Annotated in this window: 41 protein-coding genes and 1 tRNA gene (1 of these 42 running past the window's edge); 24 read left to right on the top strand and 18 right to left on the bottom strand. The window is 63.0% G+C overall.

Annotated elements, in window-relative coordinates:
* Nucleotides 1-336, bottom strand: the 5' portion of a protein-coding gene (locus tag BW11_RS05950; protein WP_375137639.1) for a GtrA family protein. It extends 165 nt beyond the left edge of the window; the window shows 336 of its 501 coding nt (coding positions 1-336); its start codon is at nt 334-336; its stop codon lies beyond the left edge, outside the window.
* Between the two features lie 52 nt (nt 337-388).
* Nucleotides 389-2968 (bottom strand): glycoside hydrolase family 3 C-terminal domain-containing protein, encoded by a 2580-nt coding sequence (locus tag BW11_RS05945; RefSeq protein WP_140445360.1) that lies wholly within the window; start codon nt 2966-2968, stop codon nt 389-391.
* Between the two features lie 323 nt (nt 2969-3291).
* Here BW11_RS05945 and BW11_RS05940 point away from each other — a divergent pair, with 323 nt between their 5' ends.
* Nucleotides 3292-4635, top strand: coding sequence for an ATP-binding protein (locus BW11_RS05940; protein ID WP_140445359.1), 1344 nt, complete (start codon nt 3292-3294; stop codon nt 4633-4635).
* Nucleotides 4636-4799: 164 nt separating this feature from the next.
* Here BW11_RS05940 and BW11_RS05935 read toward each other — a convergent pair whose 3' ends face one another.
* Nucleotides 4800-7703 carry a glycoside hydrolase family 3 protein gene (locus BW11_RS05935; RefSeq protein ID WP_140445358.1) on the bottom strand — a complete coding sequence of 968 codons (2904 nt, stop codon included), beginning with the start codon at nt 7701-7703 and terminating at the stop codon, nt 4800-4802.
* A gap of 551 nt (nt 7704-8254) precedes the next feature.
* Between BW11_RS05935 and BW11_RS11820 the strand changes: the two genes are divergently transcribed.
* The 7 genes from BW11_RS11820 (at nt 8255) to BW11_RS05900 (ending at nt 16693) form a co-directional block, all read left to right on the top strand.
* On the top strand, nt 8255-10795 hold the full coding sequence (locus BW11_RS11820; protein ID WP_258184621.1) for a serine/threonine-protein kinase: 2541 nt from the start codon (nt 8255-8257) through the stop codon (nt 10793-10795).
* Between the two features lie 164 nt (nt 10796-10959).
* A complete protein-coding gene (locus tag BW11_RS05925; RefSeq protein WP_043166218.1) occupies nt 10960-11922 on the top strand; it encodes a thioredoxin domain-containing protein in 963 nt (320 codons plus the stop codon).
* Between the two features lie 128 nt (nt 11923-12050).
* Nucleotides 12051-12124: transfer RNA gene (locus BW11_RS05920), tRNA-Thr, on the top strand.
* Between the two features lie 290 nt (nt 12125-12414).
* Nucleotides 12415-14013 carry a G5 domain-containing protein gene (locus BW11_RS05915; protein WP_140445357.1) on the top strand — a complete coding sequence of 533 codons (1599 nt, stop codon included), beginning with the start codon at nt 12415-12417 and terminating at the stop codon, nt 14011-14013.
* Between the two features lie 42 nt (nt 14014-14055).
* A complete protein-coding gene (rsmA, locus tag BW11_RS05910) occupies nt 14056-15051 on the top strand; it encodes a 16S rRNA (adenine(1518)-N(6)/adenine(1519)-N(6))-dimethyltransferase RsmA (protein ID WP_140445356.1) in 996 nt (331 codons plus the stop codon).
* Nucleotides 15052-15071: 20 nt separating this feature from the next.
* The gene (locus tag BW11_RS05905; RefSeq protein WP_140445367.1) at nt 15072-16025 is read left to right on the top strand and encodes a 4-(cytidine 5'-diphospho)-2-C-methyl-D-erythritol kinase; all 954 of its coding nucleotides are present in this window, start codon (nt 15072-15074) and stop codon (nt 16023-16025) included.
* A 35-nt stretch (nt 16026-16060) separates the two neighbouring features.
* Nucleotides 16061-16693, top strand: a complete 633-nt coding sequence (locus BW11_RS05900) for a LytR C-terminal domain-containing protein (protein WP_140445355.1) — start codon at nt 16061-16063, stop codon at nt 16691-16693.
* Here the strand turns inward: BW11_RS05900 and BW11_RS05895 are convergent, their stop codons facing one another.
* Nucleotides 16694-18109: a CCA tRNA nucleotidyltransferase gene (locus tag BW11_RS05895; protein WP_140445354.1), complete on the bottom strand. Its 1416-nt coding sequence runs from the start codon at nt 18107-18109 to the stop codon at nt 16694-16696.
* Nucleotides 18110-18199: 90 nt separating this feature from the next.
* Here BW11_RS05895 and BW11_RS11560 point away from each other — a divergent pair, with 90 nt between their 5' ends.
* From BW11_RS11560 to BW11_RS05870, 4 genes are all read left to right on the top strand, one after another.
* A complete protein-coding gene (locus BW11_RS11560) occupies nt 18200-19180 on the top strand; it encodes an NUDIX hydrolase (RefSeq protein ID WP_181162558.1) in 981 nt (326 codons plus the stop codon).
* Nucleotides 19177-21456 (top strand): DUF6049 family protein, encoded by a 2280-nt coding sequence (locus BW11_RS05880; protein WP_181162557.1) that lies wholly within the window; start codon nt 19177-19179, stop codon nt 21454-21456. Before BW11_RS11560 ends, BW11_RS05880 begins: the two co-directional genes overlap by 4 nt.
* Nucleotides 21453-23156: a murein biosynthesis integral membrane protein MurJ gene (murJ, locus tag BW11_RS05875; RefSeq protein WP_140445353.1), complete on the top strand. Its 1704-nt coding sequence runs from the start codon at nt 21453-21455 to the stop codon at nt 23154-23156. The genes BW11_RS05880 and murJ overlap by 4 nt, the downstream gene beginning before the upstream one ends.
* Nucleotides 23157-23325: 169 nt before the next feature.
* A complete protein-coding gene (locus BW11_RS05870; RefSeq protein ID WP_219846742.1) occupies nt 23326-25515 on the top strand; it encodes a hypothetical protein in 2190 nt (729 codons plus the stop codon).
* On the opposite strand, the gene BW11_RS05865 is transcribed toward BW11_RS05870, so the two are convergent.
* The 9 genes from BW11_RS05865 to rpmH all read right to left on the bottom strand — a co-directional run bounded on the left by BW11_RS05865 (nt 25516) and on the right by rpmH (nt 33154).
* Entirely contained in the window at nt 25516-26589 is a 1074-nt protein-coding gene (locus BW11_RS05865; protein ID WP_140445351.1) for an NAD(P)/FAD-dependent oxidoreductase, read from the bottom strand.
* Between the two features lie 551 nt (nt 26590-27140).
* Nucleotides 27141-28559 (bottom strand): ParB/RepB/Spo0J family partition protein, encoded by a 1419-nt coding sequence (locus BW11_RS05860; protein WP_140445350.1) that lies wholly within the window; start codon nt 28557-28559, stop codon nt 27141-27143.
* A gap of 1 nt (nt 28560) precedes the next feature.
* Nucleotides 28561-29505, bottom strand: a complete 945-nt coding sequence (locus BW11_RS05855) for a ParA family protein (protein ID WP_052119194.1) — start codon at nt 29503-29505, stop codon at nt 28561-28563.
* A gap of 262 nt (nt 29506-29767) precedes the next feature.
* Nucleotides 29768-30436, bottom strand: coding sequence for a 16S rRNA (guanine(527)-N(7))-methyltransferase RsmG (gene rsmG, locus BW11_RS05850; protein WP_140445349.1), 669 nt, complete (start codon nt 30434-30436; stop codon nt 29768-29770).
* Nucleotides 30437-30471: 35 nt separating this feature from the next.
* A complete protein-coding gene (locus BW11_RS05845; protein ID WP_140445348.1) occupies nt 30472-31017 on the bottom strand; it encodes a R3H domain-containing nucleic acid-binding protein in 546 nt (181 codons plus the stop codon).
* 243 nt (nt 31018-31260) lie between these two features.
* A complete protein-coding gene (yidC, locus tag BW11_RS05840; protein ID WP_140445347.1) occupies nt 31261-32268 on the bottom strand; it encodes a membrane protein insertase YidC in 1008 nt (335 codons plus the stop codon).
* The gene (gene yidD, locus BW11_RS05835; RefSeq protein ID WP_081887411.1) at nt 32265-32564 is read right to left on the bottom strand and encodes a membrane protein insertion efficiency factor YidD; all 300 of its coding nucleotides are present in this window, start codon (nt 32562-32564) and stop codon (nt 32265-32267) included. Before yidD ends, yidC begins: the two co-directional genes overlap by 4 nt.
* Nucleotides 32565-32600: 36 nt before the next feature.
* On the bottom strand, nt 32601-32993 hold the full coding sequence (gene rnpA, locus BW11_RS05830; RefSeq protein WP_043166245.1) for a ribonuclease P protein component: 393 nt from the start codon (nt 32991-32993) through the stop codon (nt 32601-32603).
* Between the two features lie 26 nt (nt 32994-33019).
* Nucleotides 33020-33154, bottom strand: coding sequence for a 50S ribosomal protein L34 (rpmH, locus tag BW11_RS05825; protein WP_043166247.1), 135 nt, complete (start codon nt 33152-33154; stop codon nt 33020-33022).
* A 314-nt stretch (nt 33155-33468) separates the two neighbouring features.
* On the opposite strand from rpmH, the gene dnaA reads away from it, so the two are divergent.
* The 7 genes from dnaA to BW11_RS05790 all read left to right on the top strand — a co-directional run bounded on the left by dnaA (nt 33469) and on the right by BW11_RS05790 (nt 44468).
* Nucleotides 33469-35052 carry a chromosomal replication initiator protein DnaA gene (gene dnaA / locus BW11_RS05820; RefSeq protein WP_140445346.1) on the top strand — a complete coding sequence of 528 codons (1584 nt, stop codon included), beginning with the start codon at nt 33469-33471 and terminating at the stop codon, nt 35050-35052.
* A 717-nt stretch (nt 35053-35769) separates the two neighbouring features.
* Nucleotides 35770-36894 (top strand): DNA polymerase III subunit beta, encoded by a 1125-nt coding sequence (gene dnaN, locus BW11_RS05815; protein ID WP_140445345.1) that lies wholly within the window; start codon nt 35770-35772, stop codon nt 36892-36894.
* A 97-nt stretch (nt 36895-36991) separates the two neighbouring features.
* A complete protein-coding gene (gene recF / locus BW11_RS05810) occupies nt 36992-38179 on the top strand; it encodes a DNA replication/repair protein RecF (protein ID WP_140445344.1) in 1188 nt (395 codons plus the stop codon).
* Nucleotides 38176-38646, top strand: coding sequence for a DUF721 domain-containing protein (locus BW11_RS05805; protein WP_107044617.1), 471 nt, complete (start codon nt 38176-38178; stop codon nt 38644-38646). Before recF ends, BW11_RS05805 begins: the two co-directional genes overlap by 4 nt.
* A gap of 210 nt (nt 38647-38856) precedes the next feature.
* Complete coding sequence (gene gyrB / locus BW11_RS05800; protein WP_375137638.1) at nt 38857-40965, top strand: DNA topoisomerase (ATP-hydrolyzing) subunit B; 2109 nt, start codon at nt 38857-38859, stop codon at nt 40963-40965.
* Between the two features lie 54 nt (nt 40966-41019).
* Nucleotides 41020-43737: a DNA gyrase subunit A gene (gyrA, locus tag BW11_RS05795; protein ID WP_258184620.1), complete on the top strand. Its 2718-nt coding sequence runs from the start codon at nt 41020-41022 to the stop codon at nt 43735-43737.
* Nucleotides 43738-43814: 77 nt separating this feature from the next.
* Nucleotides 43815-44468: a DUF3566 domain-containing protein gene (locus BW11_RS05790; RefSeq protein WP_140445343.1), complete on the top strand. Its 654-nt coding sequence runs from the start codon at nt 43815-43817 to the stop codon at nt 44466-44468.
* A gap of 479 nt (nt 44469-44947) precedes the next feature.
* Here BW11_RS05790 and BW11_RS05785 read toward each other — a convergent pair whose 3' ends face one another.
* Complete coding sequence (locus tag BW11_RS05785; RefSeq protein ID WP_140445342.1) at nt 44948-46339, bottom strand: ATP-binding protein; 1392 nt, start codon at nt 46337-46339, stop codon at nt 44948-44950.
* A 730-nt stretch (nt 46340-47069) separates the two neighbouring features.
* On the opposite strand from BW11_RS05785, the gene BW11_RS05780 reads away from it, so the two are divergent.
* Both BW11_RS05780 and BW11_RS05775 read left to right on the top strand, forming a co-directional pair.
* A complete protein-coding gene (locus BW11_RS05780) occupies nt 47070-48002 on the top strand; it encodes a carbohydrate ABC transporter permease (protein WP_140445341.1) in 933 nt (310 codons plus the stop codon).
* A 55-nt stretch (nt 48003-48057) separates the two neighbouring features.
* Nucleotides 48058-49062, top strand: a complete 1005-nt coding sequence (locus BW11_RS05775) for a carbohydrate ABC transporter permease (protein WP_181162556.1) — start codon at nt 48058-48060, stop codon at nt 49060-49062.
* Between the two features lie 342 nt (nt 49063-49404).
* On the opposite strand, the gene BW11_RS05770 is transcribed toward BW11_RS05775, so the two are convergent.
* Both BW11_RS05770 and BW11_RS05765 read right to left on the bottom strand, forming a co-directional pair.
* Complete coding sequence (locus BW11_RS05770; protein ID WP_140445339.1) at nt 49405-50319, bottom strand: family 43 glycosylhydrolase; 915 nt, start codon at nt 50317-50319, stop codon at nt 49405-49407.
* A 231-nt stretch (nt 50320-50550) separates the two neighbouring features.
* Nucleotides 50551-51564: a LacI family DNA-binding transcriptional regulator gene (locus BW11_RS05765; protein WP_258184619.1), complete on the bottom strand. Its 1014-nt coding sequence runs from the start codon at nt 51562-51564 to the stop codon at nt 50551-50553.
* Between the two features lie 209 nt (nt 51565-51773).
* Here BW11_RS05765 and BW11_RS05760 point away from each other — a divergent pair, with 209 nt between their 5' ends.
* Nucleotides 51774-53108: an ABC transporter substrate-binding protein gene (locus BW11_RS05760; RefSeq protein WP_140445337.1), complete on the top strand. Its 1335-nt coding sequence runs from the start codon at nt 51774-51776 to the stop codon at nt 53106-53108.
* On the opposite strand, the gene BW11_RS11555 is transcribed toward BW11_RS05760, so the two are convergent.
* Entirely contained in the window at nt 53109-53252 is a 144-nt protein-coding gene (locus BW11_RS11555) for a hypothetical protein (protein ID WP_181162555.1), read from the bottom strand.
* A gap of 191 nt (nt 53253-53443) precedes the next feature.
* Between BW11_RS11555 and BW11_RS05755 the strand changes: the two genes are divergently transcribed.
* Nucleotides 53444-54568 carry an AAA family ATPase gene (locus BW11_RS05755; RefSeq protein ID WP_140445336.1) on the top strand — a complete coding sequence of 375 codons (1125 nt, stop codon included), beginning with the start codon at nt 53444-53446 and terminating at the stop codon, nt 54566-54568.
* Between the two features lie 16 nt (nt 54569-54584).
* Here BW11_RS05755 and BW11_RS05750 read toward each other — a convergent pair whose 3' ends face one another.
* Nucleotides 54585-55616, bottom strand: coding sequence for a LacI family DNA-binding transcriptional regulator (locus BW11_RS05750; RefSeq protein ID WP_140445335.1), 1032 nt, complete (start codon nt 55614-55616; stop codon nt 54585-54587).
* A 327-nt stretch (nt 55617-55943) separates the two neighbouring features.
* Here BW11_RS05750 and BW11_RS05745 point away from each other — a divergent pair.
* Nucleotides 55944-57671 (top strand): glycoside hydrolase family 2 TIM barrel-domain containing protein (locus BW11_RS05745; protein ID WP_308810577.1); only part of this gene is annotated, 1728 nt, incomplete at its 3' end.

Below are 57671 nucleotides of genomic sequence, written 5' to 3'. Positions count from 1 at the left end.
GATCACCACGGCGAGGATCGCGTACTTCCATGCGGCGTCGCGGAAGCTGGAATCGGACTTGAACACCCACTTCATCTGCACGAAGAAGTTGACGACCTGCGCCAACACCTCGGCGGTGAGGAACGTGAGGAATCCGCCCAGACCGTTGCCGCTTTCCGGATAGTTGAAGATCAGGAAGTGGAACGGCGCGGTGAGTCCCAGAGCACCGACGAACACCGCGGTGCCGATCCACGTGACCACGAATCGGGCGATCGTGGAGATGTTCGACAGCACGTTGAACAGGATGAACTCCCAGATGGTCGGGTGGGTGGCGATCCAGCGGCGGACCGGGCCCATCGCGGCGAGTTCGGCGGGTGTGGGGGCCTGCGTGGGCGTGGGGTTCGCGGTGTCAGTCATGGTTCAGCTCCTTTGCGGTGCGCTTGTTGGCGGATTGGTTGCGGAAGTAGGCGGAGATCAGCGATCCCAAGCCACGGAACGTACGCCCGTTGCCGATTTTCACGATCGCGTCGACCATCGCGGAATCGACCATGCCTTGCGTCATCTTGCTCATCGCGCGCGGCGGCATATTGAGGATGAACAGCGTGTTGAGATCGGGCGCACCCGTCTTCTCACGCACCATGCGTTCGCGCTTCGCGAGCGTGTTGGCGATGGTGCGCGCGACGAATCCGCGCGACGACGCCCACGAGGAGATCGGATCGTTGACGCCGAGTACCGCAGGCTTGCCGGGGGCGATGACCTCATGGCCGAACAGCGCGGTCATTTCGGCGTCGGTGACGTGCTTGACGTCGCCGTTGAGGTAGTGGCCGAGCGCGGGATCGGCGGCGGATTGGAACGAGGCCGCCTCGGGGGTGATGATCGGCATGCCGAACAGCGTGCCGTCGGCGTGCGCCTCGGCATCGCCGTTCTTGGTGGGAAGGGCGATCGTATAGGTCGCAGTCAGCGGCAGATGCGCGGCGTCCGGGCCGATGGCGAGTGTCCAATCGCCCGCCTCGACGCGCCACTCCCCCGCGCCGGACGTGCCGGACGGACCGGCAGCGGCGGCGAAATGACGGAACGTGTAGCGGTCGAAGGCGATGCGCACGGTCCTCGTCTCGTGCGGCGCGAGCGCAACCTTCGCGAATCCCTTGAGCTCGCGCACGGGACGCAGCACGCCGGACGCAGCCGCCTGTCCGGACACCGCCGATCGCGACGGGCCGCTCACGTACAGCTGGACGACGGTCGCGCCGGCCACGTCGGAGTCGTTGGTCACGGTGACGTCGACGCCGGAGCCGTCGGCGGCGAGCGCGATCGCGTCGTACGTGAACGTGGAGTAGGACAGGCCGTAGCCGAACGGGAAGCGGACGGGCACGCCCGCGGTCTCGTAGTAGCGGTAGCCGACGAACGGGCCCTCGCGGTAGATCGCGTCGCGGCCGACGGCCGGATACCAGCCGGCGGACGGGCAGTCGTCGTAGCGCAGGGCCCACGTTTCTGCGAGGTGGCCGGACGGGTTGACCTCTCCGGCGAACGCGCGCACGGTGGCGGACGCGCCCGCCTGGCCGGACAGGCCGACGTACAGGATCGCGGCGACGCTGTCATGCCACGGCAGTTCGACCGGCGAGCCGGCGACGAGCACGACGACGACCGGCTTGCCGGTGGCGGTCAGGGCGGTGACCAGGTCGTTCTGCACCTGCGGGATGGCCATCGTGGAGCGGTCGAGGCCTTCCGATTCGCTGCGTTCGTCGAGGCCGACGACGGCGAGCGCGACGTCGACGTCCTCGCGGGAGGCGAGCGCGACGGCCTCGTCGATCAGGGTCTGGTTCGCGGTGCCCTGACGGTCGTAGCCTGCCGCGTAGCCGGCGACGGTGATGGCGGTGGCGGTGCCCGTCGTGGTCTTGCGCAGCTCGTCGAGGATGTTCTCCTCGTGCGTGGCGTTCACCTTCGACGAGCCGGAGCCTTGGAATCGCGGGGTTGTGGCCATGTCGCCGATCACGGCGAGACGTGTGCCGGCGGCGAGCGGAAGCGTGGCGTCGGCGTTCTTGAGCAGGACCATCGAGCCTTCGGCGACGCGGCGGGCGACGTCGTGGTGCGCGGCGGCGATGTCGCCCTTGAGCAGGTCGTCGCGGCCGACGCCTTCGAGACGTGTGGTACGCGCGATCTTCGCGACTTCGCGGGCGCGGGCGTCGAGGTCCGCCTCGGCGAGCGTGCCGGCCTTGACGGCGGCGACGAGCTCGCGCACGGAGGTGAGGCCGGGGCTGGGCATTTCCAGCGAGCCGCCCGCCTTGACGGCGGCGACGGCCGAATTGGAGCCGCCCCAGTCGGAGACGACCATGCCGTCGAAGCCCCATTCGTCGCGCAGGATGTCCTGCAGGAGATGCTTGTTCTCGTGCGCGTAGACGCCGTTGATCTCGTTGTAGGAGGTCATGATGGTCATCGGCGCGGCCTCGCGCACGGCGATCTCGAAACCGGTCAGGTAGATCTCGCGCATGGTGCGTTCGTCGATGACGGAGTTGGAGGCTTGGCGGCGCAGCTCCTGGCTGTTGACGGCGAAGTGCTTCGGGCAGGCGCTCACGCCGTTCGACTGGATGCCGCGGATGAGGCCGGCGGCCATGCGTCCGGCGACGATCGGATCCTCGGAGTAGTACTCGAAGTTGCGGCCGCACAGCGGATTGCGTTTGATGTTGAGGCCGGGGCCGAGCAGCACGTTGACGTCGAGGTCGTGGGCCTCGCGGCCCAGTGCCTCGCCCATCTCCTCGGCGAGGGCCGGATCCCACGAGTTCGCGACCGTGCCGGCGGTCGGGAAGCAGGTGGCCGGCTTGGAGGCGCCGAGGCCGAGGTGGTCGCCTTCGCCGAGCTGGCGACGCACGCCGTGGGGGCCGTCGCTCATGACGAAGCTGGGGATGCCGGCACGGTCGTTGCCGCGCGAGTCCCATTCGGATCCGCCGGAAAGCATCGCCGCCTTCTCGGTCACCGAGAGCTCTTCGAGTTCCATATCGTTTTTCTCCTGTACGCCGTTGCACGGTTTGTTGCTGCTTTTGATTCAAGCAGGTTTGCGGCTGATGCGTTCGCCCCCGCACACAACCTGTCGTTTCGCCCGCACGAATGGCGACGCACAATCGGCCACCGCACGGCCACCGCACGGCCGCCGCGCTGATCTTTCGCAGAAATCAGCACTTCTCAAGGATTTTGAGAAGTTATCGCCCAAACTTCTCAAAATTCTTGAGAAGTTGTACTATTAGGTGATGTAGAAACCCGCCGACCATCGATGACGGGAGGCACCCGATGGTTCCCGATAATCCACGCGAATCGTATGCCATGCTGGTGCGGGAGGCCATGCGCTTCGACTTCCCCCAGCCGTTGCGACGGGATGAGGTCATCCGCAAGCTGGACGAGCCCGCCGCATTCAACATCGTGCACATCATCACCGGCATCCGCCGTTGCGGCAAGACGTTCTACCTGTTTCAGAAGATCCGCGACCTGCTCGGCGCCGGCGTGCCGCGCAACCGCATCCTCTACTTCAATTTCGCCGACGATCGCCTCCAGCCGATGCCGGACACGGTTCTGGACGACATCGTCAACGAATACTGGCGTCAAGTCCCCGAAGCCCGACGCGACGGCGCGTACCTGTTCCTTGACGAAGTGCAGGAATGCGCGAACTGGCAGGGATTCTGCCAACACATCGCGGAGCATGAGCGTGTGACGCTCGTCATCACCGGATCGTCGTCAAAACTATCCAGCGACGAAATCGCCACGAACTTCCGCGGCCGCTCGCATCCGCACGAGATGGCGCCATTGTCGTTCCGTGAATACTGTGAGTTCCACGGTCTCGCCGTACCGGATCCGGCCGTCACGTCCGATGCTCCCGTGTTCTCGCCACAGGAAACCACCGATTTCGAAGGCGCCTACGAACGGTATCTGGTCACCGGCGGGTTCCCCGGAGTGCAACGGCTTGGCACCCCCGACCGCATCGAGATGCTGCAAAGCTACATGCGTGACGTGGTCGCGCGCGACGTCGCGGAACGGTTCGGGCGCGAGAACATCACGATGGCGACGCAGACCGCACTCTACCTGCTGCGCAACACCACGTGCGAACTGTCCGTGAACTCGCTGGTCGCGGCGTTGAAGGACAACGGCTGGAAAGTGTACTGGGACAAGGTCAACACACTGCTGGAACTGTTCAGGCAGGCATATCTGATCCACGAACTGCCCAAATACACCACCTCGCTCAAGCCGAACAGCACCGGCGTGCCGAAAGTGTACGCAATCGATCAGGGCATGGTCTATGCCGTGTCCCGCGCGAATCAACAGGACCTCGGCAAACGACTGGAAACGGCCGTGTTCTGTGAATTGCGACGGAGGACTGCCGGACGGCGCACGGAAGCGATGACGTCATACACCATGCCCGGTTCCAGACAGGAGAAGGTCGATTTCCTCGTCGGTGACGCGTTGGCGGCCGAACCGTACGCGTTGTACCAGGTGACGGCGCAGATGGCGGTGGATAAGACCCGCAAGCGAGAAATCGGATCGCTGACCGCGGTCATGCAACGCACAGGCCTTGACTCGGGCGTGATTCTGACGTTGCACGACGAGGAGACCATCCACGCCGAAGCCGGGACCATACGCGTCATACCGGCGTGGAAGTGGGCGCTGGCGCAGTGACGCATATGACGCACGCATGACGTAATGGCATAAACCTCTCGCTGACGGGGGCGTCTGCGAGAGGTTTATGTCATGAGGTGACGGGGATGGCTCGGTGAGTCGGGAGACTCAGGCGAGGCATCTCCCCATCACCCGTCAGCGTCAGCGGGCGGTGCCGGTCGGAGCTACTCGGCCTCGGTCACCGGCGCGACGGCCGCGGCCTTGCGGCGGGCGAGGTAGCGCTTGACGGCGAGGAACTCGAGGCCGATCACGAGGACTGCGGTCACGCCCCAGACGGCGTACATCGCGGTCTTCCACATCGGGGTGGCGACATCCGGTTCGCCGTTCTCGTACATCCAGCTGTTGGCCGCGGTGTAGAGGATGTTGTGGCTGGCCTGACGCATCGCCTTGACGGAGGTGGCGGACTTATCGGTCACGTGGTTGGTCACCTTGGTCGTGGCGAGCATCAGATCGGTGCCGCCACGGATGGCACGGTCCGCGTTCTGATAGCCGTAACCGCCGAAGTAATCGGTCAGGACCATGCCGCGGAAGCCCCATTCGCCACGCAGGACGGTGTTCAGCAATCCGGTGTGGGATCCCGCCCATTCCGTACCGAGATAGTTGAACGAGCTCATGACCGCACCGGCGCCGCCTTCCTTGACGCTCATCTCGAACGGCTTCAGGTAGATCTCGCGGATCGACTGCTCATTGGCCCAGGTGTTGAGCTCGCTCATGCGGTTCGTCTCCTGGTCGTTCAAGGCGAAGTGCTTGATGAAGGCATACACGCCCTTGTCCTGCGCGCCGGCGACCTGTTGAGTGGCCATTACAGCGGTGAGCAGCGCATCCTCGGAGAAGTACTCGAAGTTACGGCCGGCGAAGGCGTTGCGATGGATGTTCATCGCAGGGGCGTACCAGCCGGCGACGTGCATGTCGTGGGCCATGTTGCCGATGCCGTCGCCGAATCGACGAGCCAGATCCTTGTTCCATGTGCAGGCCACGGAAGTGGAGGACGGGAAGCCGATCGAGCCGACTCCAGTGAAGTTGTTGTTGAGCGAAGCCGGTCCGTCGACATCGGTAAGTGCGATCTTGCCGATGGAATCCACGGCCTGCGTACCGTAGCCGCCGTTGGCGATGAGATTGTCCATGTCCTTGAAGGTGAGCTGGTCGAGCAGCTTGTCCCACTGCGGATCGTCGTAGTCCTTGCCAGTGAGGTCGGCCAGACGTACGCCGTTCTTGGCGCCGGTGGTCGGCATCTCGTCGTCGGCCTTGTCGTAATCCGTCGGATCGTAGTTCGAGTTGTTGCGGAACTCGGCTTTGCGCTTCTCCGACAGCGTGTAGTTGGTCGGCGCGGCGGTCGCCTTCTCGTAGTTGGCAAAGTGGTCGGCGCGACTCAGGTAGGTGATACCGTCACCGGCGAGATCGTCGAACACGTTGGTGGCGACGACCTGATCGCCGTCGTGCGTGTTCGAGTCGGAGTCGTAGGTGATGGTCTTCGGGACGTTGACGGTCTTCTCGGCGATCGTCGTGTGGGAGTCGGACTGGATGGAGATCCGGTAATCGCCCTTCTCCAGTACCCACGCCTTGGCGGTCTTGGAGTCGTAGGAGGCCATGTCGTCGTCATCGAAGGAGATCGTCACGGTCTCGGATTCGCCCGGAGCGAGCTCCTTGGTCTTCTCGAACGCGACGAGGTTCGCAGAGGCCTTCTCGATGCCGCCGTCGGTGTACGGCGGGTTGTAGTACGCCTCGACGACGTCCTTGCCGGCCTTGTCGCCGGTGTTCGTGACGGTCACGTCGAACGACACCTTGCCGTCCGTGTACATCACATCGCCCATCTTCTGCTCGAAACTGGTGTAGGACAGACCGTAGCCGAACGGATACTGCACGTACTGATCGTAATCGATCGCCCCTTCGTCGGAGGCGGTCTCCCAGTACTTGTAGCCCACGTAGATGCCCTCGATGTAGTTGAGGAAAGCGGGCGTGGTGTCGCCGTTCTCGGAGTTCGTGGTCTTGAACTCCTTCATGTTGTCGTACTTGAACGAGCCGAAGTTCTTCTGGTTCGGCTGGGTCATGAGGTCGCGGACGAACGTGTCGGAGGTCCTACCGGAGGGGTTGGTCGTGCCGGCAAGCACATCGCCGAGCGCGGAGAAGCCGGTCTGGCCGGCGGGCGGGCACCACAACACCGACTTGATCTGCGGGTAGTCGTTCACAAAACCGAGCTCGAAGGTGTTCGCACCATTGTAGATGAGCGTGACCTTATCGAAGTTCTTCGTGACCAGATCGATCATGTCCTTCTCGGTACGACTCAGTTCAAGGAAGTGCTGTCCCTTCTCGAAATCATGGTAATCCTTGGAGTTATCCGTGTACCGAATGCCCTTGGCGCGCATGTCGGTCGGCAGGTCGGCGCCCTCGCCGCCGACGCGGGTGATGATGACCACGGCTTCATCGGAGAACGACTTCGCATCGGAGATCAGCGATTCGGAGTACTTGCCGGCGGGCACTTCCGGAAGCGTCCAATCCTGCGTGCCCTTGTTCATGCCGACCACCGGACGATCGGAACGGTAGTCGGTGTACAGCTTGCTCAGCTTGGCATTGGTCTCGAGTCCCGCCTCCTTCATGCCGGTGAGGATGTCGGTGGTCTCATAGTTTTCGGACATCGAACCGGAGCCGGTGCCTCCATAGACCGGGTTGGTGGAGCCCCAGCCAAACACGTTGACCTTCTTGGAGGTGAGCGGCAGGTTGTCGTCATCGTTCTTGAGCAGGGTGATCGCCTCGGACTGAATCTCCTTGGCGAGATCGCCCGCAGTGGCGACGGTCTTGTCGCTCAGCTGGTATTTGGTGACGGTCGCGTTGTTGAGCAGCGTCGCGAGCGGCCCCGTAAGCATCATCGAAACCGCCACGATGATGCCGACCAGCGCCACGAGCCACGATTCGGAATGGACGAGCTTGCGCACGCCCACGTTCTTCACGGTCCTCTTGTTGACGCCGAAGGTGACGGCGAGCGCCAGCACCAGCAGCACGCCGATCGCGATCAGATAGGGCGTCAACGAGCCGATGACGTTCATCACATCGGCCATGTTGATCTGCAGCATGGGTTTCTCCTCCTTGATCCAGCTACGATTCTTTTCGATTTCGACACGTCGTCGATGTCGTCGTCGATGTCGTTGATTTGATTGTGCCTGAGCCGCGCAGACCTCATCGCCCGCCCAGCCCATCCTGTCATTTCGACCGCATATTCTGCTTCCGACCATCAAGCGACGTCAGACGCCATGTCGGACCGGACCGTATGATCCGGCCGGTACGTTCCCCGAGGCCACTGACGGCGATGCCACCGACAACGTACGGTGACTCGGGCTCAGCGTACGTTCCCCGTGGCTATGAGGCTTCTATCACCCGTATTCGTACTCTGCCCGCCGGTAAGCATACGAATACGGGTGATACGACCGAGATAGCCCGGAGGAACGTACGGTGACCTGCCCTCAGCGTACGTCCTCCGAGATTACGGCCGAAAACACCACGAAGAACGTACGGCACACACCACACCACACCCCAGCTACCTCAACCGGCACCGAAATAACCCCGAGGAACGTACGGTGGGCGGTTCCGGCAGACAGGTTCCGCGGGACATGGATAGGATGGGGGTATGAGTGATGTGAACGCGTTGACCCTAGAGCCGGGCGAGGTGGTGGGCGGCTACACCCTCATCTCCCGTCTCGGTTCGGGCGCGATGGGATCGGTGTGGCGCGTCAGTGACGGCGGCGGTCAGGTGTATGCGATGAAGATCCTGCGCGATTCGCTGTCCGACGACTTCGCCGACGCCGATTCCGGTAACGGCGGCACCCCCGGCAACCGTCAGTCGGCGCCGCAGGACCCGAATCTCAAGGAGCACGTCACCGCCCGCGAGCGCCTGCGCCGCGAGGCGATGGCCCTGAAGAAGGTCAATCACCCCGGCGTGTGCGGCATCGTCGACATGGAGCTCGACGATGCGCTTGCGTTCATCGTCACCGAACTGATCGAAGGCCGGAATCTGCGCGACGACGTCGCCGCGAACGGCCGGTATGTGGGCGATGATCTGGAGCGTCTGGCCCGCAAGTTGATCGAGGCGGTGAAGGCCGTGCATGCGGCCGGCATCGTGCATCGCGATATCAAGCCGACGAACGTGATGGTGTCGGCCACCGGTCCGATTCTGGTCGATTTCGGCATCGCGATGGGCGAGGGCGAAAGCCACGTCACCCGTACGGGTCTGGTGATGGGAACGCCGGGATTCATCGCCCCGGAGATCATCGAGGGCGCCGAATCAGACGAGACGACCGACTGGTGGTCGGTGGCGTCCGTATTGGCGTTCGCCGCGATGGGCGAGCCGGTGTTCGGCACGAAGCCGATGATGGCGGTGCTGGAGCGCGAGGCGTCGGGCAACGCGAATCTCGCGGGTCTGCCCGCGCACACGATGACCGCGTTCCGTAGCGCGCTGAACCCCGATCCGACGAAGCGCTGCACGCCGGATCAGCTGCTGCATGCGATCGCGTTGGATGCGCTCAATCCCATGGGATGGGATGGCGCGAACGGCACGGATCCCACGAACGGGGTGATGCACCCTTTTGGTCGTGAGGATGCCGGACGCGGAGACGCCGCTGGCATGGTCTCCAGTACCGGCGATGCCGTCAGCACGCGCACGCTGTGGCCGGGCGCGTCGGCGGATACGAACGCCACGGCGATTCTCAACGACACCGGTTCCAACGCTCTCGCCGCCACGCGTGCGCTGAGCCCGGAGCAGTGCACGGTAGCCCTGCCGAGCGACGCCCTCGGCCCGAACGACGTGCCCGGTCTGCTGACCCCTCCCCCGCCGCCGGTCGCGCCGGGTTCGACCAGGGTGATGCCGGCCGTCGGTTCGCCCGAACCGTTCAATCCCCGCGACGGCATGACTGACAATCCCGCCGCCCGCCCCGCATTGCGACGCATCGCGACCAACGCGAACCAACCCTCCGCCGATGCACGTCCCGTGCGATTCGCGCAGTCCGGCCAGTTCGCACAGGTATCGCCCGCGGCCCAGTCGCGGCAGAGCCCGAAACCCAACGATCTTCCCCCCGCATACGTGCCGCCGGCGAGCGCGAAGGCCACGCAGTCATCTCGTGCCGCCATGTCCACTCCGATGGACGATGATGCGACATCGAAAACCCAGATAATGCCTCCGACGCCGCCGAATCCGCAGAATGGTACGGATTCCGGCCGTCCGCAACGCACCACGGTGATGCCGGTGGGGCAGGCAACGCCACCGGCACGGCCCGGACAGAGCATTCCTCCCCGTGCATCCTCCGAACCCGGCGTCTCGACGATTCCGCTGCATCCGGGCGGCCGGCAGGTTCCGCGTCCGGAACCGCTGTTCCCTCAGCCGATGCAGCAGCCTCAGTCTCCCGTCAACGCCGCCGATCCGGAGCGCACCGCCGCCATTGAAGGCACGGTTCCGGAGTTCCTGCGCACGCCCGCGCAGGGCGCGCCGCAGAACATGCCTCCGGTGATGCCTCTGCCGATGGATCAGCGTCCGAATCAGTACAGCCAGTTCGGCCGATCCGGACTGCCGAATCACGCGAATGCTGCCGATCGGCTTCGCGGCCAGTACGTCAGTCACGGCGTGCTGCCGCTCGTGGTGATGATGGTCATCCCGATGATCGCGGCGGCGGTCTGGCCGGTTGCGGGACTCATCGCCGCGGCACTGCTGTTCTGGCTGCTGTTCACGGTCGGGTACAGCGAGACCGCGCAGCTCGACCGCGAGTCGAAGCGCGGCGGCGAGCGCAAGGGGTCGGATTCGGCCCTGCGCATCGTGCAGCTGCCGTGGCATCTGGTCAAGGGGCTTGCCGCGACGATCGCGCGCACGCTGCAGTTCGCGCTGCTTGACGTGCTGTGCATGGTGTTCGCCGCTATCGCGCTCGATCTGCCGTGGCAGCAGGTGCCGATGCCGAACGGCTACTGGCCGTATCAGGTGCCGTGGCTGACTGATGTGGCGCCGTTCTCCGTGACGAATCTGGTTGCGGCAGGCGTGGCGGCGACTGCATGGATCCTCACGTCGCTGTGGCCGTTCTCCGAGGCGATTCGTCTCGCCGCGGGCGCGATGCGCGGGCGATCCGTTGCCAATCAACCGAGCAATCAGCTGGATCAGCAGTACCGGCCGAATCAGCCGAACGTGTAATTCACGCGAAATTCAATCGCCGGCATGCGCGCGAGGCTGCACACGGGCTACACTTGCGACAAGATTGTCTGATATGTCTCGTATCGACATATCACACTGCGGATCAATCACACCGCAGATCGTGCCGGGAGAACCGGGTCATTCGGGGAAAGGATCACATACCCATGGCGAACGCCGATAAGACAGACAAGCGCAAGACCCGCGCCGCACGCCGCGCGGCCGAGGAGGCGGCCGCCAGGGCCCGCGCCGAGCAGGCGGCGAAGGAGCGCAAGCAGCAGACCATCATCGGCGCGATCGTCGTCGTGGTCGTCATCGCGCTGATCGCCATCGCGGGAATCGCGCTCTACCGTTCGCACGCCGCCAGCACCGCCCAGGCCAACATGACGGTCGACGAGGCGTACGCGAAGCTGCAGGACGTCAAGGACAAGCCGAGCACCGCGGACGAGAAGGGCGGCGTGCTCGTCTCCAAGGACGGCGTGGGCGAGAAGATCGCCGACGCGCCGACCGTCGCCGTCTACATGGACTTCATGTGCTCCGGCTGCGGCAACTTCGAACGAACCGCGGGCGAGACCCTCACCAAGCTGGTTGAGGCCGGCCAGATCAACCTCGAGCTGCATCCGATGTCGTTCGGCGACCAGTGGAGCAGCGACGAGTATTCGACGCGCGCCGCGAACATGCTGCTGGCGCTCACCGAGCAGGACAAGGATGCCAGCCACATCCTCGGCTTCATCCAGAACATGTACGCCGAGGACTTCCAGCCGGCCGAGAACTCCGGCAAGAAGACCTCCGACGACCAGATGAAGGAGCAGGCGGTCAAGGCCGGCGTCTCGCAGAAGGTGGCCGACGCGTCCGTCACGGGCAAGTACACCGATTGGCTCGACGCGATCAACACCTATCTGCCCAAGCGCACCGATCTGCTGAACGTGTCCGGCCAGCTCAAGGGGCAGATGACCACGCCGACAGTCACGATCAACGGCAACTTCTGGGATATGAACCAGCTGACCACCGCCGACCTGACGGTGGACGCGGGTCTGGTCCAGGCGCTGGGCCTCGAGGACAGCCAGGTCGGCCAGGCCGGACAGCTGCCGTCGATCGGCGCGGACGGCAAGCCCGTCTCCCTCGTCTGATCACTGACCTGCTCACTGATCGCCCTGATCACCGGCAAGTGATTCCATCCGGTCTGCTATGCTGGTAGCTCGCGCATGCGCGGGGGTGCGGCACCATCACCACGGTGCACGCATGACACGCATGCCACGCCTCTTTAGCTCAGATGGCCAGAGCGGCCGCCTTGTAAGCGGCAGGTCGTCGGTTCGATCCCGACAAGAGGCTCGTCGCGCTCCGAAAAGGTGTACACTGTATGTGCGCACAGGGGGTGCACATTCAATACTTAACACGGGTAAGTCGCCTGGGAGCCTTCCCCCCGATTACGGTTCCTAGGTAGGACTGGAGCGTCCCCCAACCTGCTTCAGTCCGGTTTCAGGGGGCGGGAACTTCCCCTTCTCTCCCGCCCCCTTTTTCTTTTTCTTCGCACATGGTGCGCTACGATGGGCTCCGAGTGCGCCCGTCGTCGCGAAGTGGTGTTGCGGACGATCATCGGGCGGGAAATGAGGTTTGCAGTTATGGCACGGCGATGGACCCCGCAACGGTTTGTGATGTTGCGCCGTATCCGTGTGGCCGTGTGCGTAACGGCCGTCGTGGCGTCAATGGCGGTCACGTTCGGCCTGTCCACGCGCAAGGCCGTCGCATTGAACGTCAATGGCAAGACGACCACCGTGGAGACGTACGCGATGAGCGTGGATCGTCTCCTGCAGGAGCAGGGCATCGACGTGAAGAGCCATGATCTAGTCGAATCGTCGTCGGGCGAGCGACTCGCCGATCATGCGGTCGTCACCGTGCGCAGCGCCTTCCAGACGACCGTCAACGTCGACGGCGAGGAGATCCCGTTCTGGACGGTCGCCGACAGCGCCGACCAGCTCATCGGCTTCTTCAGGGCGAACGAGAAGCAGGCCTCGAAGATCACCGTCAACATCGGCAACGTGTACAACCAGCTGACCGGCGGGCTCGTCATCAACAGCGAGGGTCCGGTCACGGTCATCGCCGACGGCAAGACGTCCGTCGCACCGAACGGCAAGCTGCCTGCCGCGTCGATCCTTGATTCGAAGGGCATCAACGTCGGCAAGGAGGATCGCGTCACCGTCACGAAGGACGGCGGCACGACGATCCTGCGCGTCCAGCGCGTCACGCACGGTCAGGAGACGCGCGTCAAGACCGTGCCGTTCACGACTCGGACGGTCGTCGACGACTCGCTGCAGCCCGGTCAGACCGTGGTCCGTCAGCAGGGCGTCAACGGTTCGATCACGCAGATCTACGACGTCACGTACGTCGACGGCGTCAAGGAGAGCGAGACGCTCAACAGTGAGACGACGACGCAGGTGGCGCTCGACCAGATCATCGCGGTGGGTCCGGCGAAACAGGACACCACCGACAATTCGACGAATTCGGGCGATTCGTCGGATTCCGGAACGACGTCCGGGAAGGGCGATTCCGGATCGGGTTCGACGGGCTCGTCGAACGACTCGTCGAACGACGGCGGTACGTCCGATAAGGGCGATGCCAAGCCGAACACCGGTTCCGGCAGCAACTCCAACAACTCGGGGTCCACGAGCAAACCGGACACGAACAACGGCAACTCGAACAACAACACGTCGAAGCCGAACACCGATACGAGCAAGCCGAACGACTCCGGCTCGACGAACAAGCCCGGCGCGGACGACTCGTCCAGCAACTCGGGCAACTCCAACAATTCCGGCTCGACCAGCAAGCCGAACACGAACACCGGTGGCTCGAACAACTCCGGCAACTCCGGCAGCAACTCGAATAACTCCGGTGGCAGCTCGGCGAGCGGACGCCTGTGGCATCCGAGCATCTCGCAGGCCAAGACCTACGCCGCGGCCGCGGCCGCACAGCGCGGCTGGACCGGCGCCGAGTGGGACGCCCTCGTGTGGATCTGGGAGCATGAATCGGGCTGGCGGTGGAACGCCGACAACCCGTCCTCCGACGCCTACGGCATCCCGCAGGCCCTGCCCGGATCGAAGATGGGCACCGGCTGGCAGGACGACGGTGCAGTGCAGATCGACTGGGGTCTGAGCTACATCTCGGGCCGCTACGGCTCCCCCACCAAGGCCAAGGAATTCTGGCTGAAGAACAACTGGTACTAAAGCGCGCACTCAACACGCACACAACGCAACACGGACGGTGACATGAACGACACAGCACAGGAGAACACGGGCGAGCCGAAGACGGTTCCGGTCGAGCCGGTCGCAACGCCGGAAGCGGCAGCCGGAACCGGCCATCTGCTCGGCGCGGCCGACATCCGCCGCATCGCCGCCGACGCCGGCGTGAGCCCGACCAAGAAGTTCGGCCAGAACTTCGTCATCGACCCGGGCACCGTGCGCCGTATCGTGCGCGAGGCGCACGTCGACGCCGATACGCACGTGCTGGAGGTCGGCCCGGGTCTGGGTTCGCTCACGCTGGCGATCCTCGAAACGGGGGCGACGATGACCGCCGTCGAGATCGACCCGCCGCTGGCCGAGCGCCTGCCCGACACGATCGCCGAATTCATGCCCGAGGCGTCCGGCAGACTCACCGTCGTCAACCGCGACGCCCTAACCGTCGGCCCCGAGGTTCTGCCGCAGTTCGCGGACGCGTCCAAGCCGTTCACGCTGGTCGCGAACCTGCCGTACAACGTGGCGACGCCGATCATCCTCACGCTGCTGGAACGCTTCGGCAACCTCGACTCCTTCCTCGTGATGGTGCAGAAGGAGGTCGCCGACCGTCTGTCCGCGGAGCCGGGCAACAAGATCTACGGCACTCCGAGCGTCAAGCTCGCCTGGTACGGCGAGGCCGGACGAGCCGGCGTCATCGGGCGCAACGTGTTCTGGCCCGCGCCGAACGTCGACTCGGCGCTCGTCTCGTTCCGCCGTGGACCCGAACGCGGCTCAGAGCAGTTGCGTGAGGCCACGTTCCGTCTCATCGACGCGGCGTTCGGCCAGCGTCGCAAGACGCTGCACGCGGCGTTGAAGAAGACCGTTCCGGCCGGCGCGTTCGAGGCCGCCGGCATCGACCCGACCCGCCGTGGCGAAACGCTGACGATCGACGAGTTCGTCGCCCTCGCGAACGCGGTGATCGCCCTGGAATCCTCAGCCGACGCCGGGACCCAGACCCAGACCCAGACCCAGACCGAGGCGCAGGCATGAGCGCCGCGACCACCCTGTCCATGGGCTCACCCGTGACCGCACCCGCACCAGACCATCGTCCCGATACGCCGGCGATGGTGAGCGTCGACTGCCCGGCCAAGACGAATCTCACGCTCGAGGTCGGCGCCTCCCACGCCGAATGGGGCGGACGTCACGAACTCGACACGATCTACTGCGCGATCAGCCTGACCGACACCGTCAGCGCGGCCATCAAACCGGCAGGAACCGGCTTCTCGCTCGATCTTTCCGGCAAGCATCTGGGCGATCTGGCGTCATCGTCCGCGGACATGCGTCGCAATCACGCGGTGATGGCCCTGTTCGCGATGGCCGAGGCGGCCGGACGCGAACCGGACATCGCCCTGACGATCGACAAGCGCATTCCGGTGGGTGCGGGGCTCGCCGGCGGCTCGGCCGACGCCGCGGCCACGATCCTTGCACTCGACGAGCTGTGGGGTCTCCACTGGCCGATCGAACGGCTGCGCGAGGTCGCGGCGACGCTCGGCGCGGATATGCCGTTCTGCGTGGCCGGCGGCTACGCGCGCGGCACTGGGTACGGCGAGGTCATCGAGTCGATCGACGAAGGCTCCGAGACCGAACGCGCGCTGCGTGCCGACGGCTACGCGGGCGCGTTGCTCGTCGGCGCATACCGCACGCAGCTGAGCACGCCCGACGTGTATCGCCTGTTCGATGCGATCGGCGCCGGATCGGGCGATCGCAACCATCTGCAGAAGGCCGCGATCAAACTGCATCCGCGCAGCGGTCAGGCGGTCGACGCGGCCCTCGAGGCCGGCGCAAGGCACGCCTTCGTCTCCGGTTCGGGGCCGTCCGTGGTGGCGTTCACGCCTACTCCCGCGGTGCGTCGTCAGGTGCTCGCGGCCTGGGAGCGTTCGGGCGCGGTGGACCGGATCATCGCGGCGGAGGCCCCCGCCAGGCCCCATATCCACCCCCATATCAGCGTCACGGTTGCACGCTAAGGTAACTTCTCAGCACAGCGAACGAAAGGGAAGCAATGGCCGAACAGTATGATGAGCGCGAGGCACGCAAGGCATATGTACGCCGGCGCCAGAGGACGGTGTTCTCCATCGTCGGCGCTGTCCTCGTGGTGGCGCTGATCGCCTCGTTCCTGCTCTATTTCGGCGTGATCAGGATCGACAAGGAGTCCCAGGACTCCGTCAAGCCGAACTACGGCGTGGCCGTGCCATGCGCGGCGAAGAACGAGGACGGTTCGGCGATGAAGTGGTCCGACAACTCCACCGTGCCCGTCGAGGTGCTCAACGGCACCGAGTTCAGAGGTCTCGCCGGTGCGGTGAGCGAGGCGCTCAAGAACCGTCAGTTCAATGTGGTGAACGTCGACAACTACAAGTCCAAGAAGGTGGAGCGCACGACGATCTACTTCGGCGTGAACGCCATCAACCCCGCCTACACGCTCAACCAGTACTTCACCGACGCCGTCATGAAGATGGACGATCGTCAGGACCGTACCGTCGACGTGGTCGTCGGCGCCTCCTTCAACGACCTGCGCAGCGAGACGGACGTCAAGAAGCAGGGCAGCACGATCGTCGACTTCGAAGGCTGCAAGACCACCGAGGAGATGCAGAAGGCCGGTCTGCCCAAGACCTTCGCACACAAGGAAGTCAACTGATCAGCCGATTTCGGCGTACCAACGCCTGAGCTCGGCCACGGCCACATCATGCTCGACCGGACCGTTATCGAGGCGATAGTCGAGCATGTGCTTGTAGGCGCGGCCGACCATCGGACCGGGTTCGAGACCCAGAATCGACATGATCTCGTTGCCGTCGAGATCCGGGCGGATCGCGTCGAAGTCCTCCTTCTCCTTGAGCTCGCGGACGCGCGCCTCCATCTCATCCATCGCCGTGGCGAAGATATGCGCCTTGCGGCGGTTCTGTGTCGTCGCGTCGGCGCGCGTCAGGCGGTTGAGCCGCTCGTAGAGATGTCCGGCGTCCTTGACGTATCGACGCACCGCGGAGTCGGTCCACGGCTCGTCCACGTACCCGTGGAAGCGCAGATGCAGATTCACCAGCTCGCTGACGTCCTCGACGATGTGATGGTCGAAGCGCAGTGCCTTGAGGCGCTTGCGCGTCAGCTTCGCCCCGACCGCGTCGTGATGGTGGAAGCTCACCTTGCCACCGGATTCGAACTTGCGGGTCTTCGGCTTGCCGATGTCGTGCATGAGCGCCGCCAGTCGCAGCGTCAGATCCGGCCTCGGCACCGGACCGTCGTCGTCCGTCTCCAGCGCGACCGCACGATCGAGCACGATCATCGTGTGCTCGAACACGTCCTTGTGGCGGTGATGCTCGTCGATCTGCAGTTCCAGCGCGGGGATCTCCGGGAACACGATCGCGGCCAGACCGGAGTCGACCAGCGCCTCGATGCCGGCGCGCGGACGGTCGGAGAGGATCAGCTTGGTCAGTTCGTCGCGCACGCGTTCGGCGGAGACGATGGAGATGCGATCGGTCATCGCGCTGATCGCCTCGGCGGTCTCCGGTTCGATCGAGAAGCCGAGCTGGGCGACGAATCGCACCGCGCGCATCATGCGCAGCGGATCGTCGTCAAACGACTGACGCGGGTCGACCGGCGTACGCAGCACACCTTTGGCGAGGTCGTTCGCACCGCCGAACGGGTCGACGAACTCCAGATCGGGCACGCGCAGGGCCATCGCGTTGACGGTGAAGTCACGACGTGACAGGTCGCCTTCGAGACTGTCGCCGTAGGCCACCTCCGGCTTGCGCGAATCGGGGTCGTACGTGTCGGAACGGTAGGTGGTGACCTCCACCTGCACCTCGGTGCCGTCCGGACGGCGGCGCATCGCACCGAGCGTGCCGAACTTGCGGCCCATATCCCAGAAGCCATCATGTCCGAAGCGGCGCAGGATCGGCTCGAACTGCTCGGGCCTCGCGGACGTGCAGAAATCGAGATCGTGACTGTGCCGGTGCAGCAGCAGATCACGCACCGGCCCACCGACCAACGCCAGTTCGTATCCCTCTGCGGCGAACATGCGGCCAAGTTCAATGGCCTCCGGCCATACTTCGAAATTCACGACATCCCTTTCGCACGTTTTCTGGCTTTCTTATCGCCTACCAGCATACCGTTACTCCAATTGCACACGGACTTGAGTAAGGTGGAAGGCATGATTACGCCCGCGGACCTTGCGCGCATGCTTCGTCATGCCGCCCCTGCCGCGGTCAACCATGCCCAAAACGGGTATGAGCAGGACGTGCTGATGTACACGTCCGAATCCTCTCCGAAGCGGCGGGAATCCAATGATTCCAAGGGTTCCATCAAGGACGTGGACGATCCCGACGACGCTGCGGACGCCGCTGCGGCGGCTGCGATGCCCCGTGTCGTCGACGACGTAGCAAGCATGGCCGATGACGCCGCCGTCATGGCCGAGACCGGCATGACCGACGTGACCGACGTGACGCTGACCATCACCGCCACGCAGACCTTCTCCCGCAACGAGATCGAGGCCGCGGCCCCGTCGTCGATGCCGACGCCGGCGACGGTGTTCGCGCGTCTGCGCGTCTCGGAGGCGGTCTCGCCGGCAACGCTCGCGCATCATCGCAAACCGACGAAGCCGGCGAAGCCGTCCGGCCCGACCCCGGCGATGATGCCGCGTCGCCGCAACTCCGACGGCCCGACGAAGTTCGCCTCGCTCGACGCGCAGGAGCTGCCGGTCGTGCGCGAGTATTCGGCCGGCGGACTGGTGTTCGACGAGCGCGGGCGCGTGGCGATCATCGCCCGCCATTCGCGCAGCGGACATCTCGAATGGTGCCTGCCGAAGGGGCATATCGAAAAGGGCGAATCGCCCCAGCAGACGGCCGTGCGCGAGGTGCACGAGGAAACCGGCATCCTGGGCGAGGTGGTCGATTCGATCGCGACGATCGACTACTGGTTCACCGGAACAACGCAGCGCGTGCACAAGCTGGTGCATCATTTCGCATTGCGGCAGATCGGCGGCACGTTGACGGTCGAAGGGGACCCGGACCATGAGGCCGAGGACGCCATCTGGGTTGATTTCAAGGATCTGGACGACGTGCTCAGTTATCCTAATGAGCGCAAGATCGCATGGTTGTATGCGAGGAAACTGAACAGGCAGGCAGACGAGTGAATCACGATACCCTCTACGCCCTTCGCACCCTCCACGCGCGTTGGGGGCGTGTTCTGGGCGGACTGCTGCTCGTCGTCGCGGTTCTGGCCGGCATGATCGGCGTGGCCGGCGTGGCCGGACCGACGACCGTCGCACAGGCCGCGGGCACCACGGCGGACGACACGGCAGACACGGACGGAACCTCCGGATCCACGACATCCGCGGCGCAGCAGCGGCACACGATCGCACTGGTATCCGCCACCGCGGTCGTCACGGCGACGTCCGGCTACCATCTGACCGCCACGATCACGAACACCGGCGACGGCACGTGGGCGGCCGGATCGCTGACATTGTCCGTCAATCCGATGTACACGTTCGTTTCGCGCACCGACATGCAGGAATGGGCGCAGGCGGAAAACCGCATCCCCACGCCGTCCCTGCTCGGCTCGGTCGACGTGCCGGCGATCGATGCCGGAAAGTCCGTCACGATGACGGTCGACGTGCCGGCCGACGCCGACGCGTTGAAGCGCATCACCAACTGGGGTCCGAAGCCACTGCTCGTCGACTACACGCCCGGCGACGGATCGACGGCGGACGGCGCGCAGCTGCGCACGTTCCTTACGCGTTCGTCGAGTGGCCTGGGCACCGCGACTCCCGCGATGAAGCTCACCGTCACCATGCCGCTGACCAGCTCGCATTGGACGACCAACGACGAGAAGCTGAACGGACTGGTCACGGGCGACACCACCGTCGGTGCCAACAGCAACGGCGGCAACGACACCTCCGCCACCAGCAACGCGAACGGCACCTCCTCCGACGCCGTCACGCTTGAGCAGGATCACACCCGATTCGACCGCATGCTCGCCCAAGTGCTGACCAAGCACAGCGGGCTCGAAACCGTCGCCGACCCCACGTATCTCGACGCGCTGGCCACGCCGCCGCAGGTGAGCGCGGTCATGCAGCCGGCCGACTTCGACATCACCACCTACGCCGCACGCGCCGACGATCAGGCCTATGCCGCGGCGGGCGTGAGCACGAAGGCGTGGAACGCCAGCGCGGCGATCGCGCATTACCGCGCCGCCGTCAACGACCCACAGGCGTCGACCGACACCATCGCCTGGCAGGGCAAGGCCAAATGGACGCTGCAGGCCCTGACCGCGGCCAGACAGCAGGGGTATGGCACGGTCATCGCCACGCATGACTTCGAATCGGCGGACGCCAGCACCGTGCACACCGGCACCACCATCGTGCCGACGGAGGCCGGCGATGTGACCGTACTCGTCGAACAGCGCGAACTGAGCAACCTCGTCAAGGGCACGGCCACCAGTCGCAGGGCAACGGCCGAGACCAGCGAGGCCGGTCGCATCGCGCGCTTCGTCGCACAGAGCGCGTTCTATCAGATGGAACAGCCGTACAACGACCGCAATCTGCTGGTCTGCTTCGACGAAGGCGAGACCCCCGCCACCGTGGACGCGTTCATGACCGCGATCGAACAGTCGACCTGGCTGCAGCTGACCGATCTGGACACGCTCGCCAAGGCGACGCCGCATGCGAGCGGCGAGAGCGCGAAGGAGGAGACGCCCAAGGAGGCGAAGCTCTCCGACTCGGCCATCACCGATCTCAACAACACGCTCACCGCGCTGTCCGACAGCCACGGTGACATCCTTCGCTTCCGCGACGCGATCCTCGACAGCGATGCCAACGCCAGCCCGCGTAACGCCTCCCAGACCCAGCCCGACGGAGGTCCCTCGCAGTGGATCAGCACGCTGCTCGCCGCGCACAACGAGCTCGCGCTGCACGCCCTGTCGACGGACGGCGGCAGCTCCGAGGTGGCCGACGCCTCCCGAACCGTGTCCGCGGGCGCACGAAGGCTCGCCGACGATCTGCTCGGCGGCGTGCATCTGACGCCGTCCGAAGCCGTCACGATGGTGTCGGAAACCGCGTCGATGCCGGTCACGATCAGCAACACCACCGCCTATCCGGTGACGATCCGACTGTCGTCGATCACCGATTCGCCGGAGATCGTCACCTCGCGCACGACGACGGTGACGATCGCGCCGAAGTCCGAATCGCAGGTCACGTTCACGCTGCGCGCGGCCACATCCGGCTCGACGATCGCGCATGTGACGCTGCTTGACCGCACCGATCAGGCGTTCGGCCTCTCGCAGGACACCCCGATCAACTGCGTGCTCAAGATCAGCGACAAAACCGGTTTCGTCATCATCGGCCTCGCCGTGCTGCTCGGCGTGCTTGGCCTGTGGCGCCAATTCAACCGCAAGAAGGACCCCGACGAATGAGTTCCAACGTCGGCCGCAACTCCCTGATCATGGCATCGGGGACCATGGCCTCCCGTCTTACCGGACAGATCCGCACGATTCTGCTCGCCGCATGCCTCGGCACCACCGGCATCGCCGCGAACGCCTACCAGACCGGCGCGATGATCCCGCAGGTGCTGTTCACCGTGATCTCCGGCGGCATCTTCAACGCGGTGCTCGTGCCGCAGATCGTGCGCACGTTCAAGGAGCATGACGCACAGGATCGTCTCAACAAGCTCATCACGCTCGCCATCGTGATCCTCACGGCGATGACGCTGCTGATGATGGCAGCCACCCCGCTGCTGACGATGCTGTACCTCAACTCCAGTTGGAACGAGGCACAGCGCGCGCTCGTCAACGCGTTCACGCTGTGGTGCATGCCGCAGATCTTCTTCTATGGCCTGTACACGGTGATCGGCCAGATCCTTGCCGCGAAGGACAAGTTCGCCACCTACGCGTGGAGCTCGGTAGGCGCGAACGTCATCAGCTGCGCCGGCTTCACCGCGTTCCTCGTGCTGTTCGGACCGGCCAGCCGCCAGCCGCTGGAGTTCTGGAGCGAGGACAAAATCTTCCTGACCGCCGGCACGTGGACGCTGGGCGTCGCGTTCCAGGCGCTGATCCTGTTCGTGCCGCTGATGCGCACCGGCATCCGCTATCGCCCGCAATGGGGCGTCTCCGGCATCGGACTGAAGGCGATGGGACCGGTGGCCGCGTGGAGCATGGGCGTGATGGGTCTGCAGGAGCTGACGAACATCATCAACGCGCGCATCTCCAACGGTGCGCCGTTCGCCGGCAACGACCTGTACGGCATCGCGGGCAACGGCTCGTACCAGAACGCGTTCACACTCTACATCCTGCCGTATTCGCTGATCGCCGTGTCGGTGGCGACCGCGATCTTCCCGAAGATCTCGCGCGCGGTGGCCGATCACAACATCGACGAGGCGCGAACCGATCTGAGCGGCGCGCTGCGCAACGTCGGCGTGATGATGATGTACTTCGCGATGGCGATCATCGTGATGCCGGTGCCGATCACGATCGCCCTGCTGCCGAGCGTCAGCGTGCCCGAGGCTCAGCTGATCGCCGGGCCGATGATCGCCCTGTCGTTCGGCCTGCCGCTCACCAGCGCGTACCTGCTCATCCAGCGCACGTTCTACTCGTTCGAGGACGGCAAGCATCCATTCCTGTTCCAGCTGCTGGCCAGCGTGATCCAGATCGTCATCGAGGTGGGCATCGCGATGTTCGCTCCGGCGCGCTATTGGACGGCCGGCATCGGATTGGCGATCACGCTGAGCTACGTACTGAGCTTCCCGCTGCTGGTGTTCATGCTGCGTCGGCGGTTCGACGGCTATCTGGACGGCCGCCGCATCACCGCGACGTTCCTCAAGGCGCTGGTCGCGGCCGTGCTGGCGGGCGCCGCCGTGTGGCTCCTCACCGATCCGCTGATGAGCTTGCTGGGAGCCGACCTGTCACGCGGGCGGCTGAGCTGGCTGCAGGCGGTCGTCTTCTGCGTGATCGGCACGCTGATCACCGCCGTCATCTACGCGGTGATGCTCGTCGTGCTGCGCTGCGACGAATTCACCGGTCTGCTGGGCGCTCTGAACCGTCGTCTGGGCGGCCGTCTCGGCGATCACCTCCCAGGATTCCTGCGCACCCCGCGCCCGCCCCGTCACATGCGCCCCTGACAGTCGTTGCTTCCTCCGCCCGAAAACCGGCACGAAATCACTCCACAATCAGCCTGTGGAACGAGGGCGATATGCCTAGCCCCATGGTTAGAATGACAACAGCGCGGCAGGCCCTCAGGGTCGGCCGCAACACCTTTCCACAATCGGGCAGTATGGAGTCAAACGAACAATGAAGCCTCAGTTGGGTGACACGCTTTTCAACCGATACACGCTGGTCGCCCTGCTGCGCGACGAGCCCGGCGTTCAGGCCTGGAGGGCGAACGACCGCGTGCTGGCGCAGGACTGCCAACTGTTCATTCTCACCGCTCCGGAGACGCTCGATGACATCTCATCCCTCGCTTCGACGGCCGGTCTCAAGGACGGCCTGACGCCGGTGCTCCAGTTCCGCAGGGCGGGCGATGTGGCCGTGCTCGTCACCAAGCTGGAGAAGGGCCTGTCGCTGACCGAGTATCTGCGCGGCAAGGCTCGCGGCACGCTCAGCTATGAGGCGATCCGATCCGTGATCGGCGACGCCGCGACCATCGTCTCCGGCCTTGAGGTGCCGCGTCTGTCGACCGATACGATCCGCGTGTCCGTCGACGGTCTGGAGATCGCCGACGTCCCGCTGACGGCGCTGCTGTCCGAACCGACCGGCGCCCCCGATGGCATGCCCACCGAGCAGCTGGCGATCCGTCAGCTCGCCGCCGTGATGTACGGCATGCTCAAGCGCAGGCCGGTCACACTCGACACCGAATACGATCTGTCCTCGCTGGATTCGGACATGCCCACCGAATTCCACGTGATCCTGTCCCGCGGTCTGGAACTGCCCAACGCGAACACCGGCAAGCGCGGCGAGCCGATGCTCACGCTCGGCGAGCTAACCGCGCTGCTCGGCGAATGGACGCCACTGGCGCAACTCTCCGACCGCGATATCGCCCTGCCGTCCGATGCCGGTGAAGGCTCGATCTCGACGGTGGCCGTACGCGACCTGTCCAAGGCGAAACTGGCCGAGCTGCCCGCCGAGGACGTCAGCAACGAGCGTCTGCCGGAGCTGAAGATCCATCGCGCGCCAAGCGAGCAGGAGGCCGCTCGTCACGCCGATGCGATCGTCGCCGCGCAGAACGCGGAGAGCTTCGCCGACATGGAGGAATCGTTCAAGGAGTACTCCCCGCATGATTTCTTCGCGATGGGTCGCAATGTGTCGCCGGAGGAGCGCGCCCGCATCGCCGCACGTTCGTATGTCACGCCGGCTTCCGACGGCGGTGCCGGGGTCACTGGGGCGAATGCCGCCGGGACCGCCGGGAATCGTGCCGGTCAGGCGAATGCCGCCGGTCATGACGTGCAGCATCGCACCGAGGATCTGGTCAACGATTTCTCGTTCCAGGTCTACCCCGCCCCCGTCTCGCTGCCGGATGATCTGAACACCGGCGAGGAGACGTCGCGCATTCCGATCATCAACGAGTCGAACATGCCGACCGTCGCCATCGACATGCGCGATCCGGAGAACATGTCCATCGAAGGCTTCGAGGACTTCGTCAACCCGCATGAGGCGGATGGCGCGCGCATCGACCATGCGTCGGACGGTGATCGCCGCGGACACGGCGGACGTAACGGCGCCGCGACTGCCGCGCCGAACGGACATTCCGGCAATGGCGGCATTAGCGGCAATGCTTCCGTCTCACAGCATGCCGGTACCGCAGCTGGTCATGGCTCTGCGCAGGCGGGTGCCGCACATGATCTCACTGATCATGCTCAGGGCGCTCAAGGTGCTCAGGGCGCTCAGGGTGCGGCGGACGGCGCCCATGGCGGTGTGGCTGCCCCGCATGCAGGTCCGCACACCGCGCATGATGCCTCGCATCATGGTCACGGTGCTACGGATGCCGCTGGTGTCGCCGGTGGCTCGATGCCGCCAGCCATCCCGGTCAGCCCGGCGCTGCCTCCGCGTCCGGTTGACAGCGATTTCGATATGAACCATCCGCCGAGCTTCAAGCCGAAGTCGATGCTTGATCGCGATCCGGCCGATGATGCGCACGAGGATCTGTCCGATCATCGTCTGCTGGGCAACATGACCACCGCCACTGTGCTGCTGGTCGTGGCCGCACTCGTGTTGATCGCACTGCTGGTTGGTGCCGTATACCTGTTCAATCGCAGCAGCTCGAACCCGCAGGATCCGAAGGTGCAGCAGAACGAGTGGCCGTCCGAGGATAACCTCAACGACGTCCCCTTCGGAGACAGCAGCAACGATCAGAGCGGACAGTCCGGCCAGAGCAGTTCAAACTCCGGCCAGAGCAGCCAGTCCGGTCAGTCCGGCACCGCCGCCAACGGAGCCGACGCCTCCGACATCGTCACCATCAACGTCACCAGCGCCTACTTCCGCTGATCACGCCAGATACGCCTGCGCATCAAGCGCGGCACGGCATCCCATGCCCGCCGCGCTGATCGCCTGACGATACACGCGATCGACGCAGTCACCCGCGGCGAACACGCCCTGACGCGACGTACGCGTGCTGGCTCCGTCAACCAGCACGTACCCGTCCTCATCCTTGTCGACGAGATCGCCGAGGAAGCCGGTGGCGGGCGTGTGTCCGATCGCCACGAACACGGCCTTGGTATCCAGCGTGCCGGTCTCGCCGGTCACGGTGTTGCGGATATCGATGCTCGACACATTGCCGACCGCGGGAGCCGCAAGAGACAGTCCGCCCGCATTGCCCAGCGAGATGCCGTTCGTCGGCTTGCCGAGATTGAGCTGGATCCCCTGCCCTGCCGGCTTGATCGCAGCGGCTGCTGGCGCGGCGGCGGGAGCCTCACCGTGAATCGCGGTGACGACCGTATCGGTGAGCAGCGTGAGTTTCTCGTTGGCACGCGCACGTTCGACCATGATCGCCGAGGCGCGGAATTCGTTGCGACGGTGGATCAGCGTGACCGACGAGCCGAAACGCGTCAGATACAGCGCCTCCTCGAATGCGGAATCGCCGCCGCCGACCACGACGATCGGCTTGTTGCGGAAGAAGAAGCCGTCGCAGGTCGCGCAGTACGAGACGCCGTGACCGGAGTATTCGACCTCGCCGGGCACGCCGAGCTTGCGGTACGTCGAACCCGTGGTGACGATCACCGCGCGGGCGTCGAGCTCATCCCCCGTATCGAGCGTCAGATGATAGGTCGGCTTGACGTCGTCGCCTTCGGCCGGCACTTCGACGATCGATTCGACATCGGCATGCTCAAATTCGGTGCCGAACTTCTCAGCCTGCGCCTTCATCGCATCCATCAGATCCGGACCCATCACACCATCCGGGAAACCGGGGAAGTTCTCCACCTCGGTCGTATTGACGAGCTGACCACCCGGCGTCAGCGCACCGGTCACCATCAGCGGCTTCAAGCCTGCACGAGACAGATAGATCGCCGACGTGTATCCGGCAGGCCCCGAACCAACAATCACCACATTATGCAAAGTCATGCACCCCACCCTAGCAAACCACCGCCCCCGCTCACCCACAGCGCAATACACATTTCGGCGATATTGCTGTTTTCGTGGGTGGCTATTTGTTCTGAGCCATTGAGAGAGTAAGAGAAGAGCGTTTTCCGCGCGCCCACACGGCACACTTTCTATTGAACACACAAGCCTCGCGAGGGACTCAACGCGGCTAAGGCCGATTCCAGCGTTGAGTCCCGCAAATCCGTGGGACTCAACGCGATTCCTCGCGTTTTTCACGCTGAATCCCCCGAGTCAAGCTGACAAGGCGAACAGGAGCCACAACAGACACCAACTTGCCAAAACGAACTCGCTTTGATTTCGGAATAGGCCTTCGACCGATGCTGTGTTTCCCTCGGCTTGTTCAGGAGCCAGTCGGCTAGGCCGACAGCCCGTCCTGTAATTATGGACGGGCTGCGCCCGCAGTATGTTGGCTCGCCTGTCGGCTCACACGTTGCCTACATACAGCTCTGCTGTTTGCTTTTACGGCAACGTCCCGTCAGAGAGGCCGAGGCTGTCACCTGCAGTAAGACAGGTCACACCCACTTGCCGTCTGTAGCGGAGGCTCCGTCGGGGGTTGCGGCGTCGGATTCGGCGGAGGGCATGAGGAGGGAGAGGATGCGGTCCATGTCTTCGGGGGACGAGAAGACGATCTCGATGCGACCGTGCTTCGGGGTGCCCTTGATGGAGACCTTGGTGTCGAAGTGGTTCTCAAGATTCGTCTGGATCGGCGATCCGGCCCAGGGATTGTTCTTGTTGGTCTTCGGCTTCTTCGTGTCCTTGTTCTCGAGGTTCGCCATCGCGACGATCTCCTCGGTGGAACGCACCGACAGTCCCTCGGCGACGATGCGATTCGCGAGCTTGTCCATCGCCTCGGCGTCACCAAGACCAAGCAGCGCACGGGCGTGACCGGCGGTGAGGATGCCGGCGGCGACCTTCTTCTGCACAGTGCTCGGCAGGTTCAGCAGTCGCAACGTGTTGGCGATCTGCGGACGCGACTTCGAGACCGACTTGGACAGCTGCGCCTGCGTCAGACCGAATTCATCGATCATCTGCTGGTAGGCAGCGGCCTCTTCGAGCGGATTGAGGGCGACGCGATGCAGGTTTTCGAGCAGTGCATCGCGGAGCATGTCATCGTCGGCGGTCGTCTTGACGATCGCGGGGATGGTCTCCAGACCTGCCAGTTGGGCGGCACGCCAACGGCGCTCTCCCATGATGAGCTCGTACGTGCTGTCGAGTCGACCATCGAACTGATTGAGCGGCTTGTGATCCGCCTGCTTCCTGCGGGCCTCCTCGATCTGCGCGGCCGGACGTTTCCGTACGACGATCGGCTGGAGAATGCCGACCTCCTTGATGGAGGCGGACAGCTCGTTGAGATCGTCCTCGTCGAACACCGTGCGCGGCTGATGCGCGTTCGGACCGATGTCGGAGAGCTTCAGCTCGGCAAGATATCCGCCTTCGACCGGCTTGAGCTGCGGCTCTTCGGATTCGGCGTCCTTCTTGTCCTTGTTCTCTGTTTCACGTGAAACATCGGCGGCGACGTTCTGCTTTGCAGCATCACTCCCCTGCCGATCGGCAGGGCCTGCCTCGGCAACGGAAGCATCCGCGCTGGCGGTGTCGTTGAAGAACATATCGCTCGGATGGGCGATGTCGCCCAGAGCAGGCATCGCGGCACGCTTCGCCTTGCCACCGGACTTCTTCGCCGAATGCGCCGCCTCCAGCGGAGACTCCTGCGACGAAGGCGCCGGAGTCACGATCGACGGCACGGAGACCCGGGGACGCGAAGGCGCCACTTCAGCCTTCGGCTTCGGCTCGAGCGTCTTTCCTGCCTCCTGCTTCTGCACGACCTCATTGATCACACGCTTGGTTTCACGTGAAACAATCGACGGATCCTCGCCCGGCAGATCAGGGAACAGCGCGCCAAGCCCCTTACCAAGACGCGATTTCGATGCCATATCAGGCCTCCTTCATTCGGGCTTCGATGGCGTCCAGCACGTTCGAGGAACGTCGGGCGATCTCCAGCGCGGCCTCCGAATAGGAGATCGCGCCCATGCCATGCGGATCATAGGCGATGACGCTCTTGCCGAAGCTTGGCGCCTCGGAGATCTTCACGGTGCGCGGGATCGTCGTGTCGAGAACGATGGACGGGTAGTGGCTCTTGACCTCGTTGAAGACCTCACGGCTGAGCAGCGTACGACGATCGAACATCGTCACCAGCATCGTCGATACGGTGAGACTGGGGTTGAAGTGGTTCTGCACGAGGCCGATGGTGTTGATGAGCTGGCCGAGACCTTCGAGCGCGTAGTACTCGGCCTGGATCGGAATGAGCATCTCATGCACGGCGCACATCGCGTTGATGACCAGCAGGCCCAGGCTCGGCGGGCAGTCGACGAACACGTAATCGTAATGCACCTCGGAAGCGGCGAGGTACTCGTCCACGGCATCCTTGAGCAGGGTGTTGCGGTTCGGCAGATCCGCAACCTCAAGCTCCGCACCGGACAGGTCGATGGAGGCAGGCACGACGTCGAGTGTCTCGAAGTCGGGGCACGGCTGCTTGACTTCGGCGAGCTTCAGTCGTCCTTCGATCACGTCGTAGACGGAGGGTTCACCGGAGGTGTGACGCACACCCAACGCGGTGGAGGCGTTGCCCTGAGGATCCATGTCGATGACCAGCACCTGGGCGCCGCTCTTCGCCAGAGCTGCGGCGACGTTCACCGTGGACGTGGTCTTGCCGACCCCGCCCTTCTGATTGGCCACGGCGATCAGTCGCGTCTTTGCCGGCTTGGGGTATGTGATCTTCTGCAGGCGCGCATAGCGACTGGACAGCTGAGCGATTTCCGCTCCGACCGGGGAACTCCCCTCTCCGAAGATGCGCTGCAATGTCTGTTCGGCGGACTCCATCGGATTCCGTTCCTCAGCCATGACTCCTCCTTGACAACATAAAACTCGCTCCAGTCTCCCTATCCGCATGGACATGGAAACCGGCTTTCCACACTTATCCACAAAAATGTGGATAAGTGTGGATAACTTGACCGCTACTCGACGACCGACGACGGATTCATCTTCGTGATCCCAATAATCACAATGCTTTCCGCTTGTCCGTCTTCAAACACGGATTTGTGGATAACTTTTCTGACTCTCTCGAATTGTGGATAAGTGTCCTTCAGCGCTTATCCACCAGCACCACGTGCGTAGGCTCCAGACCGGGACCGACCTGAGCCTCGACCACCCGCGGATTCACACCATGACGCTTCGCGATCTCCTTCGCCGCCTTGTCGATTTCGGCCTGAGCGGAGCGGCCCTTCAACGCCACCAACCGCCCCTGCGGCTTGAGCAGCGGCAGTGTCCATCCGGATAGTTTGGTCATCGGAGCGACTGCACGGCAGGTGACCACGGCGAACGGATGCATGTCGCGGCGCTTGCGCATTGCGGCGATGACCTCCTCGGAACGCGCACGCTCGATCCGCACATTCTCAAGCTTCATCTCGTCGACGCATTCGGCAAGCCAGGCCACGCGACGTTCCATCGGCTCGATCAGCGTGAACTCGTGATCGGGAAGGCATGCGGCGGCGACCAGACCGGGGAACCCACCGCCACTGCCGACATCGGCCACGCTCTTGAATCGCATACCCTCCGTCGCTTCACGCACATACGGCACGATGGCCGCGGAGTTGAGGATGTGCCGTTCCCAGATGATGTCGACATCGCGCGGACCGATCAGACCGCGCGGCTCCCCCTCCTCGGCAAGTTTCACGTGAAACACCTTGAGAGGCTCCAAGGCGTCGCCGAGCACCTCCTCAAGGATCGGCGAACCGTCAAGTTGATCAGCCATCATGCTCCTCTACTCATAGCCAAGTCCTCGCCGCGTCACTCCTCGCCCGTCTCCTCGACATCGTCGTCATCGACATCATCCGCACCTGCGTTGGCGCGCAGATAGACGGTGACGTAACGGCGCGGCTCCTCGCCATGCGAACGGGAACGCAAGCCCTCCTCCCGAACCACATCGTGGATGACCTTGCGTTCGAAGGAGTTCATCGGCTTCAGATCGACCGGCTCGCCGGTCTCCTTCACCTCGTCGATCGCGTCGAGGGCGATGTCGTGCAGACGCTGACGCTTGCGCTTGAGGAATCCGTCGACGTCCACGATCAGACGCGAACGCTCGCCGGTCTTCTGCTGCACGGCAAGACGAGTGAGCTGCTGCAGCGCATCGACCACTTCACCATTGCGCCCGATAAGGTGCTTGATGTCGGTGTCATCGTCAGCGACGATCTGCACCATCGGCCGACCGTTGCGCACGCCCATCTCGATATCGCCTTCATAGTCGGCGATGTCCAGCAGACCTTCAAGGTAATCGGCGGCGATGTCGGCCTCATCGTTGAGCTGGTCAACCGTCTTATCGTCATCCAAGGCCATAGTGTTCTCCTTCTTACAGGGGTATTGGTTTCAAGTCTAATCCCACGGCACCATTTCCTACGTTGTGAAACGGCGCTCGTGCGGCCCGATGGTTTCACGTGAAACCGATCCGAACACCGTATGGCGTTTCACGTGAAACACAACGCATGCATATGCCATGCATCATGCCAGTGTTCCACGCGAACCACCGGGCCTCACTTACTCAGTTATTCAGTTATGCAAGCACACTGCTTCGGCGTACCGCTACTTCTTCTTGCGCTTGCGCTGCGGCTGCTGACGCTGGTATCCCTCGCTCACCTTGCGCTCGGCGTCCTCCTTGGCCTTCTGCAGCTCCTCCTCCTCGAGGGACATCTGCCCGGCCTTGGCACGACGCTCGTTCTCACGCTTGTGGTCACGGATCTCCTTGGCATCCGCGGCGGGCGAGCCCGGAGTCGGGAACGCGTACATCTGCCAGAACGTGCGCAGCAGGTTGCAGACGTTGTTCGTCAGCCAGTAGACCAGCACGGCGAACGGCATGGTCGCACCGGAGAAGACGTACATGAGCGGGAAGATCCACAGCATCGTCTTCTGCATGGTGGCGGCCTGGCCGGTCATGGTAGCCGGGTTCATGTTCTTCTTCATGTTGATCCACTGCATGAAGACCATGCAGGCGATCATCAGCACGACGAAGACGCCGATGATCACCTTGCCGGTGATGTCGGCTGTGCCGAAGATGTCGGTGACGCTCACCAGACCGAACACCTTGGACTGCGCGAACTCCTTGGCGGTGGCCACGTCGAATGCACCCAGCGCGGCGCGCTTGCCTCGGGCGATGAACGGAATGGCGGACAGCGTGTAGAACATGCACATGAACACGGGGCCCTGCACCAGCAACGGCAGGCACGAACCGGCGGGGTTCGCGTCGTTGTCCTGGTAGAGCTTCATCATCTCACGGCTCATGGCCTCCTTGCTGGCCTGATCCGTCTTGCCCTTGTACTTGTTCTGGATGCGCATCATCTTCGGCTGGATCGCCTGCATCTTGCGCATCGACTTCATCTGCTTGTAGTAGATGGGGAAGATGCACGCATGCACGACAAGCACCAGGAAGATGATCGACAGCACCCATGACACGCCGATACGCGGCATGAACAGCGACAGGAACTCGTGGAAGATGTTCATGATCTGCGTCATGAGCCACTCGATCGGAGTCAGAATCTTATACATCCAACCCCAGAAGCCCGAGTCCAGAAGGAATTGATCTTGATTAATCATCGTACGGAATCCTTAACTTCGTCATCCGGCAGCGGCGTCAACCGCGGCTCCTCGTGGGCCTTCGACCACGAGAACCGATAGAACACGGAAAACCGTTGCGGTACGTCGTCGATGCCACCCCTGCTCCACGGCCGGCAGCGCAACAGGCGCAGCACGGCGAGGAGTCCCCCACGGCATGCACCGAATCGCTCGATCGCCTCAATGGCATAGTTCGAGCAACTCGGATAGTACCGACAACATGGCACGGCACGATGCGCGGAGAAATGACGCTGGTACCAGCGCACCGCGCGCACCATCAACTCACCGACGGTCATCACCGGCACATCACCGGCTCATCGCCCCTGTCCGGCGCGGTCAGCCCCACCGGCTCCGTCGATTCGATTCGCGATCGACGCGAAGCATGCCGCCATCTGTCCGTCCAACGACTGGAACGACGCCTGCGCGGCCGATGGTTTCGCGCGAACCACGACATCGACCCCAACGGGGAGGCGATCCTCGTATTTCGCGGCCAACACTCGGAAACGACGTTTGACCGTATTACGGGTGACGGCGTGTCCGACCGATTTGGATACGGCAAGCCCCAGCCTGCGGTCCTCCGGCGCCACAACCCCCTTCGTATACGAATCGTCGCGCACCAGATAGTGCACGACGATGTCGTTACGGGATACCTTGTGGCGGCGTTTGAGCACCGCGACGAATTCGCTGTGGCTTTTCAGCCGTTCCACTTGCGTTACTGCCGTCGAATCGGAAATCAGGCGGACAGGGTCTTGCGGCCCTTGGCGCGGCGACGGTTGATCAGAGCGCGGCCGGAACGGGTGCGCATGCGCGTACGGAAGCCGTGCTTCATGTGACGACGACGGTTGTTAGGCTGGAAGGTCCTCTTCATAATTGCTCCTAGGTCTTTCGGCCGCGCTGACGCGCGGCTCTCACGTGAGTCAAGCTATACCAAACTACCCTCACCCCTCCCCCAACGTCAACACGGAGGCATTTCATTCACAATTCGTCCGGCGGCCTTCCGCCGTTCATTCATGGCGAAACGTTGCAATGACGCCGATCGACGGAGAAAAGTTATCCACAAATTACACGGATGTTATTCACAATCCAGTGATTGCAACACGCAAGCCTGTGGATAACTCCCGGCATATGAGTAACAATAGGGTCCGCACTTTATTCGTTTCGAGCGGGACAGGAGGAGCAGGTATGGCCGCGCAGTCGAACGACCCCGTCGCACACGCCAATCGCATCTGGTCCGACACGCTGTCGCTGCTCAAGCACAACAAGACGCTGTCCGCCCGCGACCGAGGCTGGTTCGAGGGCGTGTACCCGGAGGCGATCTTCGGCACGACGATCGTGCTGTGCGTGGAGAACACCGGCACGCGCCAGGCGTTGGAGAACGAGCTCAACCAGCCGCTGCTCGACGCGCTGCACATGGTCACCGGCGAGGAGATGACGCCGGCGTTCAAGATCGTCAAGCGCAAGTCCGCGAAATCGCACGGTTCGACCGTCAAGATCGCGAAGACCGCGCGCTCCGGCCGATCCGCCACCGCGACGATCCCGCAGCGACCGCAGACCGTGTCGGAACTGTCGCACGAAACGTTCGGCGCGGGAGGTCCGGTCCCCCACGTGCCCGCCGACATGCCGGCGAACATGCCCGGACCGATCGCCACGCAGAACACGGCCCCGACCCGTCCCGAGTATCCGATCAGCAGCAACCGCGTGGCGCAGGATCCGCAGACGCATCTCAACAAGAACGCGACGTTCGACACGTTCGTGCCCGGCGATTCCAACCGTTTCGCCCGCACGGTGGCCCTCGCCGTGGCCGAGGGGTCCGGACGAGACTTCAACCCGCTGTGTATCTACGGCGGCTCCGGTCTGGGCAAGACCCACCTGCTCAACGCGATCGGCAACTACGCACTTGTCAAGGACCCGACTCTGAAGGTCCGCTACGTCAACTCGGAGGAGTTCACCAACGAGTTCATCGAGGCGCTGCAGAATCCGAACCAGTCGCAGGGTCAGATCGCCGAGTTCAACCGGCGCTACCGCGAGGTCGACGTCCTGCTCATCGACGACATCCAGTTCCTCGGCGGCAAGGAGGCCACCCTGGAGCAGTTCTTCCACACGTTCAACGCGCTGCATCAGGCGAACAAGCGCATCGTCATCGCCTCCGATGTCGCGCCGAAGAACCTGAAGGGCTTCGAGGCGCGTCTGATCTCGCGCTTCGACTCCGGTCTCACCGTCGACGTCAAGCCGCCGGACTTGGAGACCCGCATCGCGATTCTGCGCATGATGGCCTCGACGAACCACAGCAACATCCCCAACGATGTGCTCGATCTGATCGCCGAGCGGTTCACCGAGAACATCCGCGAGCTGGAGGGTGCGCTGACCCGAGTCACCGCGGTCGCCGCGCTGAGCAACCAGCCGGTCACGCGCGCGATGGCCGAGCAGACGCTGCAGGACTTCTTCACCACCGACGTGGAGGTCAAGCCCACCGACATCATCAGTCAGGTGGCGCGCTACTTCCATCTGACGTTCGAGGACATCACCGGCAAGTCGCGCATGAAGAACATCGCGATCGCACGCCAGGTGGCGATGTACCTGACGCGCGAGATGACCAGTCTGAGCCTCGTCGACATCGGCAAGGTGTTCGGCGGCAAGGACCATACCACGGTGATGCACGCCTGCGACCGCATCAGCAACGAGATGCAGGAGCGTCAGGAGGTCTACAACTACGTGATGCAGCTGACCGTGCGCCTCAAGCAGGGCAATTCCGACCTGCGGCAGTAGTTTGCCTTTACGTTGGCTCCCCTTGTCAGGGAGCCGCAATGGTGTGTCCCCGTTGTGTCCCCACAAATCGGGGGCTTTTGCCGAAATCGCGGTTCGGACTGGTCCGATCAACGCCACGCTTCGACACCACGCTCCGTCCATCTGAGGCGTTTGTGGCGAACGTTTTTCGCACTTCAACGTCGAGGTGAGCGAAAAACGCGAAAAATGATCGTCAGGAACGATTCTCCCAGTCGAAAATGCGTCGCAACACTCCGATGATCGCGTAGAATCGAAGAAAAGTTATCCACATAGTTATTCACAAATGTGGGTAACATCGGTGGAGAACCCGTGGATTAGTCCTCATTTCGATGTGGATAACCTGTGGGAAACAAGGCCCCGAATGTGGATGACCCACTCTCGAGTCGGAGGCTGTGGATAAGTCGATAAGTTATCCACAGCACCTGGCACCAGTTATCCACAATCGTCGCCATAGTGGGACGCCAAGCGCCGGAACGCGTCGCCCCACTTTTCCACACTATCCACAGCCCTTATTACGACGATTACTTACGTTCTCTCTTTCTGATCGTAATCCTCTGCCCCACTTTTGCGCGAGCGAAGCGAGCTCCCGAAAGTGGGGCACGAAACCCACGGCTAGAATGAATCGCAGTTGACAAACCGATGCGCACGCGACGGTACGCATGCGTACAGCAACCCAAGCATCAGACGAAAGAGGCACCCATGAAGGTAGAAATCAACTCCGCCGCGCTTGCGGACGCAGTGGCCTGGACCACTCGCGTCATCGACACGCGTCCCTCCAACCCGATTCTGGCAGGCATCAAGCTCGAAGCGATCGACGGAACGCTGCAGCTCTCGGCGTTCAACTACGAGATCTCGGCCCGTCACCACATCGAGGCCGGCGTCGACGAGTCCGGTGCGGTGCTCGTTCTGGGCAAGCTGCTCGCCGACATCACCAAATCGCTGCCCGCGGAGAAGACCTACCTCGCGACGAACGAGTCGACGATGACGATCACGTCGGGCAAGTCGACGTTCACCCTGCAGCTGATGCCGGCCGCCGAATACCCCGATCTGCCCGGAATTCCGCCGAAACTGGGCCAGGTCGACGCGCCGACCTTCGTGCAGGCGGTCGCCCAGGCGTGCGTCGCGGTCTCCCGCGAGGAGAATCGTCCGGTTCTCACCGGCGTGCGCATGCAGTTCGACGGCGACAAGGTGATCATGACCTCGACCGATCGCTTCCGTCTGTCGCGTGCCAGCTTCACCTGGACCCCGCAGGACGAGAACGTGAGCACCACGACTCTGGTGCGCGGCTCTCTGCTGCGCGATGTGGCCCGTTCCCTCGACGAACACCAGAACGTGGTCCTCGATTTCGACACGGAAAGCCCGTCATTGCTTGGTTTTGAGAACGCCGGCCGCACTTCGACCTCGCAGCTGATCGACGGCGAGTTCCCGGCGGTCGATCGCCTGTTCGCCGACGAATACCCGATCCAGGCGATCATCAACAGGACGCTGCTGATCGATGCGATCAAGCGAGTCGCGCTGGTCGCCGAGCGCAACGCGCCGATCCGCATGGCCTTCTCCGGCCAGGAGCTGACGCTGTCCGCCGGCGCGGTCGACGAGGCGCAGGCCATCGAAACGCTTGACATCGATATGGATGGCGATGAGATCACCGTCGCGTTCAACCCGAGCTACCTGATCGAGGGCCTGTCCGCGATCACCGAACCGTTCGTGCGCATGAAGATGACGACCCCGGTCAAGCCGGTCGAGTTCAACGGCCAGCAGGAGTCGGACTCCGACGAGTCGATGGACTACCGCTACCTGCTCGTGCCGATGCGCTTCAACAGCTGATACACCCCCTTCGCCTGACTTTCGCACTTGTTTCGCAGATTTTCGCAAAATGCGAAAGTCGGGGAAACTTTTTAACCTAGGAACCAAGGAATTTCCCGTGTACATCTCCCGCCTCGCACTCGACCACTACCGCTCCTGGGAGTCGCTCGTAGTCGATCTCGAACCCGGCGTGAACGTGCTGCACGGCGAGAACGGCCTCGGCAAGACCAACATCGTCGAGGCCATCGAGGTGCTCTCCACCGGCTCCAGCCACCGCACCTCCTCCTCCCTGCCGCTCGTCGAACGCGGCGAATCCAAGGCCACGATCCGCGCCAACGTCGTCGAGAACACCGGTGACGCGGATCCGGGTGCCACGGGCGACGATCGGCCCGAACCGCGCGTCACCACGTATGAGGCGACGATCGCGACCCGCGGCGCGAACCGCGCCCGCATCAACTCCGGCGCCTCGCGCTACCTGCGCGACATCGTCGGACTCGTCCCCTCGGTCTCGTTCACCCCGGACGACCAGCGGCTCGTCTCGGGCGAGCCCGCAACCCGCCGCACGTTCCTCGACCAGGCCGGCGCGCTGCTCGTGCCCCGCTACGCCGACATGATCCAGCAGTTCACGCGCATCGCCCGCCAGCGCGCCGCCCTGCTGAAGCAGCTCGGCACCCACGAGGGCTCGCCCGACGCGGCACTGAGCGGGCTGGAGGTGTGGACCGGCCAGTTCATCGAGGCCGGCGTCGCCCTGACCCGCGTGCGCATGCGGATCATGGAGCGTCTCGCCGCGCCGTTCGCCTCGATCTACGCGCGACTGGCGTCCGGCAGAGGCGCGGCGGGACTCGCCTACGCGCCGTCGTTCACGGAGGTGGCCGACGCCGGTCAGGGCGATCCGAGACCCGCGATCTCAACGCATTTCCAGCGCCTGTACGCCGGGGAGATCGCCCGCGGCATCAACCTGATCGGACCGCAACGCGACGACCTCGCCATCACGCTCGACGGCATGCCCGCGCGCGACTTCGCCTCCAACGGCGAGATGTGGACGATGGCGCTGGCCCTGAGAATGGCGCTGTTCGAGGCCGTCACCGCCGATCGCGGCGTCAGGCCGATCGTCATCCTCGACGATGTGTTCGCGCAGCTGGACGAGTCACGCAGGGGGCAGATCCTCGACTTCGCGTCCCAACAGGACCAGGTGCTCATCACCGCGGCCGCGGCGGGCGACATCCCCGGCGGCATCGACGCCGACGGCGCGAAGGCGAACATCATCGACGTCGCCGCCCTGCTGGCGCGGAAGGACGCGCGATGAAGCCGCCGATCGCCCTGACCCTCAAACTCGACCCGCGCGAACTGCCCGCGAAGGTCTTCGAAGGCTACGCGTCACGTGAGGACGCGCGCCGGCACTGGGCCGAGGAGGCCGAAAAGGCCTGGGAGAGCTTCGGCAAGCCCGGACGCGACCCGGCGAGGCTCGGCGGCGTCGCGAACCTGATCGCCAGAGACGGCAAGTGGATCCCCCATCTCAAGATCTCCCAGCTCAACAACCACTGGGACCAGGTCGTCGGCCCGCTCGTCGCACAGCATTCGCACGTCGTCGCATTCAGGGACGGCGTGCTCACCATCGGCACCGAATCGCCCGTATGGGCCACGCAGCTGACCTACCTCATCCCGCAGCTCAACGAGAAGATCCGCGGCAGTCTCGAGGGACTCGACATCCGCGACATCCGCGTGGTCGGACCGACCGCCGGATACAACCGGCGCTGGGTGCGCAGAAAGTGAACCAAACGTTACTGCGAGCTGAAGAGCCGGTGGTGGTCGCCGTCGCTCCGCGAGAAGTCCATATGCCTCATATATGGCGTTCGTCGGTAAAGACGAGTAGAATCACATGCAGTATGGTCAAAACGCTCCAAGACCCCTTAGAATGCGATTTTGGGGCAAGGACCCGCGAAACAACCCTTCGCGTGAAGTGAAATTGCAGGAGGAAGCCCTGTGGCGGATTCGTTGGACAAAGCCGAGAGCAAGGAAGAACAGCTCAAGGCCGCGGACGAACATATCAACAACACCGAATTGCAGGAAGGCGAGCTCGACGAGTCGATGACCCCCGAGCACTACGACGCCTCCGATCTCAAGGTGCTCGAAGGCCTCGAGGCGGTACGCATCCGCCCGGGCATGTACATCGGTTCTACGGGTCCGCGCGGCCTGCACCACCTCGTCTACGAGATCGTCGACAACTCCGTCGACGAGGCGCTCGCCGGCTACGCCAGCCACATCGAGGTGTCGATCCTGCCGGACAACGGCATCCGCGTCGTCGACGACGGTCGAGGCATCCCGGTCGACGAGGTGCCCGGCGAAGGCATCTCCGGCGTCGAGACGGTCATGACCAAGCTGCACGCCGGCGGCAAGTTCGGCGGCGGCGGATACGCGGTCTCCGGCGGTCTGCACGGCGTCGGCATCTCCGTGGTCAACGCCCTGTCCACGCGCGTCGACATCGAGGTGCGTCGCCAGGGATTCCACTGGACGCAGACCTATATCAACCAGCACCCGACCGCGCGCCTGGCCAAGGGCGAGCCGATGGGCGAGGACGAGTCGACCGGCACGTCCGTCACGTTCTGGGCGGATCCGGCGATCTTCGAGACCACGGTCTACGACTTCGAGACCCTGCGCGCCCGCTTCCAGCAGATGGCGTTCCTCAACAAGGGCCTCAGGATCACCCTGACGGATCTGCGTCAGCCCGATCAGGCCGGCGACGAGATCACCGGCGAGGACGGTGACGGCGAGTCCGACGGCGTGCGCCACGAGACCGTCACCTACCAGTACGCGAACGGCATCCAGGACTACGTCGCCTACCTCGTCAGGTCGCGCAAGTCGACGCCGGTCGAGGACGAGGTCATCAACTTCGACGCCGAGGATCTGAAGCTCGGCATCTCCGCCGAAATCGCGATGCAGTGGACCACCGCCTACTCCGAGTCGGTGCACACGTTCGCCAACACGATCTCCACCACCGAGGGCGGTACCCACGAGGAGGGCTTCCGCGCGGCGCTGACGGGTCTCGTCAACCGCTACGCGCGTGAGAAGGGCATCCTCAAGGACAAGGACGAGAACCTCTCCGGCGACGACGTGCGCGAGGGCCTGACGGCCGTGGTGTCCGTCAAGCTCACCAACCCGCAGTTCGAAGGCCAGACGAAGACCAAGCTCGGCAACTCCGAGGCGAAGACCTTCGTGCAGCGCGTGATGACCGACAAGCTCGGCGACTGGCTCGACGCCCACCCGAGCGAGGCGAAGAACATCATCCAGAAGGCGATCGAGGCGTCCCGCGCACGCATCGCCGCGAAGAAGGCGCGCGAGAACACGCGCCGCAAGTCGATCTTCGAGTCGGCCGGCATGCCGGACAAGCTCAAGGACTGCCAGTCCAGCAATCCGGAGGAGTGCGAGCTGTTCATCGTCGAGGGCGATTCGGCAGGCGGCTCCGCCATCCAGGGCCGCAACCCGATCACGCAGGCGATCCTGCCGCTTCGAGGCAAGATCCTCAACACCGAGCGCGCCAGCCTCGACCGCATGATGAAGTCCGACACCATCGAATCGCTGATCACCGCGGTCGGCGGCGGCTACGGCGAGGACTTCGACCTGTCGAAGGTGCGCTACCACAAGGTCATCATCATGGCCGATGCCGATGTCGACGGCGCGCACATCGCCACGCTGAACCTGACGCTGTTCTTCCGCTACATGCGCCCGATGATCACCGCCGGATACGTGTACGTGGCCATGCCGCCGCTGTACCGCATCAAGTGGACCAAGGGCGCGCACGACTTCGTGTACACCGACTCCGAGCGCGACCGCGTGCTCGCCGAAGGCAGGCAGAAGGGCCGCCAGCTGCCCAAGGGCGAAGGCATCCAGCGCTACAAGGGTCTGGGCGAGATGAGCTATCAGGAGCTGTGGGAGACGACCATGGATCCGGAGCATCGCGTGTTGAAGCAGGTGCAGATCGAGGACGCGGCCGCGGCCGACGAGACGTTCTCGATGCTCATGGGCGACGAGGTCGAGCCGCGTCGTCTGTTCATCCAGCGCAACGCGCGCAACGCCGCCTGGATCGACGCCTGACGCAATCCAGCGAAGTCGAAGCTCGAAGTCACAGTCACAAAGGAATGTTAAGAAGTGGCAGACGAAACCAATAACACGATCAACCCGGATGACAACGCCGGGAACCCGGAGCTGAATCCGGGCGAGGGCTCGATGGAGCCGTTGAGCCCGCAGGAGGCCGACAACACCGACTACGGCCTGATGACCGGCGAACGCATCCAGCGCAAGGATCTGCGCGCCGAGATGCGCGAGTCCTACCTCGCCTACGCGATGAGCGTCATCGTCGACCGCGCCCTGCCGGACGTGCGCGACGGCCTGAAGCCCGTGCATCGCCGCGTGATCTACGCGATGTACGACGGCGGCTACCGTCCCGACCGCGGCTACAACAAGTGCTCCCGCGTCGTCGGCGACGTGATGGGCAAGTACCACCCGCACGGCGATTCCGCGATCTACGACACCCTCGTGCGCATGGCCCAGTCGTGGTCGATGCGCTACATGCTCGTCGACGGACAGGGCAACTTCGGCTCCCCCGGCGACGATCCGGCCGCCGCCATGCGTTACACCGAGTGCCGCATGGCACCGCTGTCGATGGAGATGGTGCGCGACATCGACAAGGACACCGTCGACTTCGTGCCCAACTACGACGGCAAGACCGAGGAGCCGACCGTGCTCCCCTCGCGCTTCCCGAACCTGCTGGTCAACGGCTCGTCCGGCATCGCCGTCGGCATGGCCACCAACATCCCGCCGCACAACCTGCGCGAGGTCGCCGACGGCGTCCACTGGGCGCTCGAGCACCCCGAGGCGAGCCGCGAGGAGCTGCTCGAGGCCCTGATCGCCCGCATCAAGGGACCGGACTTCCCCACCGGAGCCACGATCCTCGGCCACAAGGGCATCGAGCAGGCGTACCGCACCGGCCGCGGACTGATCACGATGCGCGCCGTGGTCAACACCGAGGAGATCAAGGGGCGCATGTGCCTCGTGGTCACCGAGCTGCCGTACCAGGTCAACCCGGACCGTCTCGTCGTCTCGATCCGCGAGGCCGTGCGCGACGGCAAGATCCAGGGCATCGCCGACATGCGCGACGAGACCTCCGGCCGCACCGGCCAGCGCCTCGTGCTCGTCCTCAAGCGCGACGCCGTGCCGAAGGTCGTGCTCAACAACCTGTACAAGCACTCGCAGCTCCAGCAGACGTTCGGCGCGAACATGCTCGCCCTCGTCGATGGCGTGCCGCGCACTCTCTCGCTCGACGCGTTCGTGCGCCACTGGGTGTCCCACCAGCTCGACGTGATCGCCCGCCGCACCGCGTACTTGAAGCGCGAGGCCGAGGAGCGCGACCACATCCTGCAGGGCCTGCTCAAGGCGCTCGACGCCATCGAGGAGGTCATCCGCCTCATCCGTTCCAGCCAGGGACGCGAGGACGCCCGCCCCAAGCTCATGGAGTTCCTCGACATCGATCAGGTGCAGGCCGACGCGATCCTGTCCATGCAGCTGGTGCGACTGGCCAACATGGAGGCGCAGAAGATCATCGACGAGCACAACGAGCTGCAGCGTCGTATCGCCGACTACGCCGACATCCTCGCCAAGCCGGAACGCCAGCGCACGATCGTCGGCGAGGAGCTCGACGAGATCGTCGCCAAGTATGGCGACGACCGTCGCACGCGCATCCTGCCGTTCTCCGGCGAGATGACCGACGAGGACCTGATCCCCGAGGAGAACGTGGTCGTCACGGTCACGCACTCCGGCTTCATCAAGCGCACCAAGGCCGACGAATACCGTGCGCAGCACCGCGGCGGCAAGGGCATCAAGGGCGCCAAGCTGCGCGAGGACGACGTGGTCGACCACTTCTTCCTCACCTCGACGCACAACTGGCTGCTGTTCTTCACCAACAAGGGCCGCGTGTACCGCATCAAGGCGTACGAGCTGCCCGAGGGGTCGCGCGATTCCAAGGGTCAGCACGTGGCGAACCTGCTGCAGTTCGGTCCGGACGAGACCATCCAGGCCGTGCTGTCCATTCCGAACTACGAGGTGACCAAGTACCTGGTGCTCGCCACCCGCTCCGGCAAGGTCAAGAAGACCGCGCTCTCCGAGTACGATTCGCCGCGTCAGGGCGGACTCATCGCCATCCGACTGATGGCCGACGAGAACGGCGAGAACGCCGACGAGGTCATCGGCGCCGCGCTGTGCAACGCCGAGGACGACATCATCCTCGTCTCCAGGCAGGGCATGAGCCTGAAGTTCGAGGCGAACGACGATCAGCTGCGTCCGATGGGCCGCCAGACCGCCGGCGTGCAGGGCATGAAGTTCCGCGAGGGCGACGAGCTGCTCGCGATGGACGTCGTGTGGGGCGACACCGACAAGGATCTCCTCGTCGTCACGAACGAGGGCTTCGCCAAGCGCTCCGCGATCAGCGAGTACCGTCTCCAGGGCCGCAACGGCCTGGGCATCAAGGCCGTGCAGCTGGCCGAGGGCCGTGGATCGCTCGTCGGCGCGCTCGTCGTGTCCGAGGACGATCAGGTGATGGCCATCATGAAGTCCGGCAAGGTGATCCGCTCCGACGTGGCCGAGGTCAAGCGCACCGGCCGCAACACCCAGGGCGTCACGCTCGCCAAGCCCGACAAGGGCGACGAGATCATCTCGATCGCGCTGAACGCGGAGAAGGATGAGGATGCCGCCTCGGGCGATGACGAGAATGCGGCCCAGTCGGCTGAGACTCAGTCGGCTGAGTCCCAGTCTGATGTCCAGTCTGATGTCCAGACGACGGAGAATGTGAACAACCTTACGGATGGCGAGTAATCGTCTGTAAACGTTGCTAGTCTCGGCTACAGATTTCATCTCACGCCTACAGACCAGCGGAATCGTGAAGGAGCAATATGAGCGACAACCGAGAAGAGCAGCGGGAGGGCGCCGTGCCCGAAGTGGCGCTGCCGGAGCGTCCCGAGTCCGGAGCGACGACCGCGATCCCGACCGGCGAGCAGCCGGCCGAGCAGCCCGCGTCGTTCGCTGAGACGCCGGCTGAGCAGCCCGCGTCCGTGCCCGTCGAGGAGCATTCGCCGCGCGTGGCGCGTTCCGCGTCCAACAAGCCGGTGATCGGCGAGGCCGGTCGCGGTGCCGAGTCGGCCTCCGGTGCGCCCGTGCGCCCGGGCGTGCGTCGCGGCACCCCGCGTGCCCGCCGCATGAACCTGTCGCTCACGCGCCTCAACGTGTGGAGCGTGGCCAAGGTGTCGTTCATGATGGGCGTCGCCGGAGCGATCATCCAGATCGTGGCCGCCACGCTCGTGTGGCTGCTGCTGAGCGCGGTCGGCGTGTTCGGTCAGATCACCAACATCGTGGCCTCCACCGGTCTCGACACCGGCGGTCTCGACCTGACCAGCGTGTTCTCGCTGCCCACCGTGCTGTCGGTGGTGACGATCCTCGCGATCGTCGGCATCGTCCTGTGGACCCTCCTGTGCACGATCCTCGCCGCGATCTACAACGTGGTCAGCTCCCTGGTCGGCGGCATCCACGTCACCCTCGGCGACGACTGATCCCGGGGTGGCACCGGTCGGAGGTTACGGCCGGGGCGGTTTCCGACCTTGGTCCCCTTCATTCTTCGAAAGGCTCCCCATGGGAGCCTTTCCCATATCCGGGCCATCCGTTCTCCCGTACCTAACCCATGCCAATACCTACCCATGTATCCATGGCATACCTGTGGCGGCCGTGTCAGTGGCCGGGTGGGTGGTGTCCTGTGAGAGTTGTGTATGGCATACCCGTGGTAGCTGGTGTACGTTCCTCGTGGCTATAGCCTTTGGTGCCACGGGGGACGTACGCTGAGTCGTCGTCAGTGTACGTTCCGTGGGGGTATCACCTTGCAATCACCCGATTTCGTACGCCTGTCAGTCCGTAGCGTACGAAATCGGGTGATTGCGGGGTTCAGGTCCCGATTGCCGTACGCTGCGGCCGGGTAGGCGTACGTTGTTGTGGGTATCGGGCGACATGCCCCCGCTGGACGTACGCTGATCAGCTGTCAGTGTATGGTCAACGGGGGGTGCAGTCCTCCGTCCTCCGATTCGCCATTGATGGTGAATGCGGCATACAGAGGAAGACTGATGAGCGGTATTTCGGTTCCAGCGACGAAATCGGAACCGAAATCTCGCTCGGACAATCGGTAGGCTTTGGGTGACCGGCCGGTCTGCACGAACCGTTTCAGACTTTTCACCGTGACGTTTCGTCCTGATTTGACTTCAACGGGGATGACCTGACCGATACGGTTCTGGAACACGAAATCCAGTTCGCCTCGTTCCTTTCCACCGGACATCCAATAGAACGTATCAAGTCCATTTGCCTTAAGCGACTGCATGACATAGTTTTCGGCCAATGCTCCGCGGAACTCCGAGGACAGCAGCTGGGCGGTCTCTGGTTGTAGGAGCAGATGAGCGTCGATGCCGAACTTGAAGAACATAATGCCAGTATCCGCTACGTAGACTTTGAAGAAGCTCCCCTCCTCATCGGAGTACGGGGCGAGTGGAGCCTCCATGTCGTTCGTCATCTCGTTTCTATTGACGATTCCCGCAGTCTCCAGCCATTCCAAGGGCTTCATCAGTCGTTCTCGCCGACCTCCGCGGATGACGTCCGAGTATTTGAACTTCTTCGTACTCGAACGTAGCAGCTGCTTGGGCAGGCTATCCCAGATCCGTTTCGCAGCAATGCCGCTGATGCCATTGTCCGGGTCGGTCATGTCGTTGACATAGGTTTCGTTGATCTCTCGTTGTTCCTGTGTCACAGCGTCGAACGAGTGAGTGGTGCGATATACGTCCACTGGCTTCGGCATGCCGCCTATGGTGAGGTATCGATGATACAGATCCAGAGCCTTATCGTGCAAAATGAATGACGTTCGACTATCGGCATGTTCGCGGATCGAGTCAGCCAACGGACGTTCGTCGAGGGCCCAGAGAAACTCCTCGAAGTCCAATGGCTGCAAATCCAACTGTCTGACTCCTGACGGGAACGGCAGCCGACGTTTCTTTACCGTGACGCTGAACAGACTGCCGGTGGCGATGACCTTCCACTTGGTTCCGGAGAAGAAACGCAGGGAGTTGAGAGCTTTCTCGCTGAGTTGGATCTCGTCGAAGAACAACAGCGTGCTCCCCATCTCACATCGTTTGCCGGTGTATTCGCGGATTCTCGCAACGATGGAGTCGATGTCGCTGGTCGGTACATCGAAGATCCTTTCGATGGTGTCGAGGTCCGTTTGCAGGTCGAGTTTGACCATGTCCCCGTTGAACAGTTCTTGGGCTACATGCTCCACAAGATATGTTTTGCCGGTGCGCCGGGCTCCGCGAATAAGCAGGGGATGTGTATCGTCCGACAGGGCCCATGTCCTGATGTCGTCGGCCAATCTGCGTTGCATGTAGGTCATGTCGTGTTCCTTTGATGTGCACGATTGATCGTCGTCTACCTATGTACGCGATTTTATCTCTGTTTCTGTACTTGATGTACACGATTTTGTATGAATTCATGTACAGGTTGTACGTGAATTCATACAAATACCCGTGCTACCATCCGCGGCGGCCCATGGCGGTGTCCCATAGGTGCTCATGGTGGCTGGGGTGTACGTTCCCCGTGGGTATGGCGGTCGATGCCCCTGAGACCGTACGCTCCCCCGTCGTCAGCGTACGTTTGTCCGGGTCATTATTCGTGCCATCCGGTAGAACGTACTCTTACCGAGAATGAGAGTACGTTCTACCGGATGGGCTCCGAGAAAACCCCGCCGGACGTACGCTGAACCGTGGTAGACGTACGTTTTTGCGGGTAGGGGATGAAAAGCCCCCGTTGGACGTACGTTGATCCGCCGTCAGTGTACTTCCAATTGGATCGGGCCTGAACTCCCCGTCGGGTGACGTCGGTCATGCAGAACGGGGCGTTGCGCACCTGCGATTCGTATCGCAAGCCGTGCATCCACTTCTGGGGACGATGATTGGTAAATCGTCATCCCACAACCAGTAAATCGATAAAGTAAATCCGTTACCAAAATGATATGAGTTCGGCTTGTAACCGGTCACAAAAGTGCTATAGTTAATCGTGTGACCGGTTACAGTGCCGGTTGTTCGATGTCGAGGAACAACTCTTTCAAAGGAGAGGAGTCGATAATGGCTTCAGCACAGGCTTCGGCCGCTGCGGTGCCCACTGTGTCGTCCGTGGCGCGGGAGAATAGGCATAAGCCGGATTGGCGTGGTTGGAAGTTCATGGCGCCGTTTGCGGTGGTGTTCGTGTTCGTGTTCATCATCCCGATCGTGTACGCGATCTATATCAGTTTCTTCAAGAAGCAGATGATCGGTGGCACGAGGTTCGTGGGGTTCGAGAACTATCTGCGTCTGTTCCAGGACGGCCAGTTCTGGAGTTCGGTGGGTCGTGTGGCTCTGTTCACGGTGGTGCAGGTGCCGATCATGTTGTTCCTGGCGGCCGCGATCGCGTTGGCGATCGATTCGATGAAGCTGCATGGTACGAAGTTCTTCCGTATCTCGACGTTCCTGCCGTACGCGGTGCCGGCCGTGGTGTCCACGTTGATCTGGGGTTTCGTGTATGGCGCGAAGTACGGCCTGATCGGTTCGTTCAACGACTTCTTCGGCACGAACATCGACCTGTTCGCCCCGAACGTCCTCTTGGCGTCGATCGGCAACATCAACACGTGGGAGTTCACGGGCTACAACATGCTGATCTTCTACAGTTCGCTGTCGACGATCCCGCATTCCCTGTATGAGGCGGCGAGCATTGATGGCGCGAGCGAGTGGCAGATCGTGAAGAGCATCAAGCTGCCGGAGTTGAAGGGTAGTCTGGCGATCACGGTGATCTTCAGCATTATTGGTTCGTTCCAGTTGTTCAATGAGCCGAGCATTTTGCAGAACATGGTGCCGGGTAATGCGATCACGACGTATTACACGCCGAACATGTACGCGTACAACCTGAGCTTCTCCGGTAACCAGAGCAATTATGCGGCGGCGTTGGCGATCACGATGGCGGTGATCACGATGGCGATCGCGTACGCGGTGCAGTTGAACAGCATGAAGGAGCAGATGAAGTGACGCGTGTCGTGGTTTCGATGATGGTGTCCGTGGTGTTGGTGAAGGAGCGTGCGTGATGAGTGCGGTGTCGACTGTCCCGGGTCGTGTGAGCGCGGCCGAGCTCAAGGCCCAGGAGAAGGCCGCCAGGCAGGCGGAGCGCGAGCGTCAGAGGCGCGTCGCCAGGGATGAGGCCGCCGAAAGGAAGCGTGCGCAGAAGAGCGGTTTCGCGAATGTGAACAATCCGCGCCGCAGCGTGTGGATGACGGTGGTGTGCGCGATCTTCGCGGTGTACTGCCTGTTCCCGTTCGTGTACCTGCTGATCAACGCGACCAAGACCCAGGCCGACTTCACGAGCACGTTCGGCCTCGGCTTCGGCAAGAGCTTCGCGTTGTGGGACAACATCGTGACGGTGTTCACGTATCAGGACGGGATCTTCGGCCGCTGGCTGGTCAACACGCTCCTGTATGTCGTGGTGGGCGCGGGCGGCGCGACCCTGCTGGCGATCATGGGCGGGTACGCGTTGGCGAAGTTCCGGTTCCCGGGCAGGAAGGCCGTGTTCGCCGTCATCATCGGCTCGATCTCCGTGCCGGGTATCGCGTTGGCGGTCCCGCAGTTCCTCCTGTTCGCCAAGCTCGGGTTGACGAACACGCCGTGGGCCATGATCATCCCGAGTCTGATCAGTCCGTTCGGCCTCTACCTGATGTGGATCTTCTCGGATCAGGCGGTGCCGACGGAGTTGCTGGAGGCGGCTCGCGTGGACGGGGCGAGTGAGTTCCGTACGTTCTGGCAGATCAGTCTGCCCCTGTTGGCGCCGGGTATCGTGACGACGTCCCTGTTCACGATCGTGGCGACGTGGAACAACTACTTCCTGCCGTTGATCATGTTGAAGGACGCGGACTGGTATCCGTTGACGATCGGTCTGAACCAGTGGAAGGACCAGGCCTCGACCGCTGGTGGTCAGGCGATCCAGAACCTGGTGATCACGGGCTCGCTGATCACGATCATCCCCCTGGTGATCGCGTTCCTCGCCCTGCAGAAGTACTGGCAGTCCGGCCTCGCCGCCGGCGCCGTCAAGGAATAACCGGCTGACGTCTCGGCTTCGTCATTAGTATCACGTCGGCCGGGCATGGGGTTGTCCTCGTGCCCGGCCGACGTTTTATGCTCGAGCTTGTGCTCGAGCGGTGTTCGAGAGTTGGTCCGGTGGCCGGGCGTGGGCGGATGCATCATGTTCGACACGCTCCGGGTCGCTCTGGCCGATTCTTTACGGTCGTACACGACGCATCCGCCCACGCCCTTCGTTTCACTGCTTCGTTGCGTATGGCGAGTAGTGGTGATTTATCGAATCGTGATTTAGTAAATTACGATTCGATAAATCGAAGAAAAGGCAGGGCGTGCCAGTTACGTGGGGTAATGGGCGAGCGACTCAGCGGTGGGCGCTGCCCTCGTAGGAGTCGTCCCAAGTGAGGCTGGCCTTGCCGTCGGCGATGGTGATCGGCAGCTGGACGATCTCGGAGTTGCCGAGGTCGTCCTTGTTCCACCGGTCGCCGATGAACAGGAAGTGGTCGCTGTGGAACGGGTCGTCGTCGAGCGGAATCACGATGTCGGTCTGCGAATCGAAGGTCTGCGATCCGGCCGGCGCGAACAGCTTCCATTCGCTCCACGGGCCGTGCAGGTCGGGCGCGGTCGCGTACAGGTTGTCGTTCGTGCTCCAGCCGGTGAGCTTCGAGCCGAACCAGTAGTACAAGCCGTCCTTCTTGACGATCGTCGGCGACTCGAGGCCGTGCTCGTAGTCGGTGGCGCGCACGCAGGCGACGTCTTCGACGATGGTCAGGTAGTCGTCGGACAGGCGGTAGATGTGCGTGCCATGATCGCGGTCCTCGCTGATCACGTAGCCGCTGCCATCCTCATCTTGGAAGACGCCGATGTCGCGGCTCAGGTAACCGCGCCACGTGATCGTCGTCTGGAAGTCGAACGGGCCGAACGGGTTGTCCGCAGTGGCGACGCCGATATGCGCGTAGCCGTAGTCGTGTGATTCGGCGTGGATGAGCATCACGTACTGGCTGGTCTTAGGGTTGAGCAGCACCTTCGGGCGTTCGCCGATGCGGTTCGCGGCGAGGGCGGAACCGTTCTCCTGCACGTCGAGGACGATACCGTGGCTCTCCCACGTGACGAAGTCCTTGGTGGTGTAGCAGATGACGCCTTGGAACAGGTTGCCGTTGACTTTGTTCTCGCCGTACGCGTACCAGATGTCGCCGAACTTCTGCACGCCGATGCCGTGTAGCTGTGCGACTTCGCCCTTGGTGTCGCGCGGCAGGAACGATCCGAACCTATCGACCATGATGATTCCTTCTTGATTGTGTTGTTCGATGCTGTGTATTGGTGTTCTATATGCGATTACTGGTGGATTTTGATCCTCTGTAATCACGTATGACCACTTCATACTATCAGTGTGATCGGTTATACGCTTGGGAAGGGCAATGCGTTTCGGTGATTTCAGGCCTGCTGTATGGCTGTGATGGTTGTGGGTGTTTCACGTGGAACACCCACCGCGTTCCATACGGGCGTTGTTTCACGCTGACTGGCGTTCGATGATCGAGGTGGGCAGGAGCTTGATGTAGTGATCCTCCACCTGCTCGCCGCGCATCATCTTCAGCAGCAGTTCGGCCATCGTCTGGCCGTGCAGGATCGAGTCCTGTCGGACCGTGGTGAGTTTCGGATTGGCGAGGATCGCCATCGGGGAATCGTCGAAGCCGGTCACTGCGATATCGTCTGGTACGCGATACCCGAAGCGCGTGAGTTGGTTGATCACGCCGACCGCGATGTTGTCGTTTGCACACACGAACCCGTTGATGCGGTTGAGCATCGGCTGGAACTCGACCGCGGCCATCTCGCCGCTGGTGATCTCCCAGTCGTCGGCGTAGTAGACCTGACGTTCGTCGAACCGCTCCCCCATCGCCCGCTTGAACCCCTCGAGACGGTTCACCGCGGACGGCGAATAGCCCGGTCCGCACACGTACACGAGATCCGTGCGGCCCTTGTCGAGGAGATACCGGGTGATGTCGCGCTGACCGTCAAGGTTGGTGAAGTCGACTGACGGATATAGCAGGTCGTTGCGATCCTTGACCTCCGAGAGAACAACCGGTCGACCGATCGACGTGAATATGTCGGCCAATGAATCATCCTCGCTTAGGGAGAACAACAAGTATCCGTCGGAGAAGTCGCTTTTCACCAACTGTGCGATGCGTTTCGTGGAGTCCTCCGAATTGGCGATGAGTGTGAGCATCTGATACCCGGCATCGCCAAGAACCTTGTTGGCACCGGCCATGGCCTCGCTGACGCTGGCCTGTACCAGCGTCTCGCTGGCCTCAACCTGAATGATCAGCGCGACGGTCTGTGTGCGTTGCTGAGCAAGTGACCGTGCCGCTTTATTGGGGGTGTACTGCAGCTCGCTGATGGCGGCGGCGACTCGGTTCGATGCGTCTTGGGAGACGTGGTCACTGCCGTTCAGATACCGTGAGACAGTGCCGTAGGATACCCCCGCTCGTTGCGCCACATCGCGTATGGTGACTTTCTTCTGTGCCATCTTCATGTACACCATCGTATTCATTCCTCTGTCCCTCGGTCTTTTCCTTGTTGGGGTGCACCACGATCTCAGTCCTGGTTGTTCGCTTCTTTGCGCGACACGCGGATTGTGACCGGTTACACACCAGTGTATACTCAGTTTTGTAACCGGTCACACGGAGTGTTGCGGGGCCGGGAAAACAAAGCCTCAAGGAAGAGAAAGGCATAACAATGAGCTTCTCGATTAAGAAGTCGGTGGCAATGGTTGGCGCTGCGGCCATGCTGGTTTCCGTTGCTGCGTGCGGTTCCGATACTGCTGCGAGCGATAATTCCGGCGCCAAGGACGGCAAGTCCACGGTCACTGTGTGGAGCTGGGATACCACGATTAACGACGCCGCCAAGGTGTTTATGAAGGAGAATCCGAACATCACCGTCAAGGTGACCAACGTCGGTACCTCCGCGCAGACCCAGCTGGCTCTGAACAACGCCCTCGCCGCAGGTAAGGGCGCCCCGGACATCTCCCTGATGGAGTACCACTCCATCGCCCAGTTCGCGCTGTCCGGTGCCATCGAGGATCTGACCGACAAGACTCAGGGCTTCTCCTCCGACTACCCCGAAGGCATCTGGAAGGGTGTGCAGGTCAACGACAAGGTCTACGGTCTGCCGGTGGATTCCGGCCCGAACGCTCTGTTCTACAACAAGGCCACCTTCGACAAGGCTGGCATCACCGAAGCACCGAAGACGTGGGATGAGTTCTATCAGGATGCCAAGAAGATCCGTGCCCTCGGCGGTGACTACTACATCACCTCTGACGCCGGCGACAACAACCAGTCCACGGTGTTCATGTCTCTGATCGCACAGGCTGGCGGTAGTCCGTTCAAGGTCGACGGAGATAAGGTCTCCATTGACCTGAAGAACGATGAAGGCACCAAGAAGGCCGTCGAATACTGGCAGCGCATGATCGACGAGGATCTCATCAACACCAAGGTCACCTCGTGGTCTGACGAGTGGAACAAGGGCCTCGGCGATGGCACCATCGCCTCGCTGGTTACCGGTGCCTGGATGCCGGGTAACCTGCTGTCCGGTGCGGCTCAGGCCTCCGGCAACTTCCGCGTGGCCACCGTTCCGCAGTGGAACGAGGGCGATGACATCAACTCCTTCAACGGTGGTTCCTCGCTGACCTTGATCAAGGGCACCAAGAACGCCGACGCCGCGTTCAAGTTCATGGAGTATGTCACCCATGACAAGGAAGGCATCAAGAACCGTGTTGCCTCCGGCGCGTTCCCGGCCGACAGCACCTCCTTCAAGTCCGACTACTACCTGAACGGCACCGACGAGCTCAACAAGTACTTCGGTGGTCAGAAGTACACCGAGGTTCTTGCTCAGGCTGCTGAGCAGAAGGTCGGCGACTTCGAGTTCCTGCCCTTCTGGAGCCAGGTCCAGAACACCTTCGGCGACTACGCCGGCAAGGCATACCGCAAGCAGGAGAAGCTTTCCAAGTCCATGAGCGACTTCCAGGACTCCCTGATCAAGTACGCCAAGGACCAGGGCTTCACCGTCGAGTGATCAAGCGATCAGCAGCGTGATCGGCGATGCGATCAGTGAGAAAACCACTCTCGACTCGCGGAACCGCAGTTGATCCGCAATAGATCCAATAACCAATAACTGAAAATCCGGGGAAGGCAGATCACCTTCCCCGAGATCCCTCATACTTCGCACGAATCTCCTCTCATCCAGCCGGGGTTCCGCTTCACGCGGGTCCCGGCTTTTCCTATGCTCGTGAGTTCCCGCTGACAGGATATGAAAAGTTAGAAAAGAATAAACAAACTTAGAAAAAGATAAAAAAGGATATGAAAGCATAGAAAAGGAGAGCAATCGTCGTATCACGATCGAGGTGACGCATGCCGAATCCGTTCAGACCATCCGCAGGGGCGAACCCGCCGTATCTCATCGGCAGAGACTCGTTATTGGATGAATTCGATGACTCACTGGAATCGGGCCCCGGTTCGCCCTATCGACTAATGCGTATCACCGGAAGCCGTGGGTCCGGGAAAACCGTATTGTTGAATTCCCTCGGGAAACGTGCCATCGCTCGACACTGGACGGTTTTTGATGAGACCGCCACTCCGGGATTTATCGGCAATCTCATACTGACACTACGTTCAGAATACGGTTCCCGGAGCATCAAATCCATCGATCTTCCCAGCGTGGGCATCGAAGGGGTGGGAAGTGCCGATCTAGGCAAAGTCGAATTCAACGAGACGACCTTGCCCATGACATTGCGTGCGACACTCACCGATGCGTTGGATCGCATCGGGAAACGGCATTCCGATCGTGGACTACTGATCACCGTCGATGAAACGCAAGGTGCGAATGTCAGCGACCTTCGCGCACTGGCAACGGCGGTCCAACATCTGATTCGAGAGGAACGGAACATCGCGGTGGCCTTTGCGGGACTTCCCGGCATGACGTCCTCGTTGCTGCATGACAACGTCATCACTTTTCTCAGGCGTGCGATGCCGGTCGAATTGGAGGACATCTCCCTTGGCTTGGTCAGCGACGCCTTTGAAGAGGTCATCACGGCCAATGGCGGCGCCATCACTCCCGAAGCGTTGCAGATCGCCACGGAGGCGACGCATGGGTATCCTTTCATGATTCAGCTTGTCGGATACAACATCTGGCGAAAGGCGCCCGGATCGGTCATCGACGCGGGGGCAGCGCGCGCCGGTGTCGAGGCGGCACGTATTCGTCTTGGCGGTACCGTGCATGAACCGGCGATCGAGGATCTGTCCAGTGTCGATCGCACATACCTGCTGGCCATGGCGCAGGATCAGGGGCCATCGCGCACGGGAGACATCGCTCAGCGATTGGGCAAGGATCCCCAGTATGCGGGGCGATACCGTGAACGTCTCATTCAGGCGGGAATCATCTATCCGTCGGCGTATGGGTACGTGGACTTCACCATCCCATATCTACGTCAATGGCTGCAGGAGCATGCGGCCACGCTGATGCTGGGAGGCGACTGACGCGGGTCGCCTCCCCCTATTTCGCTGACTCGGCCGGCGTGAAGCTGTCACGCACCACCAGCTTCGTGGACAAGAGGGTGTGCTGTTTGATGTCGGTGTCGTAGCTCAGCGAGTCGGACAGTGTATGCAGAGCGGTGCGGGCCAGCGCCTGCTGATCGATGTCGAACGTGGTGAGCGTCGGCGAGGTGTACTGCGCGATCGACTGGTTGTTGATGCTGATCAGCTCCACATCGCGCGGCACGACGATCCCCGCCTTGGTGAACGACTGCAGCACGCCCACGGCCAGCGAGTCGGTGGTCACGATGAAGCAGTCCGGCAGCTCGCCGGACGTGTCGCCGGCGAACGCCTCGACGACCCGCTCCCCCAGCTCACGCCCGTTGTCGACGCTCACCGGCCCGTCGACGAACATGAGCCCCTCGGTCGGCAGGCCGAGCCGTTCGCACCAGTTGCGCCAGGCCATCGTGCGGATGTCCTCCGGGTACTCATGCCCGCCCATCATGCGCCCGGTGCCGCCGATCAGTCCGATACGGCGCATGCCGCGCGCCATCGCGAGGTCGAGCGCGTCGAGGATCGTCTGCGGCAGGTCCGGCTGGACCGAGTCGAACAGGTTCGGCGCGGGATTGACGTCGATGAAGACGCCGTGCGGCAGGGCATCATGCAGTCGCTTCAGCTCGGGGTGCGGGTACAGCTGTGAGCCGATCGCGATGAACCCGTCGAACTGGTTCGCGTTGTCGATCAGATGGGCGATTCCGGAGTGGAACGACAACGTCACATGCAGCTGCTGCGCGGTGTCGAGCAGGGTCGAGCGCAATTCGCGGTAGTACGCGTTGTTGAGTTCCTCGTCATCGGTGATGCCGTCAAGCACCGCCACATCGCGCATCGCGACGAACTGGCGATCCTGCGGTTCGTAGCCGAGGCGCTCGCTGACCTCGAGGATCTTGCGGCGCGTCTCCTCCTTGACCGAGAAGGTCGGGTCGCCGTTGAGCAGGCGCGAGACGGTCGCCGGTGAGAATCCCGCCTGTTTCGCGATTTCCTTGATCGTGACCATGTTGTTGTTCGCTGCTCCTTCGCGGGGCGGATCGTGCGTTTGATGCCGCCCTCAAGCTGATTGGTAATGCGTTTACTAACGTCCATCCTAGCGCATGGCACGCTTGCGGCGTCGATTCGCTGTGTGTCTGTCCCTCTCCCCTCTCCCGGTCAGCTTTGCTGACAGCCCTTCGTCAGAGGGGTCGGTGACATCGAGCGCCTTGTCGATGAACTTGCACTGCGGGCGCGTGAAGACTATTTTTAGTAAAAGATTTACTCCAGAGTTGCGCTGACGGAGCAGTGACGCGAAAACGACGCAACAACGGAACACAGAAAGGGCACACATACTATGACCAGTACTCAGCCGCTCGATCACGCAGCACCCGCAGTGCGCGCGGACCGCTTCGATCCGGCGTGGCTCGACGACCCGCGCACGTTCGAGGTCAACCGCCTCGCCGCGCACTCCAGCCACCGCTACTACGACCACGTCCCGGGCGCGGGCGAAACCTCGGACTTGAAGCAGAGCCTCGACGGCGCGTGGAGTGTCAAGGTCGTCGATCTCGCCGCATACGGCAAGGACGCGCTCGCCGCCGATCCGCTCGCCGCGTTCGCCGACCCCGCGGACGCCGGATTCCAGTCGATCGACGTGCCCTCCACGCTCGAGACCCGCGGCTTCCTGGGCCACAAGTACGTCAACCAGCAGTACCCGTGGTCCGGCCACGAGGCGCCGGTAGCGCCCGCCATCCCCGAACATAACCACGTGGCCCTCTACCGCCGCGAGTTCACCGCCTCCCCGAAGGTCGCCGCCGCGCTCGGTGCCGGACAGACCGTCACCCTGACCTTCCACGGCGCATCCACCGCGATCGCCGTGTGGCTCAACGGCGCGTTCATCGGCTACTCCGAGGACTCCTTCACCCCGAGCGAATTCGACGTGACGTCCGCCCTGCGCGAGGGCGCGAACAGGCTCGACGTCGCCGTTTTCGAGTACTCCTCCGCCAGCTGGCTCGAGGACCAGGACTTCTGGCGCATGCACGGCATCTTCCGCTCGGTCGAGCTCGCCGCGCATCCGGCCGTCCACGTCGGCAACCTCAAGATCGACGCCGACTACGATCACACCACCGGCGCGGGCACGCTCGATGTCGCGGCAACGGTCGAAGGCGCGGGCGGCACGGGCAAGGCCGCGTCGCTCGAGGCCGCGCTGTTCGACGCCGACGGATCGGTCGTCTGGCAGGAGGTCAAGGACGCCGCCGGCACGACGGCGGAATGGCGTACCAACCTCGCCAAGGTCGCCCCGTGGAGCGCCGAGGAGCCGAACCTGTACGCGCTCGCCGTCACCGTGCTCGACGCCGACGGCCACGTGATCGAGGTCGCGACCCAGCGCATCGGCTTCCGTCACTTCGCCATCGAAGACGGCATCATGAAGATCAACGGCAAGCGAGTGATCTTCAAGGGCGTCAATCGCCATGAGTTCGATGCGCGCGAGGGCCGTGCGGTGTCCGAGGAGGTCATGATCCAGGACATCCGCGAGTTCAAGCGCCTCAACATCAACGCCGTGCGCACCTGCCACTACCCGAACCAGATCCGCTGGTACGAGCTGTGCGATGAATACGGCATCTACGTGCTCGACGAGACCAACCTCGAGACCCACGGCAGCTGGACCGATCCGGGCGACGTGTTCCAGCCCGCTCGCGCGATCCCCGGCAGCAAGGACGAATGGCGCGCCGCGTGCGTCGACCGCGCCGAGAGCATGCTGCGCCGCGACTACAACCATGCGAGCGTCGTGATCTGGTCGCTCGGCAACGAGTCGTTCGGCGGCGACGTGTTCTACTCGATGCGTGACTTCTTCCACGCCAACGATCCGTTCCGCCCCGTCCACTACGAGGGCGTGGTCAACGACTCCGAGTTCTCCGCCGCCACGGACATCATGAGCTGCATGTACGCCAAGCCGGCCGAGATCGAGGAGAAGTACGTCGGGCCTGATGCCGACAAGCCGTACATCTCCTGCGAATACTGCCACTCGATGGGCAACTCCTCCGGCGGCCTGCACCTGTACACCGAGCTCGAGAAGTACCCGAAG

Source organism: Bifidobacterium sp. UTCIF-38 (assembly GCF_006454495.1).
GTDB lineage: Bacteria > Actinomycetota > Actinomycetes > Actinomycetales > Bifidobacteriaceae > Bifidobacterium > Bifidobacterium callitrichos.
Note: the sequence above shows the minus strand (reverse complement) of the source record. Positions and strands in the feature narration are given on the sequence as shown.

Coding starts and splice junctions, on each gene's coding strand:
- BW11_RS05855 (WP_052119194.1), bottom strand. CDS start 29,505: ATGGAGTCCGCCGAACAGACATTGCAGCGCATCTTCGGAGAGGGGAGT.
- BW11_RS11560 (WP_181162558.1), top strand. CDS start 18,200: ATGATTACGCCCGCGGACCTTGCGCGCATGCTTCGTCATGCCGCCCCT.
- yidC (WP_140445347.1), bottom strand. CDS start 32,268: ATGATTAATCAAGATCAATTCCTTCTGGACTCGGGCTTCTGGGGTTGG.
- BW11_RS05775 (WP_181162556.1), top strand. CDS start 48,058: ATGAGTGCGGTGTCGACTGTCCCGGGTCGTGTGAGCGCGGCCGAGCTC.
- BW11_RS05940 (WP_140445359.1), top strand. CDS start 3,292: ATGCTGGTGCGGGAGGCCATGCGCTTCGACTTCCCCCAGCCGTTGCGA.
- BW11_RS05945 (WP_140445360.1), bottom strand. CDS start 2,968: ATGGAACTCGAAGAGCTCTCGGTGACCGAGAAGGCGGCGATGCTTTCC.
- BW11_RS05780 (WP_140445341.1), top strand. CDS start 47,070: ATGGCTTCAGCACAGGCTTCGGCCGCTGCGGTGCCCACTGTGTCGTCC.
- BW11_RS05765 (WP_258184619.1), bottom strand. CDS start 51,564: ATGGCACAGAAGAAAGTCACCATACGCGATGTGGCGCAACGAGCGGGG.
- BW11_RS05760 (WP_140445337.1), top strand. CDS start 51,774: ATGAGCTTCTCGATTAAGAAGTCGGTGGCAATGGTTGGCGCTGCGGCC.
- rsmG (WP_140445349.1), bottom strand. CDS start 30,436: ATGGCTGATCAACTTGACGGTTCGCCGATCCTTGAGGAGGTGCTCGGC.
- BW11_RS05770 (WP_140445339.1), bottom strand. CDS start 50,319: ATGGTCGATAGGTTCGGATCGTTCCTGCCGCGCGACACCAAGGGCGAA.
- yidD (WP_081887411.1), bottom strand. CDS start 32,564: ATGGTGCGCGCGGTGCGCTGGTACCAGCGTCATTTCTCCGCGCATCGT.
- dnaN (WP_140445345.1), top strand. CDS start 35,770: ATGAAGGTAGAAATCAACTCCGCCGCGCTTGCGGACGCAGTGGCCTGG.
- murJ (WP_140445353.1), top strand. CDS start 21,453: ATGAGTTCCAACGTCGGCCGCAACTCCCTGATCATGGCATCGGGGACC.
- dnaA (WP_140445346.1), top strand. CDS start 33,469: ATGGCCGCGCAGTCGAACGACCCCGTCGCACACGCCAATCGCATCTGG.
- BW11_RS11555 (WP_181162555.1), bottom strand. CDS start 53,252: ATGAGGGATCTCGGGGAAGGTGATCTGCCTTCCCCGGATTTTCAGTTA.
- BW11_RS05915 (WP_140445357.1), top strand. CDS start 12,415: ATGGCACGGCGATGGACCCCGCAACGGTTTGTGATGTTGCGCCGTATC.
- BW11_RS05870 (WP_219846742.1), top strand. CDS start 23,326: ATGAAGCCTCAGTTGGGTGACACGCTTTTCAACCGATACACGCTGGTC.
- BW11_RS05785 (WP_140445342.1), bottom strand. CDS start 46,339: ATGACCTACATGCAACGCAGATTGGCCGACGACATCAGGACATGGGCC.
- BW11_RS05805 (WP_107044617.1), top strand. CDS start 38,176: ATGAAGCCGCCGATCGCCCTGACCCTCAAACTCGACCCGCGCGAACTG.
- BW11_RS05845 (WP_140445348.1), bottom strand. CDS start 31,017: ATGGCCTTGGATGACGATAAGACGGTTGACCAGCTCAACGATGAGGCC.
- rsmA (WP_140445356.1), top strand. CDS start 14,056: ATGAACGACACAGCACAGGAGAACACGGGCGAGCCGAAGACGGTTCCG.
- BW11_RS05755 (WP_140445336.1), top strand. CDS start 53,444: ATGCCGAATCCGTTCAGACCATCCGCAGGGGCGAACCCGCCGTATCTC.
- BW11_RS05900 (WP_140445355.1), top strand. CDS start 16,061: ATGGCCGAACAGTATGATGAGCGCGAGGCACGCAAGGCATATGTACGC.
- rpmH (WP_043166247.1), bottom strand. CDS start 33,154: ATGAAGAGGACCTTCCAGCCTAACAACCGTCGTCGTCACATGAAGCAC.
- BW11_RS11820 (WP_258184621.1), top strand. CDS start 8,255: ATGAGTGATGTGAACGCGTTGACCCTAGAGCCGGGCGAGGTGGTGGGC.
- BW11_RS05935 (WP_140445358.1), bottom strand. CDS start 7,703: ATGCTGCAGATCAACATGGCCGATGTGATGAACGTCATCGGCTCGTTG.
- BW11_RS05860 (WP_140445350.1), bottom strand. CDS start 28,559: ATGGCATCGAAATCGCGTCTTGGTAAGGGGCTTGGCGCGCTGTTCCCT.
- BW11_RS05790 (WP_140445343.1), top strand. CDS start 43,815: ATGAGCGACAACCGAGAAGAGCAGCGGGAGGGCGCCGTGCCCGAAGTG.
- BW11_RS05750 (WP_140445335.1), bottom strand. CDS start 55,616: ATGGTCACGATCAAGGAAATCGCGAAACAGGCGGGATTCTCACCGGCG.
- BW11_RS05905 (WP_140445367.1), top strand. CDS start 15,072: ATGGGCTCACCCGTGACCGCACCCGCACCAGACCATCGTCCCGATACG.
- BW11_RS05865 (WP_140445351.1), bottom strand. CDS start 26,589: ATGACTTTGCATAATGTGGTGATTGTTGGTTCGGGGCCTGCCGGATAC.
- BW11_RS05925 (WP_043166218.1), top strand. CDS start 10,960: ATGGCGAACGCCGATAAGACAGACAAGCGCAAGACCCGCGCCGCACGC.